We start from the raw sequence: 57,194 nt of genomic DNA on the forward strand, positions 1-57,194 counted from the left end.
CGCGGGTATCGCGAGCCCCGCCGCAAGTGCGGCGGCGCGTGCGAAACGCCTGATGGACGTGCTCATGATGCGGTTCTCCCTGGTGTTTCGATGATCGGAGCGCTGGCGAGAGGCCATGCCGAGCGGGGCGCCCAATTGGCGTGTACAGCGACTCCGGGCGCCCAACGCGGCGCACCGTCGCCGAAGCCGGCATTCTGCTCGACCACTGTCAGCGCCTCGCCGGTTGCCGTTGTCAGCAGATAGCGTGTCGACATGCCGAGATAACTGGCAGCAGTTACCTTTGCCGCAATCGAGCGCTCGCCTTCGGCTGCGGCGCCGGTTGAGGACAGCCGAATCTTTTCCGGCCGAAGGGCAAATAGGGTGCCGTCTTCACGCAGTATATTCGTGACGCCCACGAAGCCCGCGACAAATTCCGTGTGCGGCCGCTCATAAAGCTCCCACGGTGTGGCGACCTGCTCGATACCGCCGCGATTGAACACCGCGATGCGGTCGCTCATCGTCAGCGCTTCATCCTGGTCATGCGTGACATAGACGAAGGTGATGCCGGTCTGCTGCTGCAGTTGCTTGAGTTCAACCTGCATCTGGTGACGCAGCTTGAGGTCGAGCGCGCCGAGCGGCTCGTCGAGCAGCAAGACGCGAGGACGGTTGACGACGGCGCGGGCAAGCGCCACGCGCTGCCTCTGGCCACCCGAAAGCTGGCCAGGCCGGCGATCGCCGAAACCCTCCAGCCGCACGGTGGCGAGCGCTTCGTCGGCGCGCGCCAGGGCCTCGGCATTTGGGACGCGGCGTGCGCGTAGCCCGTAGGCGACGTTCTCGCGCAGGGTCAGATGGGGGAAGAGGGCGTAGTCCTGGAAGACGGTGTTTACCGCTCGGGCATAGGGTGGGGAGCCCGCAAGATCCTTGCCGTCCAGCTCGATACGGCCCGCATCCGGCTGCTCAAAGCCCGCGATCATTCGCAGCGTAGTGGTTTTGCCGGACCCGGAAGGGCCAAGGAAGGTGAAGAACTCGCCGGATGCGATGTCGAGGTCGAGGCCGGTGATGGCCGGGGCGCCCGCATAGCTCTTGCGCAGGTCGGTGAGCCGGATGATCGGCGTCGTCAGCGTGGCGTCATCCGGCAAGCGGCGCTCTCCCTCCCGCCGCATTCAACCCTTCGGGCGGTGCTCTTCTCTGCCCGAGGCGCCCGCTTTCGTCCAGCACGTCAGGGGCGAAGCAAGCGCTCCGCCCCCTTGTCTTTAGGTCAGTAGCCGCGCGGTGGCGGAGGCGGCGGTGGGCGACCGTAACCCGGCGGAGGCGGGGGCGGATACCGGTGGTAATAGTGGTGATGGTGGTGATGGTAATAGTAGGGAGGCGGAGGCGGCGGCGGCCTGTGGTAACCGGGCGGCGGCGGCGGTCGCCCATAGCCTGGAGGTGGCGGCATTTGAGCGAAGGCCGCTGGCGCTGCGAGGAGCGCGGCGCCGACGCCCAGCAGAAGGCGTCTGAAACCAGTTATCATCATCATCTCCGATCTTGCGCCCGACACTTGGGCTTGAAGCCATTTCCGGCTAGTGAAATGGCGGCAGAGTAACTGCCAAGTGTCGAAGCGATGGCAGGACGTCTCGCAATGTTACGTGGGGAGGGCGCCGTCGAGGCGTGGCCAAGCCCGCGATGCCGGGCGCATGGCCTCATAGGCGGCGGCCAATCTCAGCACACCGGCATCGTCGAAGCGGCGGCCGGCGATCTGCAGTCCGATCGGGGCGCCGCCGCTGGTGTAGCCGCAGTTGATCGAGAGCGCGGGCTGCTCCGACATATTGTAGGCCACGCAATAGGCGATGTGATCGAAGGGCCTTGCGGGATCGTTGAGGGGGCTCGCCCAGTCCGCAGGGAAAGGGGACGCGGTCCAGACTGGCGAAAGGACGAAATCGAAGGCGGCGGTGGCGGCAACCGTCGCCTTGGCCATTGCCCCGATCTGGGAGAAGCCACGGAACACCTCGTTCCCGCTGATCTCGCCACCGCCATCGATCCAGGCGAGGATATATGGCAGGATCATCGCACGCCGCTCGGGCGCCATCTCTGCGAGATCGGCGCGGAAGCGGGTGCGCCAGAAGCGGTCGAGACCCTCCACCATCTCGCGTCGAAGATAAGGCGCTACCGGTTCCACGATGGCGCCGGCCGCTTCGAATAGCTTTGCCGCCGCCTCGGCCGCCGCCATGAGCTCGGGCGCGGCCGTACCGCCGAGGCCGGTGTCGGCGCAGAACCCAATGCGCAAACCCTGAAGGTCGAGCGGGGCTAAGTCCCAGTCGATCGCCGCGGGAGGAAGGCTCATGTAGTCGCGCATATCGGCTGCCGAGAGCACCGACATGGCCAAGGCCGCATCTGCCACGGTGCGGGTGATCGGGCCGGCGACGCGACCGGGGAAAGGCGGGTCGATCGGAATCCGCCCGAAGCTCGGCTTGAGTCCGACGACGCCACAGGCAGCGGCCGGAAGCCGGATCGAGCCGCCGATATCCGTGCCGATATGGATCGGCCCGTAGCCGACGGCGGCAGAGGCAGCGGCACCCGCGCTGGATCCGCCAGGGTTGAGGGCGAGATCCCAGGGATTGCGCGTCAGGCGGTGGAAGCTGGAGAGGCCGGAGGACAGCATGCCGAAGTCAGGCATCGTCGTCTTGCCGAGGATGACGGCACCACCCTCTCGCAGCCGCGCCGCCGGTGGTGCGTCGGCCTCGGCGGGGGTGAGCTCCTTCGCGGCCGTGCCGGCGGGCAGCGGCACGCCGCGGGTCGCGATATTCTCCTTGATCGTCACCGGCACGCCATCGAGCGGACCAGCCGGGGCGCCCTTGCCATAGCGGGACTCGGAGGCCTTGGCGGCAGAGCGCGCGGCATCGGCGTCGAGCGCCCAGGTCGCGCAGATCCTGTCGTCCCAGGCGGCTATTCTGGCGAGGATCGCCTCTGTCGCCTCGACAGGAGAGAGGCTGCGGGCGCGATAGGCGGCGGTAAGGGCGGTGGCGGAGAGGTCGGCGGGATCGGTGCTCATTGACGTAAGCTTAACGCGCGGGCGTGGAGCTTGTCTCCCCGTGGAGCGGTCAACGGCGATGCCGCGCGCGGTTTGTTGAGGCATTGACGGGATCCGGGCGAGCCCGTCCTTTGGCGGGAACGGATCGGAGCGAAATACGATGGATCGGCCGGCGACACAGCGCGTTCGGGTGAAACGCGTCAACGAATTGGCGCGCTACGATCGCGACACATTGGACGCGATTCTTGCCGCGATGCCGATGTGCCATGTAGGGTATGTATTCGACGGTCGGCCCTATGTGACGCCGACGCTGCAATGGCGAATCGGCGACCATATTTATTGGCACGGCTCCGCAGCGAGCCGGATGCTGGAAGCGGTGGAGGGTCAGCCAGTATGCCTGACCGTGTCTCTGTTCGACGGTCTTGTTTTGGCCCGCTCGGCATTCAACTTCACCGTGAATTACCGCTCCGCGATGCTTTTGGGTACTGCGCGCGTCGTGGCGGAGCCTGCGGAGAAGACTGAGGCTCTACAGGCACTGATGGAGATTTTGGTGGCGGGGCATTGGGACCAACTGCGGCCGATGCGCTCCCAGGAGCTTAAGGCAACAACGGTCGTCTCCATGCCGATCGAGGAGTTCTCGATTAAGCTACGCGACGGGCATACGATTGACGATGATGAGGACTACACCTTCCCGGTCTGGGCTGGACTGGTTCCGATCCGGACCGTGATGGGCGCGCCGGAAGCCGACCCGCGCAATCTGGAAGGCGTCGTGGCGCCGCCGGGGCTTGCGGGTTTCGGGGTCGGATGACTTCAGCCTGTGGTGAGGCAAATGATACGTCACCTGTGTGCCGTTTTCGCGATTGTTGGTCTCGCGATTCCGGTCGCGTCGCAGGCACAGCCTGTCAGCGGGTTCTATGTTGGCGGGGAAGGCGGCCTGGCACTTCCGCAACAGCAGAATTTGGACGCTAGCCGGACACATGGCGGCGCCCCTCCCGGTTCCGCGGCTGCGCGGGCGGAAGCTCAGCTCGAAGGCTCCGATGCGGGCGGTAGCGGCAGCGTCGGATGGGGCGCAGGCGATGGCTTGAGGCTGGAGGCTCAGGGGCTTCAGCTCGGACGATCCAATACGGGGTTGGCCCAATAGCGCACGGGCGGGCTCCAGGCCTTACTGGATATTCTGCGCCGTATTGCTGATCGCGTGACCGGCGTTGGCGACGGCGGTGCCAGTAGCCTTGCCTGCGATCGACAAATCCTCACCCGCGCCATGGACGGTATTGCATGCGGTCAGGCCCATCGCGACTCCGGCCAGAAGGAAGACGGCAAGAAGCCCCAATGGGGCGGAATGACCGGAAGCGGCACTCACGGAAACCTCCACACTTGATCTGACATCAGCAGAAACGGTAGCCACCGAGAAAGTGACTGTCACGCGGCTTCTTGGGCTTCCATGCGGCGAGTAGCATCGTCGTTGATCGGCCGTGTGCGCAAGACGTCTCGGCAATATGGCCGCGCACCGATCGCTGACACCAGGGCAGATTGGGTAGCCTTCGCTGCGGACTGGAGGGGATATGTCAGACCCGTTCGATCTCGATCGTTTCCTCCGGGCGCAAGAGCCCGTACTGACGCAAGTGCGCCAGGAATTGGAGGACGGTCGTAAACGCAGCCACTGGATGTGGTTTGTATTTCCCCAGTTGACCGGCCTGGGTCACAGCGCGATGGCTCAGCGCTATGCGCTTGCTTCGCTCGATGAAGCCCGCGCCTATGCTGACCATCCGGTTCTGGGAAAGCGCCTGGTCGATTGCACCGGATTGGTCAACAGGGTCGAGGGCCGCTCTATCCTCGAAATTCTGGGCTCGCCTGACGATCTGAAGTTCCATTCGTCGATGACTTTGTTCTGGCTCGCGGTGCCGGACGAAATTGTCTTTCGCGACGCGCTCGCGAAGTATTTTGACGGCGCCCTTGATCGGAAGACCAAGGAGAGACTGCCCGCGTCGTGAGCAGCTCGCTCGTCTCTTTCGCGAACTATAGTAGCCGCGACTTCGCCATGAGATCGTCGGGGTCCAAGCCGGCCTTGATCATTCGCATCAGCATCAGATCAATTGCTGGTAGCTGATCGAGAAACGCCGTTCGTTTGGATCGTCCAATCCCATGCTCGGCGCTGATCGAGCCTTCAAACTTCCTTGCTAGGGCATAGAGAAGCGTCTCGCACTGCTTCATGAGATCAGCGACTTCGCCTTCCGGCGTGCCAGGCGCCGGCATGACGTTGTAGTGCACATTGCCATCTCCGACATGGCCGTAAGCGAGCGACTGCACACCCGGCATCGCTTCTCCCAATGCCTTGTCGGCCGCCGCGATGAAGGCGGGCAGGGCGGAGAGCGGCACGGAAATATCGGTGCGCAGATGACGCGGCGCTTCCTGGTATTGTGCTTCCACCAGATCCTCGCGGATACGCCAGAGCGCGGCGGACTGGGCTTTCGATTCAGCGACGACGCCATCCAGGACCAGACCCGCGCTCATCGATTGTTCGAGAAAGCGCTCCAGAAGCGGGCGTAACTCGACGAAGCCGCTGGCGGAGGCTTCCAGAAGAACATAGGCCGGCGCTTGCGTTGCGAGCGGCTCGTGTATCGCCGGTTGTTGGCGCAGCACGATATCGATGCAGGGACGCAGAAGAAGCTCGAAGGCGCTCAGAAGATCGGACAGGTCGCGCCGTGCGGCGGCGAAAAGAGTCATCGCGGCTTCGGCGGAAGGGACCGCGAGCAGACAGGTTTCAATCTGCGTCGGCCGAGGAAAAAGCTTCAGCGCTGCGGCGGTGACGATGCCAAGCGTGCCCTCCGCGCCAATGAAAAGTTGTTTGAGGTCGTAGCCCGTATTGTCTTTGCGCAGTTGACGCAGGCCGTTCCAGATGCGGCCATCCGGCAGCACGACTTCCAGACCCAGAACGAGTTCCCGCATCATGCCCCAGCGGAGAACATTGATCCCTCCCGCATTGGTCGAGATCGTGCCGCCGATCTGGCAGCTTCCACGCGCGCCAAGCGACAGCGGGAAGAAGCGATCCTCCGCCTCCGCCGCATCGTTCACGCTTTGCAAGATACAGCCGGCTTCGGCCACCAGGCTGAAGTTGACCCGATCGATCGCACGGACACGGTTCATCCGCTCCAGGCTGACGACAAGTTCGCGGCCATCCGAGGAAGGGATCGCGCCGTGAACGAGGCCGGTATTGCCCCCCTGCGCGACCACTGGCACGCCTCGTTCATGACAAAGCCGCAGAACCGCCGCGACCTCGGCGGTGTCAGCCGGCCGCACGACCGCGAGCGGCTGGCCGACTATTTCGCGCGACCAGTCCCTCGTGTAACGCTCCAGCCCCGCGGACGGTTCCAGAACATGAGCTTCGCCTAAAAGCGCCTGCAATTCGGCGATGATCGTCATGGGATGAATACTCGCGGTGCAGGAGGTCAAATCGTCCGCAGCATGCCGCCATCGGCGAAAAAGGTCGAGCCCACGCAATAGCTTGCGCGATCGGAGCACAGAAACACGAAGAGGTTGGCGATCTCAGCCGCTGAGGCGAAGCGTCTGATCGGCGCGTATTCGTCGGCGACCGATTGCAGATGCGCCTCCCAGTCCCCGCCGGAATCCGCCGTCAATTCCTTCGCCGTCTTGATCCAATCAGGCGTCAGGACGAGGCCGGGGTTGACGGTGTTGACGCGAATGTTGTCGCGGACGACTTCATTGGCGAGGTTTTTCGAGAACATGACGAGTGCCGCCTTGGTGACGTTATAGATCGGCTCGTAGCCGAGCGGCTGGCTCGCGCAGATCGATGCGTTGTGCAGGATAACGCCACCGCCGCGCCGTTTCATTCCGGGCACTAACCCGCGCGCCAGCCTGACCGCCGCCATTACATGCAGATTCCAGTAGAAGTCCCATTTCGAGTCGGGAGCCTCCATGATCGTCTCGTTGCTGCCGGTGCCCGCGTTGTTGATGAGGATATCGGCGCCGCCAAACTCTGCTTCCGCGGCACCCACGATCTGGGTGGCGGCTTCGGCCAGCGAAACATCGCAGGCGACCGGCACCACGCGGACGCCATGGGTCTCGCGGATCGTCTCCGCGACCCGATCGAGCCTCGCTTCATCTCGCGCGGCGAGTACGAGATTCACGCCCTCGGCCGCGAAGCCTTCGGCGATTGCAAGACCGATGCCGACGCTGCCGCCTGTGATGACCGCAACTTTGCCCTTAAGTCCGAGTTCCATGGCGCCGTTCGTCCCCTCGATGTGTTCTTGGCGACTAGGCTACACGCGCGGCAATCAGACTAGAAGTGACTCGACCGCCGTCATCGAGCCTCGATACAACGGTGCGGCGTCCGTCTAGCGATACAATCTCCGGTTGAGGCCGCTTTGCACGCAGCAAGGGTCAAATTGACAGGGAAACTTCACGCCTCTGGCCAGGCGCGAGGGATAGTGACGGCTGGACGGGGATCGCCACACCGTTGACCCTTTCCCCTTGCGACCCCAGGCGTTCGGTCGCTAGGAGTGGACGGCCCTGGAACCCCAGCCCCATTCGGAACGAGGATATCGCCCTGTCGGTTGTCGCTGCTCTCCATCATGCCACTAGGTACCGGTACGACCAGCCCGTGGAACTGGGGCCGCAAACAGTGCGTCTCCGGCCCGCGCCACACTGCCGCACGCGGATCCTCAGTTATTCGCTGACGATCACCCCCGCGAACCATTTTATCAACTGGCAGCAGGATCCCCACGGCAACTGGCTGGCGCGGCTAGTCTTTCCCGAGCGTACGCGGGAGTTCAGCGTCACGGTCGATCTCACCGCCGAGATGGTGGTGATCAACCCCTTCGATTTCTTCATCGAGCCGTATGCCGAGATGTTGCCGTTCAGCTATCCCGACGATCTTCGCCGGGACCTGGCCGCCTATATGGATGTCGACGAGGACGGCCCGCTGCTCGATGCCGCTGTCGGCGATCTGCCCGTTGAAGGGCAGAAAACGGTCGATTTTCTTGTCGCGCTCAATGAGCGCCTTTCGCGGCGCGTCAGCTACGTCGTCCGTATGGAGCCGGGGGTTCAGACCCCTGACGAGACCCTGTCTCAGGGCTCAGGCTCGTGCCGGGATAGCGCCTGGCTGCTGGTCCAGATGCTGCGCCGCCTTGGCTTCGCCGCGCGCTTTGTCTCGGGTTATCTGATCCAGCTCAAGGCCGATATCGACCCGATCGAAGGCCCCCTCGGGACCCAGACGGACTTCACCGACCTGCATGCCTGGGCCGAAGTCTATGTGCCCGGCGCGGGATGGATCGGCTTTGACGCGACCTCCGGCCTGCTCTGCGGTGAAGGACACCTGCCTCTGGCGGCCTCGCCGCACTACCGGTCCGCTGGCGCCATAAGCGGCGTGGCGAGCGTGGCTAAGACCGATTTCGAATTTGAGATGACCGTCTCGCGGCTGGTTGAACCGATCCGCATTACACGGCCCTTCGAGGTCGCGGACTGGAATGCGCTCGATCAGCTTGGGGACCGGGTAGAGGCCGACCTCCTGGCCCATGACGTCCGCCTCACCATGGGCAGCGAGCCGACCTTCGTCTCGATCGACGACCGCGAGGCGGCCGAATGGAACACGGATGCCTCGGGGCCGACCAAACCCGTCATCGGCGAAAGGCTGATCCGGCGGCTTGAGGATCGGTTCGGCAAAGGCGGCATGCTGCATTACGGCCAGGGCAAATGGTACCCGGGCGAGCCCCTTCCGCGCTGGGCGCTGGGGCTTTTCTGGCGCCGCGACGGCCAGCCGGTCTGGCGAGGGACCACGCCTGAGGCAGATGATGCGCCAGCCGCGACAGTCGCCGACGCATTGGCGCTCATCCAGCGGCTCGCGAACCGCCTCGGCGTTGATGCGAGGTTAGCGCTTCCGGCGCGGGAGGATCCGCTCAACGCGATCAAGGCTGAGAGCGATCTGCCGCCGAATGTCGAGCTGAGCGACCCGAACATCGATGATGCAACATCTCGCGCAAGCCTCCGTCGTGTGATGGAGGGCGGCTTGTCGAAGCCGGTAGGCTACGTCCTGCCGCTTCGCCGCGCCTTCACCGAGGCTGAGGGTCAGGGCTGGCTGAGTGAGGCGTGGCAATTCAGGCGCGGGCAGCTCTACCTCGTCTCGGGCGACTCTCCGGTCGGATTACGTCTACCCCTCGACGGCCTTCCAGTGCTGAAGCCTGAAGACTATCCGCATGTCGTGCCCTTGGACCCCTACGAGAATCGCGGCCCGTTGCCGAGCCTGGATGCAATCTATGAGGCGCCGTCACCCGCGTCGTCCGCCTCGAAGGAACACCAGGCCAAGCCGCCGCCGGTGCGGACAGCGATCTCGATCGAGCCTCGGAACGGGCTGCTGCATATCTTCATGCCGCCGATCTCACGGCTTGAGGACTATCTCGAACTCGTGGCGCATCTCGAAGTCGCCGCCGAGGGCAGGCCGGTCCGGATTGAGGGCTATACGCCGCCGGGCGATCCAAGGCTGATCGTCCTGAAGGTTACGCCTGATCCGGGCGTTATCGAGGTGAATATCCAGCCGGCCAGTGACTGGCGGGAAGCGGTCAATATCGTGACCGGCGTTTATGAGGATGCGAGGAGCTGCCGGCTCGGCGCCGACAAGTTCATGGTGGACGGTCGTCATGTCGGCACCGGCGGCGGCGCCCATGTCGTTGTCGGTGGCTCGTCCCCAGACAACTCGCCGTTTCTCCGGCGGCCCGATGTGCTGAAAAGCATGCTGCTGTATTGGCAGCGCCATCCTTCGCTGTCGTACCTCTTCTCGGGGCTCTTCGTCGGGCCGACCAGTCAGTCGCCGCGCGTGGACGAAGCGCGGCACGATGCGCTCTATGAGCTGGATATAGCGCTGGCCGCGATCCCGGCGCCGAGTGAGGCAGAGCCACCGACTCCTTGGTTGGTCGACCGCCTGCTGCGCAATCTGCTGATCGATGTCGGTGGCAATACCCACCGCACGGAAATCTGCATCGACAAGCTTTACTCGCCCGACGGCCCGGCCGGGCGGCTCGGCCTGCTCGAATTCCGTGGCTTCGAGATGCCGCCTGACGCGCGCATGAATCTGGCTCAGCAGCTTCTCATCCGCGCGCTGATCGCGTGGTTCTGGCGGGAGCCGCAAACAGGCCGGTTGGCGCGTTGGGGCACGGCTTTGCACGACCGCTTCATGCTGCCGCATTTCGTCTGGAACGATTTTCTGGGCGTGATGGCTGATCTCAAAGCCGCCGGCTACGATTTCGATCCGCATTGGTATGAAGCTCAACGCGCGTTTCGATTCCCCGTGCACGGTGCTGTCCAATATGGAGGCGTTACATTGGAACTCCGGCATGCGCTGGAGCCTTGGCATGTCATGGGGGAGGAAAGCTCCGGATCGGGCACCGTGCGTTTCGTCGACTCTTCGGTCGAGCGGCTGCAGGTGATGGCGAAGGGATTCAATGCGGAGCGGCATTTGATCACCTGCAACGGCAGAGCGCTGCCCATGACATCGACCGGCGTTTCCATGGAGGTCGTGGCCGGCGTTCGCTACAAGGCTTGGAAACTGCCGAGCGGGCTTCATCCGACTTTAAAGGTCAATGCGCCTTTGACCTTCGATATCGTGGATCTTGGGAATAGCCGTTCCTTGGGTGGCTGCGTCTATCACGTGGTCCATCCAGGAGGCCGCAGCTACGACACCTTCCCCGTCAATGCCTATGAAGCGCAGTCGCGTCGCAAGGCGCGGTTCGAGGAGCATGGGCATACGCCCGGCATCATTACGCCTCCGTACGAAGAGATCACGGGGGAATTCCCGATGACACTTGATCTGAGGACCCATGTTGGCGGCTGAAATCCCGGGTGCCACAAAACGGCGAGGAGACCTCGACGCGGCGGCTGCGATTCGGCTGTCCGAGTGGCTGCGTGGCTATCGGCCCATACAGGGAATACCCGACGAACTCTTCGATCCCACCGGGCGGCCGCGCGAATACTGGCTGAACTTCCTCGGCGATCTCGCAGAATACACGCCGGACGAGCTCAAGAGTCGCTTTAGCCTGGCGACGCGGCATATCCGCGACACCGGCGTCTCGCATCGCGTTTATGGCGAGGAGAATGAGCGTAGCTGGCCGCTCAGCCCGGTTCCTCTGATCATCGGCCATCGCGAATGGGCGCAGATTGCGGCGGGGGTGGAGCAGCGGGCGCGGCTCATGGAAGAGCTGCTGCGAGACATTTACGGCGACGGCAGGCTCGTAGCGGATGGTGCTATTCCAGCCGCCGCGCTGACCGGCAGCCCGGATTTCATTCGTGCCATGCGCGGTGTCGCGCCACCCGGCGGCCGTTATCTTCAGCTTTATGCCGCTGATCTCGGTCGAGGCCCGGACGGACGGTGGTGGGTGCTCGGAGATCGGACGCAGGCGCCGTCCGGTGCGGGGTACGAGTTGGAGAACCGCTTGGTTCTCTCTCGCGCTTATCCCAACCTCTACAACGCGATGAATGTCGAGCGTCTCGCCCCATTCTTCGCCGCATTGCGCAAAGGCTTGGCGCAGGCTGCGGAACGCAAAGATCCGCGTATTTGTCTCCTGACGCCAGGGCCCTATAGCGAGACCTATTTCGAGCAAGCGCATCTCGCGCGCTACCTGGGTTTTCTGCTCGTCGAAGGCGACGACTTGGTTGTTCGCGATGGCCGCGCTTATGTTCGGACCATCGCGGGCCTCAAGCGAGTGGACGTTATTCTGCGGCGTGTGGATGCCGATTTCGTTGATCCGCTGGAACTGAACAGCGCGTCTCGTCTTGGCGTGCCGGGGCTGCTTGAGGCGATCCGCGTGGGCGGTGTGGCCGTGCTGAATATGCCGGGCTCTGGCGTTCTGGAATCCAAAGCTCTGCTGGGGTTCCTCCCGAAGCTTTGCCGCCGGCTGCTGGGCGAAGAACTCAAGATGCCGAATGTGGCGACCTGGTGGTGTGGACAGCCCTCTGAGCGGGCAAGGGTAGAAAGAGACCCGGACTTGGCGATAGGTCCCGCCTTCAACGTGCAACAGCCTGACGAGTTTCTGACAAAGCCAAGGCTGGTCGGGGATCTATCGGCGGAGGAGAGAAAGGAACTCTTCTCTCGTCTCGACGACCGCCCCTGCGATTTTGTCGGCCAGGAAGTCGTGCGACTGTCGACGACGCCGGTTCTTCGAGACGGCAGACTAGAGCCCGCGCCCTTCGTGCTGCGGGTCTTCGTGGCGGCAACGCCGGACGGATATTGCGTCATGCCCGGAGGGTTTTGTCGCACTTCGGATTTTCCGGATGTGCGCGCTATTTCGATGGGCGCCGGCGCGCGTACTGCTGATGTCTGGGTCATCACTGAAAAGCCGGTCGAGCGCGTGACGCTGCTCGCCAACAAGGACGACGTGAAGGTCAGACGGATCATGGGCCAGTTGCCCAGCCGCGCCGCTGACAATCTGTTTTGGCTAGGGCGCTACCTGGAACGCGCGGAGGCGACCCTGCGCCTTGTGCGCAGCCTCTGCACGAGCTTGATGGATTCGGAGGCGGCAATCCACGGCGCCGGCGAGACTTTGGTTCGGCTCGAGGAGTTGCTGATCGCCTGGGGCGCTTTGGATGAAGATGCGGCTGGCCGCAGGGCATTGGACGCGGCCCGCGATGCCTTGCACGACCTGAAGGCGTTCGGCTCGGTCATCTATCTGGTGCGCGCCGCCCGTCGCACGGCAGCGAGCATGCGGGAACGACTTTCACCCGACTTCTGGACGTTGCTGCTCAACCTGGAAAGCGGTCTGGTCGATCCCGCGCGTCACCTGCTGTCAGAAGCGGACGCGCTGCAACAGGTCGAAAGCGCGCTACAGAGCCTCGCTGCTCTCTCCGGTCTGGCACAGGAGAACATGAATCGCAGTGCGGGTTGGCGGTTCCTCGATATGGGACGCAGACTCGAGCGCGGCATCAACACTTGCCGGTTCACGCGAGCGCTGTCGCATGAGGCGGCGACAACGGATGACCTCGACCTGCTTCTTGATCTGGCTGACAGCCAGATCACCTATCGGGCGCGCTACCTCGTGGGTTTATCGCTGACGCCGGTGCTTGATATGGTGATGCTCGACCCCTTCAATACGCGTTCGCTGGCTTTCCAGATCGTGACGTTGGCGGAGCATCTCTCGTCTCTGCCATCTCTGCTTGAGGATGGAATGATGGAAGAGCCCGCCAATATTCTGCTCACCTTGTCCAGCGAAGTGAAAACTCAGAGCGCGGCGGATCTCAATGCCGCGAAAATGCGAAAGCTTGAACTTGCATTGATGCGTCTTTCGGACGCGGTTGCAGCGCGGTATTTTCTGCAGGGTGCCAACGCCGTTCCGACGATCAAGCTCGCTGGCCTGGCGTGATTTACAAACTTCGACACAGGACGACATATAGCTATGCCACTTCGGTAAAGTACGCGCGTTGCGTTCTGCGGTTGACGCCGCGATCCTCCTCCACCCAGACCGTTTTGCAAACCTCAATCACTGTTTCTCCCACTCCGTCCGATCGGTTTGAGCGTATCGGACCATTTGGCGAGCGGACGGTGTCGATTGTGGTCGACGAACCTCATCGCTCATTGATCATCGAAGCGAAGTCTCGTGTGGATGTTCACGCGCCTGCCGAGACGCCGGGTTTCAGCGAGTCTTGGGACGCGGTGAGGACGCGCAGCCTCGCGACGGTTTCCCTCGAGCCCGATGGTCCATCCGGGTATCTCTATCCCACGGCGCGAACACCGTTGGTTCCGGCCATTACAGACTATTCGCGGGCAAGTTTTCGACAAGGTAGAGCGATTGTCGAGGCAACCACGGATTTGATGAGCCGCATACATTCCGACTTCGTCTATGATTCTGAGGCCACGGATGTTTCCACGCCGGCGGCGGAGGCCTTTCGCGTTCGGCGTGGGGTTTGCCAGGATTTTGCCCATATCATGATCTCGGGCCTTCGAGGGCTTGGTCTGCCGGCCGCGTACGTCAGTGGCTATTTGCGCACTTTGCCTCCGCCGGGCGGCGTGCGGCTCGAGGGAGCGGACGCGACCCATGCCTGGGTGTCGGTATGGTGTGGCGAAGAGAATGGCTGGATTGCATTCGATCCTACCAACGCCATTGTCGTCAAGAACGATCACATCGTTCTGGCGATCGGACGGGACTACTCGGACGTAGCGCCCATCGACGGCATTATCTTGGCGCCGGGTAAGCAGACTTTGAAAGTTGGAGTCGATGTGATCCCTGAGAGCGAATTCGAGGGAGCATCTATGGTGGTTTCTTAGCCACAGCAGCGGTTAGACCAGCGGTCCTACAGTGGTTTCCGTCGAACCCGCATTCCGGAACGCGGGTTGCCGCGCAGCCCGGAGGCGGATGTGTGACACATTCTCGCATATGGGAACATCACCCGGTCGCAGATAGCCTGAGAGTCCGCTAGTGCGCGCATATAGCGCTGCCTGTCGCTGGAGACGACGCGATTACGCCCCGCGCGTTTACCATCATACAACCTCTTGTCTGAAATCGAGAGGCATTCGGCGGCATCTTTGCCTTCCTGCGAAAAGGTGAGGCCCAGGCTGATTGTGACTGAAAGGCCGGGAGCTAGCCCCTCCCAGTCATAGGTTTGGACCGCGCTCCGAATTTTCTCGCAAATCTCTCGTCCATACACGGCGGAGCGCTTTAGAAGCACGATCGCGAATTCCTCGCCGCCCATCCGCGCAACAAGATTTCCTTCTTCCTCCGGGTCCATGACGATGCCACGCATGAGCCAGGCGATTGTCTGCAGCACAAGATCTCCGGTGACATGAGAATAGCGGTCGTTGACCAGTTTGAAGTGATCAACGTCAGCAATCGCTATTGCATAGCGGGGCCGGCTCTCAGAAAGTTCCGCGAGCACCGCATCCAGACGGCGCCGATTTCCCACACCCGTCAAGGCATCCTCCAGCGTTTCACGTGCAAAACGCTCAGTCTCCTCGACAAGCTTCATGTTTTGCGCTTCGAGCCGGCTGGAGCGTCCTTCTTCCTCCGCGACGAGAGATCGCATTTCCTCGATCTTGTCATGCAAGATCGAATATTGCATGTGACGGCTCGCATCTTCGTTGGTGTGCCGGCAAAAGAGCTCGTGAAAGCGGGCGTGTGCGGAATAGGCGGCCTGGAAGTCGCCCTCTTCTTCCAGCACCTGCGACAGACGGTGGCAGGAGAAGACCGCGAGTTCCAGAGAGGGATAGGCGATGCAGCGCTCTATGCTTTCTTGAAGCGCCGCAATGGCGTGTGCTCGGTCGCCCTGTTCAAGAAGCAGCAAGGCATGAACATGACCGCGTTGCACAAGACTACGCTTCGATGGCTCTCCCGCTGCGGCGTCGGTGTCCCGCATTGCTTCCTCGGCGGCTAACCGGTCGCCGGCGAGCAGCAGAAATTCGACAAGGTTGTAACCCGGGAGACGTTGCATCTCTCCATCCGCATGGTCACGCGCCAAAACCGCCGCAATTCGGCTGTGCTCGATCGCCGTCTGCAAATAGCTGTACCGCTCTTCGGGAGAAACCACTGCGAAACGGTAAAGATAGTCGGCGTGCAGCGAGCCGAAATTGGAGATACACTGCGCGATTGCCTCAACATCGCCGGAAAGCCGGGCCTGCACCACCGCCTGTTCAGCCAATTCCACTGCGGCGTCATAAAGGCCGAGGCGGGAGCATATGATGGCCGGCACGATCAATGCGGTGGACAGAGCAAGTGGGTCGCCGGTTGCGCGCGCCAGTCGCAGCGCCGCCAATGCCTGATCGGCGGCGGCGGCGGTCTCAATTTCCTCGGCCAGGAGATGCGCGTAGTAGGACCGGCCGAGAGACTCCTTCGCGAGGTCGCCAAGTCTTGCCGCGTCCTCGATCGCGCCCGTCGCCGCGTCGCGGGCGGCATCGTGGCGGCCATCCTGGAACTCGATCCGAATGAGGCGGAGTTTTGCGTTCAGCCGGAGGGTGGCGTCGGATTCGCCGTACGTGCCAATTACTTGCAAGGCTAGCGCCCTTGCCTGCGGCACTAAGCCCAGACGGGACGCGCGAATGCAATCCTGGAACAGAATGGACCCGGCCGTCATCGCGCTTTCGACCGCCACCTCGGAAGGGTGCGAACCCGTCATTGCATTGGCACCAATAGCTGTCCCGTTACCTGGGAACTAGAATCTCTTGCGGCGACGCAAGCCGCGCTACCTCCGCAAACGAGGCGACGCGTTCAAAACCATTCGGATCAAATCGCTTTGTCGATGATTGGACGTCTTGTCCAGCGCACGGCGCAGATGACACCGGGCGGTGTTATAGCTGATACCTAGTGTGCTGGATGCCGTGCGAAGTGTTTGGCCACGCGCGAGGAGCACAGAAACCTCGAGCTCTTTGGGCGAAAGCCCGTAGATTTTTCCGATCGACCAACCGTCCACCTGGTCATCGAGCTCGTGTTCCTGGACGACGATCATGACGCGGCCCGCGAGTAATCCGTTCCCCGGCACCGGCTCCGTCTGCATCTCCAGTCGCAGGATTCTCACCTGCAACGGCGGACAACCCGACGGACGCGGCAGATGCAATGAGGTTTCAGCTCCGCCTTCGGCGGTCAAAACGCGCTGGATCGATTGTTGCAGCATGGAGTTTGCCGCGGGACTGGACGCTGTGATGATGTCTCCAGCCAAGCCCAATCCGTCCCGTACCTGTAGCAACCGGGTGGCGCCGATATTCGCGAATCTTAGGCGGCCGTCTTGAGCGACGATCAAAACGTTCGAGGCGAGGTGATCGAAGGCCAGACGTAGACTGGTCGCGTCGCTTTTCGCGGCAGCCGCCTCGTGTTCGAGCGCGATTGCCCGGCCAATATAGGGAAGGAGCGTCCGCAGCACCCGAACGTCGCTCGGAGCAAAATCCTCTCGATGGAAAGGGCGGCCTACGATCAAATGGTAGCGCTGGGTATCGCTGACGAACGGCGTCGAAATAAGGCAGTGGAAACGCCCTTCGGGGCGTACAACGTAGTCGAAGAAAGGCGACCGCGCGAAATCGTGGTCTCGCTGCAATGCGGCTCGGTCGACTACCGTTCCCGTATCGAGGTCGCGAAGCCAAATAGGAAGCAGGCGCTCAGCCGAGGCATTTTTCAGCCTCTGTGCGTAAGCGGGATCGACCCCTTGTACGACAGTGTCATCAACGCGACCATCGATCTGCTGTTCCGAAAAAAGCAGCGAATAGGAAGCGCCCACCGCGTCACAGACCGGCTGGAATGGGATGTCGGACCCGTCGATCAGGGCATCACTCAACCGCCCGACAGCGAGAGACAATGATGGCAGGCCGACCAGGGCACCATTCCCTTGTTCAGATATGATCGACTATCCTAGCTTAGGACGAGGTTCTGCCGTTAATCCATTTGGACTAGTGTTCAAAAAAACTTGTTCGTAGGCTTTAATCGATACATCTTTAGCGTGCATAATGACGCCGATGTATTGGAATACAACAATAAGCCGTTGATTGTGTTGCTCTACCTTAGCACTGCTTTGCGATGGCTTGCTCGCAGAGCTGCATATTTTGCGGCAGCCTCGGTTAAACTCGAACGGCGAGGCCATCGGCCGAGTCGGTCATTTCACGAGGAAGCCCATTGAGTCAGAATGACGAACTTGCCCGGGTCAAAGCCCGGATCAAGGCGCTCACCGAGCGGACCATCGACCGAGGCTGCACCGAGGCGGAAGCGATGACTGCCGCCGAAATGGTTGGCCGCCTGCTCGAACGCTATGCTCTGACGATGCAGGAGGTGGACGTCCGGCAGGAGCCCTGCATCCAGTTAGAGGTACCGTTCGGCGGCCAAAGGCGGCGGCCAATCGATGCCTGTGTACCGGCCATCGCCCGCTTCTGTGACTGCAAGGTCTGGATCACTCGAGTGGAGCGGCAGGCCCGCTACGTCTTCTTTGGCTTCGATACGGATACCAGCCTGGCAGCCTATCTCTTCGCGGTGATCGATCGCGCCATCAGGAGTGAACTCTCGGATTTTCGGGCCACCGCGACGAGCTTTGCCGGCACCGCGCTTCGCCGAGCCACGGCGAGTTTCCAGCACGGCATGGCGGCGCGGATCGCCGAAAGGCTCGAGGCGTTGCATGCCGAGCGCGAGGCGTCGGTTTCCGCACAGAGTTCGACCGGCACGGCGCTCATCCTCGTTCGCCACCAGACAGTGGAGACCGCCTTCCGTGCCCGCAAAATCCGGTTGCAGGCGCTTCCCGGCTTGGTTCAGCGGCGGAACTCCGCTTTTCGGGCCGGGCGGCTAGCGGGTGAGCGGGTCAACTTAAGACGGCCGATCGAGGGTCGTGGTCGGATCTTGGTTCAGTAGTGCCAAAACGCGATCTCCAGCGAGGAAGAGTCTATGCTTGGGAGGCTCGTCAGGTCGCGCCGCGTGATCCCAGCTTGGTTGCATTTCTCGCGGCCCAGGGGATGGTTGACGCCATCTGGGCTGAGATGGGGCTACGGTATCCTCCGAGGGTAGAAGCCTTGCCGGCACAGGCGCGCACCCGGATTGCCGATGCGGACCGCCTCACGCTTCGGCTGCGCCCGCAGTCGCCGTCGTGGTGTTTGTTGCACGAACTCGCCCATGCCATGAGCACGACTCAAGATGGAAATTCAGATGGGCATGGAGAGCGCTTTGTTGGGATCTACCTTCAATTACTGGTCCGTTACCTGCGTCTCGACGAAGCCGAACTCCGGCGAAGCCTTACGGAAGCCGGAATACTTTTGATGGAAGGTGCCCGCCCTGTCTTCATCGATCCATAGGCCATTTTCTTGGAGCCGCTGGCCCCACATCCTTAATCTCCCATGTTGTCAACAAACCACGAGCATCCCTCGTAAGTAGAGCGGCGCATCACAATGCTTCCTCTCGGAACATTCCTCGGGGGCTCGATTATGGCGACAAAAGCAGTGCGTTTTCTGGGCCTCGCGGCAGTGGCTTTACCTTTGGCGCTGGCTGGATGTGGGATGTTCGGCGCGTCTTCGCCCGACGCTAGTCCAACCGGATCAGGCGCCTCCCAAACCACTGGGCTCGGGAGCAATGGGCCGGCCTCGAATTCCGGCGGGACGGGTGCTGGAAACGCTGCACAGGGAGGCGCGGGCTCCGGTGGCGCGGGAGCAGGAGGGGCGAGCGGTGCTGGTGGAGGCGCCGGTTCGAAGTAGCAGGATTGCGCAATAAGGGGGCTAGTCATCATCAAGTGCGGCATCGCTCCTGCCGCGCGACCAAGCCCCTCATTTTGACTAAATTACCCATTAAAGAGGATTTGCGCAGCAGTGGGGCGCGTGCCACCTACTGCATCGCCTGCTAATTTTTTAGGCAACTAGAAACTTCGTCCAAGAGGTCTGAGCAGGCCGGGACGTGTGGAAAATAAGGTCTCTTCATGCGCGTCACGATCGAATTGCGGTCCCTGGCCGGCCTGCTTCATGAGCCGGATTTGGTAGCGATCGACTCGCCGGAAATAGGTTGAGCCCATGACCATTCCTCAAAGCAAGTCGCCACGCATCCTGTTTGTCGCTTTGGTCGACAATATTGGACTCGAGCGCGTGGTCGCCGGGTTGGACGGCCAGGGCGCCGTTTGCGCGCTGATGAGCCCGCCCGACTTCTACTGCACTCAAACGCGATCCGTAACACGCTGGTTCGCGCTGCCGCGGCATCGTGGTCTCTGGCTTGGTGCTATTTTCACGCGCGTGCATCTTGAAACCGCCGTGCGGGCGTTTGAGGCCGACCTCATAGTTCCGCTGGATGATATCGCCGCCAAGCTGCTTCGAATGCTGGCCGGAAGTCAGGTGATTACGGGCCGTTTGAAGACGCTGCTCAAGACATCATTCGGTGCGCCAGAAGGCTATGCCGCTGTGTGCAGCCGGGCAGGGTTGATGCAAGTCGCCACGGAACTCGACATCCGCCAGCCCCGGACAGCGATCGTTCCCGATGTCGAGGCGGCGTTGCTTGCCGCCGAGGACTGGGGCTATCCAGTCGTCTTGAAGGCTGAGCACACGAGCGGCGGCTCCGGCGTAGAGATCGTCGCTGATCCAGAGGAACTACGGACAGCGTTCCTATCACTGGTAGGCCGTCGCAGCCTGCGCAATCGCATCCGCGGGGCGGTGCGCCAATCGATCTGGAACCTCGCCGGCATGACGAGGATCGCGCGCATGCCGCCGGTGCTTCAGGCCATGGTTCCCGGAGTGCCGGCTATGCGCAGCGTCTCCACTTGGCAGGGGCGTGTGTTGGACGGGGTGAGCTTCGTGGCCGAGAAGATTCACCCGGAACCGACCGGCGCGAGCACGATGGTTCGCAATGTCGACAATGCCGAGATGGAAGAGGCGGCGCGGCTGATCGTGGCAAAGCTTGGATGTTCGGGCTTTGTGAGTTTCGATTTCATGGTGGATGCCGAAGGCGGCGCTCGCCTGATCGAGATGAATCCACGGCCGATCGGCACCACGCATCTGGGACAATTATTCGGACACGATCCTTGTGCGGCGCTCGTTGCCTGCCTTCTTGACGATGAATCGGCCCACGCGCCACAGCCACGCGCTGTGGCCAAGGGCACCATCATCGCTTTGTTCCCGAAGGAAATGGAGCGAGATCCAAGCAATTTGGAAAGGCTTAGGGCGGCGGGGGTAAGGCATGATGTACCCCTTGGTGATCCTGCGGTCGTCGCGAATTACCTGAGGCGGCTCACTAAGATCCACCCCGACGCCGCAGCAGGAATGGCCGATGCTCTAGCATCGGTCGCTGCGCGCGTTGCGGCGCCCGGCGTTGTCGCGGCGGTAGGTCTGGGCTCGGCCGTCGTCACCGGCGGCTTTGCCTGAAGAGAAAGCGGCGACGAGGATTCCGCGCCACAATGGGCGTGCGAAAGCGGCCGGACAGGACGCTGGACGGCAAACAGCCGCGCGCAACCTATAGATCAACTACTCTGATGGTTTGACTGACCGCATGATTGTAAATTGACAACCAGGGCGATGCGGCGCCATCATCATCATGGCTGCAGAAGTAATAAATAATGTGGGTGAGAAGATTAGTAGAGAAGAGAATATTTGAAGGAAATCTCGCGTGGAGGGCCGGCGAAAGCAGCTGATAGCAGAATATGCGCTTAGTATGCGCTTATTTGATTCCTCACTTCCACGATATTTAATTCGTCGATACTTCGCAGTGCCGCCTTCGATCTGGTCAAGCCTTTCTAAGGCTGCCTCTCGATACTATGTAGTTGCGGTCGTCTTCTTGTTCGCCGGCTGTAGCGCACCCCTCGGCGTTCACAGGCTTACACTCATCGAGAGCTATAAGCAGCTCAATCGAAGCGCGCTATCCGGCACCACGTTGAGTGACTCCACCTTGATTGTGCTCCGGCGGCGGGGCCTGCTGAAGGCATGGAATACCGATCCAGCCGCCACCATCGCCCGCCTCCGCGCCGAGGTCGTGGGTCAGCCCGGTCGTTGGGCGGACCTCTTCGCATTGGCTGAGCTGAGCTATTTTGAAGGCGAAGCGCATGGGTCACGTGACGAGTTTCTCGCTGCGGCCCTCTACGCTTACGCATATCTTGCCCCCGGTGCGGCGGAGGCTGATCAACCGAGCCCGTATGACGAACGCTTCCGTCAGGCTTGTGACATCTACAATCTCGGCCTCACTGCGGCCTTCGGCCCGGCCGACAAACGCCCTGTCCAAATCATTCCGCAGCGCCGAACCCTGCCTTTTGGCGCGATCGATGTGGCGGTAGACCAAAAACAGCTTCAGTGGCACGGTCACGAACTGGCGAGCTTCGTGCCGACGGCGACCCTGGCCGTTTCCGGGCTGCAGAACATCTACCGTGACCCCGGCCTCGGGGAGCCCATGGCGGCTCTTCCGAAAGGCGGTGCGATTTCGTCCAAAGGTTTCCAGGTTGCTCCTCGGCTGCGGATTCCGACCAATATGATGTTGGTCCTCGATGATCCCCGCCGCCAAATCGCGCAGTCAGAGCTGCAGGGACGACTGGTCGTCAGCACCATTCTCGACCAGCCTGATGTCCAACTTGGACAAGAGACGGTTCCCCTGGAATACGACCAGACCGCCGCCCGCGCGGTCAGCATGGTGGAGGCGGCGGCGTGGCAAAAGGAATATAGCGGTTTCCTGAATGGGCGACTGTTCGAGCGGGCGCCGACACAGCTCGTGGCAATCGAGCCGCATGAGTTCGGCCGCATGCCCGTCATCCTGATACACGGTACCGCCTCCAGCCCATTCCGCTGGACAGATATGGTCAACGATCTGCTCGAGGTTCCGGCGATCCGCGACCATTTCGAGTTCTGGCTGTTCTCCTATGCGAGTGGCAATCCGATCCCCTATTCGGCAATTCAGCTCAGAGCATCGATCCAGCAGGCGCTAGCCCAGCTCGGCGGCGTTCAGGCGGATCCGGCGCTTGGTCGAATCACCCTCATTGGCCATAGCCAGGGTGGTTTGCTCGCGAAGATGCTGGTCATCAACCCGGGCGACGATCTATGGAACCGTATTTCAAAGAGACCGCTGTCGTCACTTAAGCTCACTCCCAAATCGCGTAAGCTTCTGCGGGAAACGCTGTTCCCGAAGCCGGTGCCCGAAATACAGCGCGTAATTTTCATCGCTACACCGCAGCGCGGAAGCTATGTCGCGGCATTCTCCATCACCCATCTCATCGGTCGGTTGGTGACGCTTCCCTTGGCCGTCTCCGAGGCCAGCAAGGAACTGGTCACTGGAAACGGTGCAAATGTCATCCTAGGTCAGAGCGTTCTGAGACTCGGCAGTGTCTACGGCATGTCGCCGAACAGCCCATTTATCAGGTCTCTGTCAGCGATTCCCGTCGCGCCCGGGGTCCACGTGCATTCGATCATTCCAGTCGCGACCTCCGGCCCTCTCGCCGAGGGAAGCGATGGAGTTGTCCGGTATTCCAGCGCCCATATCGCAGGCGTGGATTCTGAACTCGTGGTTCACTCGAGCCACTCGACCCAATCCAACCCGGCCACAATCGCCGAGGTTCAGCGCATTTTGTTGCTACAACTGGCGGCCTCGCCGGCCTCGGTCGCCGCGGCGCCCTGATCGGGTGCGAAGGGTGAAAGGCCATGATCGGCCAAGAAACTTCGGTTCGCGTTTGGCGCGTGGCGCTTCCCGATGCGTGATGGTTGCCACCGCGCTGTTCGGTGCTGGCGCATTCTATTACTCGACGATTGAGCCTGATTGGCTGCGAGTGATGCTGGCCGCCCTATTCGTCGTCGTGATCGGCTTAACGCTTCTGATGCGGCCGCTCAGATTCGGTTTGATGGCGTGGGGGACTGCGACACTCGCCCTAGCGATCTGGTATGCTGACGACCGGCCGCTGAACATCCGGGACTGGGCACCAGAATACGCCGTTCTCGCTACTGCGTCCCGCGACGGGCGGACAGTTCACGTCAACCACGTTCGTGATTTTCGGTATCGTTCGGAGAGCGACTACACACCGTCCTACTATGACGCCGCTTATGCGCTGGATGACCTGAAAACCGTTGACCTCGTCACCTCCTATTGGGGCGGTGACGCCATAGCACATGTCTTTCTGAGTTTTGGTTTCAAAGACGGTCGTCATCTCGCCTTTTCCATTGAGACGCGACGACAAAAGCGGTTCGCATATTCGACGATCGCGGGTTTCTTCCATCATTTCGAGCTGTTCTATGTGGTGGCGGATGAGCGTGACCTAATCGGGGTCCGCACCGACATCCGGCACGAAAGGGTCTATCTCTACCGCCTGAACATCTCTTCCGATTCCCGAGAGCGGCTGTTCCTGAGCTATATCGCCCAGGTGCAGAAGCTGGCTGTCGAGCCTGAGTGGTACAATACGATCACCGACAACTGCACCACCGGCATATTAGCGCGTGCTGACGCGACCACACGGGTGCGATACGATTGGCGTATCCTGCTGAGCGGTTACGCAGCCCAGCTTGCCTACGCCCACGGGCTGCTGAACGACCAGCCCAGCTTCCCGGTCCTGCGGCAGGAGAGCCTGATTCGACGACCCCGAGCCTCCTCAATCGACGACCGCTACTCCGAGGAAATTCGGTCAAATTTGCCTCTGGCTGACGCCAAGCCATGACAGCCACCCGCGAGCATGTCATTGAGGTTCGTGTTGGAGCGGTCCGCGAAAGGCGTCCGATGACGGGCCGGAGAACACAGTGCTGAACGAGCAGCGGGCGCTGCCAAAATTGGAGCCGGAGAAGTAGATGTCCGCAGCGGAAACAATGAACGCGCACGCTCCTGGGATGAAAACGATTCCAGGCGGTTCGTTCGTCATGGGGTCCGACCGGCATTACCCCGAAGAGGCTCCGGCCCATCGGGCGCGCGTCGAGAGCTTTCTGATGGACAGCCACCTTGTTACGAACCGGCTGTTTGGCGCGTTCGTCATGGCTACGAAATATGTGACTGTCGCCGAGCGTCCCCTCGATCCTGAGGCTTTTCCGGATATCCCCAAATCTCGGCTTGCGCCCGGCTCGCTGGTTTTCCACAAGCCCAAACAGCCTGTTCCGACAACAGACACCCGCAAGTGGTGGAGTTGGAAGGCCGGAGCCTATTGGCGTCATCCCGAGGGTCGTGGCAGTTCGGTCGCCGCGCGCTTGGATCATCCCGTGGTTCATATCGCTTTCGAGGATGCCGAGGCCTACGCGGCCTGGGCAGGAAAATCGCTCCCGACCGAAGCGGAATGGGAGTTCGCGGCCCGCGGTGGCTTGGAGGGCGCTGAGTTCGTATGGGGCGACGAGTTCGCTCCTGATGGTCGCCCGATGGCGAATACCTGGCAGGGGATTTTCCCCTCGGAAAATCTCCTTCTCGATGGATTTGAAGGAACCTCGCCCGTGGGTGCCTTTTCCGCAAACGGTTACGGTCTCTTCGACATGGCTGGGAACGTTTGGGAATGGACCGTTGACTGGTATTCGGATCGGCATACCGAGGACGCCGCGAAGCCGTGTTGCGTCCCGCTCAACCCGCGAGGCGGCAGCGCGGAAGCGAGTCTCGACAAGCGTCAACCGAGTGTTGCCGTTCCGCGCAAAGTCGTGAAGGGTGGTTCTTTTCTCTGCGCACCGAACTACTGTCGGCGCTACCGGCCCGCCGCGCGTCACGCACAAATGATTGATAGCGGCATGAGTCATGTCGGTTTCCGCTGTATTTCTAGGTAAATGAGATTTTGGAAGGAACTGCCACTATGGCCGAAGAAAAAAAAGAACCGGGCCTCCTTAATCGCAGGGCAGTGTTATTGGCGGGGAGCTCGATTGTCGCGGCCAACGCGCTGTTGCCTGCCGCTCAAGCCCAGACAACAGCAGCATCTTCTTCGACCGGCGCGGTGGGAAGTGGCGGCGGAAAGAAACCCAATATCGTCGTCATCTACGGAGATGACATCGGGATTACCAATTTGAGTTGCTATTCCTTCGGGATGATGGGTTACAAAACGCCGAACATTGACCGTATTGCCAATGAAGGTCTGAAATTCACTGACTACTACAGCGAGCAGAGCTGCACAGCCGGGCGGTCAGCCTTTATCACTGGCCAGAGTGTGTTTCGAACAGGCCTCTCCAAGGTCGGCATCCCTGGCTCGAACATTGGTCTCAGCACGAAGGACCCGACGATCGCCGAACTGCTGAAGCCCCTTGGCTACTCGACCGGGCAGTTCGGGAAAAATCATCTCGGCGACAAGGATGAGTTTCTGCCGACGAATCACGGCTTCGATGAGTTCTACGGCAATCTCTATCACCTGAATGCGGAGGAAGATCCGGAGCAGCCGGACTATCCGAAAGATCCGGCATTCCGTCGGCGCTTCGGTCCGCGAGGTGTCATTCATTCCTTCGCTGATGGCCGTATCGAGGATACGGGACCGCTGACGAGGAAGCGCATGGAAACGATCGATGACGACATCGCGGCGCGATCCGCGGATTTTATCGACCGCCAAGTCAAGGCCAATAAGCCGTTCTTCATGTGGGTGTGCTTCACCCATATGCATCTTCGCACACATGCGAAGCCGTCGAGCGCTGGCCAAGCAGGCCCGGACCAAAGTATCTACCATGACGTGATGATCGATCATGACAAGAACGTGGGCACGGTGCTGGACAAGATCGACGCGCTTGGAATCGGCAACGATACCATCGTCGTTTACTCCACCGACAACGGACCGCACGCGAATTCTTGGCCGGATGCGGCGACTACACCTTTCCGAAGCGAGAAAGACACAAACTGGGAGGGCGCCTTTCGCGTTCCCGCCGTTGTGCGTTGGCCCGGGAAGATCAAACCGGGCAGCGTGTCCATCGATATCTTCCATGCGATGGACTGGATGCCGACGTTCCTGGCTGCCGCAGGTGAGTCAGACATCAAGGACAAGCTGCTCGCAGGTTATACGATTGGCGACCGAAGCTATAAGGTTCATCTCGATGGCTACAATCAGCTGCCATATCTCACTGGGCAGGCCGCGCAGAGCGCCAGGAGCGAATTTTTCTACTTCTCGGATGACGGAGACCTTATGTGCCTGCGAACCGGCAACTGGAAGTTCGTCTTCGCTGAACAGCGGTCACCGGGTACTTTGGAGGTCTGGGCTGAGCCGCTGACGATGTTACGCATTCCCAAGATCTTCAATCTACGCACCGACCCCTTTGAGCGAGCGGACGTGGACTCCAATACCTATTGGGACTGGTATTTGGATCATGCGTTCTTCATTATGGAGGCGCAGGACCTCACGGCCAAGTTTATTGCCAGTTTCAAAGATTACCCGCCAAGGCAGAAGGCTGCATCATTCTCGATCGACCAGATCCTGGCGAATATGCAATCGGCGTCGTCCGACTGAGTTGCTCCTTTTAATAGCTAGGAGCGCCAGTCATCACTGACACCCTCTCGCCGCGAGATGCCATTGCGGAGCTGCAACAGCGCGTCCACCGCGATGTCATTGGTCAGCGGCGTATGGTGGCTCGGCTGGTGATGGCGCTCCTCGCAAATGGCAACGTGCTTATCGAGGGGCTGCCTGGACTGGCGAAGACGCGCGCCGTGAAAAGTCTCGCTCGTGCTTTGGAGTCCGATTTCTCCAGGGTGCAGTTTACACCTGATCTTCTGCCGTCAGACGTGACGGGTGGAGAAATCTACCGCGACGAGGGTGGTCACGGCAGCTTCGAGTTCCGCAAGGGACCGATCTTCGGGAATCTGATTCTGGCCGACGAGATCAATCGGGCCCCCGCGAAAGTGCAGTCTGCCCTGTTGGAGGCGATGGAGGAGCGGCAGGTCACCGTCGGGGGCACGCGGCACAAATTGCCGGACCTGTTCATGGTTCTCGCGACGCAGAATCCTATTGAGCAGGAAGGCACATACCCGTTGCCGGAAGCGCAGATGGACCGCTTTCTCATGCATATCAAGGTCGGCTATCCGAGCGCTCTGGAAGAGGTCGAAGTGATGCGGTTGGTCCGGGGCGAAACTGCCCATGCGGCAAAGGCGCCCGAGATTCCCTTGGCTCAAAGCTATGTCTTCGCGGCACGGACGAAAATCGCTGCCATCAAGTCGTCCGAGATTATCGAGAATTACATCGTGGCGCTTATCCGGGCGACGAGGACGCCAAAGGATTTCGGTGAGAAACTGCCGCGCTGGATCGCCCTGGGCGCGAGTCCGCGCGGATCCCTGGCGCTCGATCAATGCTCCCGCGTTTCTGCCTGGCTGGACGGTCGGGATTATGTCATTCCGGAAGATGTGCAAGCCGTTGTGCCGGAATGTCTGCGCCACCGATTGTCCTTGAGTTACGACGCGACGGCCGATGGTGTGACCGCTGATATCGTCATCGAGGAACTGCTCCGCCAAGTGGCCGTCGCGGTCTGACAGATGCAACCCGATTGCGCAGGCGTCTATCTTACGCTGCGTGACATGGTTCGCTTGCGGGGGCAGGCGAGCGGCTTCAGTCTTCTCCCTCGGCAACCTCCGGGCAGTGTGCTCGTCGGCCGCCATGCCTCGGCCCTGCGCGGACGCGGCCTGAACTTCGAGGAACTGCGAAGCTACCAGGACGGCGACGACGTCCGCATGATCGATTGGTTAGCCACCGCCCGCCAGCGCTCGCCGCGTATTCGTGTCTATACCGAGGAGCGGGACCGTGCGGTGATTCTGATTGTTGATCAGCGTCGCTCGATGTTTTTCGGCAGTCAGCTTGCGATGAAATCCGTGGTGGCGGCGACAGCAGCGGCACTGGCAGCCTGGCGCGTGCATGCGGTCGGTGACCGGATCTCGGCGGTCGTCTTCAACGATGAAACGGCAGTCCTCGTCCCGCCACTGCGAGGGCTGGCCGCGGTCGAGCGTGTCCTGGGTGAAATCGCTCGCAAGAATGGTGAACTCGACGCGCGGGGCGGGCAGAATAATCCGGCTATGCTCAACGAAGCTTTGAGCAAGGTGGCTAGGATCGCCAAGCATGATTGCCTGGTCGTGATTTTGTCCGATGCCTATGGGGCCGGCGAGGAAACAAGAAAACTCGTGAGCGACATGAGCGTTCACAACGATGTCGTTGCCGCCTTCATCTATGATCCGGTTGAGGAAAACCTCCCGGAGATCGGGGAGGTCGTTCTCGCTGAGGGCGATTTGCGGCTCGGAGTGGATACCAGGTCGGGGCGCTTGCGCGAGCGCTACGCGCGGAACTTTGCCGAGCGGCGCGAGAGGGTAGCGGCCTTCGGCAGACACCGCGCTATCCCGATCTTGCCGCTCCGGACTGACCGTGACGTTGCAAGCCAGATCCGCGCCGCGCTTGCGCCTGGCATTCGGAAATGAGGAACGATCTAGCCAGCCTAAGTAATCTTCGAGACCTTGCGCTGCCGCAGCCGGTTGCGTGGTGGCCGGTGCAACCCGGTTGGTGGATCATCTTCGCAGGGTTGCTGGGGATGGCCGCTTTCGGCGGCTTCAAAGGACTGCGGGCCTACCGTGCCGATGCCTATAGACGGATGGCGTTAGTAGAACTCAAGGAATTGCGGCGTCGCCCGCCGGGCGCCCTGGCGCCCGTTCTTGCAGCACTCATCAAGCGAACGGCTTTGGCGGCCTTCCCACGCGATCAAGTCGCAGCCCTAACCGGCGACGAGTGGCTTAAGTTCCTTGATCGAACCAGCCGCCGCAATGTCTTTTCCGGTGACACCGGCTCGGCTCTCCTGCGCGCCAGTGTAGATCCCAAGCGTGTGCTTTCGGAGGACGAAGCCAAGCAGGCATTTGCGGCGGCCGGTTATTGGATCCGCCGACATCGGTGCGGTCGAATGCCATGATCGTTTTCGCGGATCCGTGGCTCGGACTCGTGCTGCCACTTCCGCTGTTGGTGTGGTGGCTCGTGCCGCCCCGCGCCGAAGCCCAGGCGGGCGTGAGAGTTCCCTTCCTCCGCTCCGTGGCAGCCCTCAGCGGACAAACACCTCGCGCCACTGGCGTCATTGCGCGACGCGGCTTTTGGGGGATGTCTCTTCTCGTGCTTTGCTGGGCATTGGTCTTGATCGCGCTCATGCGCCCCCAGCGGATTGAGCCGCCGCTGCGACATGATCAGCCCACCCGGGACCTGCTGCTCCTCGTCGACCTTTCGGCGTCGATGGATACGAAGGATTTCACAAATGCCGCCGGGCAAACCGTGGATCGGGTCACTGCGGTCAAAGAGGTCCTCAAAGAGTTTCTCGGCAAACGGCAAGGGGATCGTGTTGGTATCGTGGTTTTCGGGACCACGCCTTTCCCGCTTGTGCCATTTACCTCAGACCTCACTCTTGTGCGCGAGCTGTTGGACGAGATGCAGGCGGGTATGGCCGGGCCGCGCACCGCATTGGGCGATGCGATAGGTCTCGGCATCGGGCTCTTCGCGAAGAGTTCCATGAAGCACAAGACGATGGTCGCTTTGACCGATGGCAATGACACGGCAAGCCACGTGCTGCCGGGTGATGCGGCGCGTATCGCGCGGGATCGCGGCATCACAATCCACACCGTCGCGATTGGAGATCCGCTTGCCATCGGCGAAGACATGCTCGACGAACCTGTACTTCAGGATGTGGCGCAAGCGACGGGAGGCGGTTTCTACCGAGCCTTGGATCGCAAGCAACTCGATCAGATCTACACGCGGCTCGATCAGGTCGAAACGCACGAGGTCGAGACGGTTTTGGCTCGGCCTCGCGTTGACCTCTACTGGTGGCCTTTGGCGGCCTTGCTGATCGTCACCCTAGTTGGCCAAGGGGCGCGCCTCATTCCCTGGTCCAATTTGCGTATGGCGCGCGCGGCGGCATGAGCGGCGCTATTGTCTTTTTCGAAGCGTTCCACTTCCTACGCCCCTTCTGGCTGGTAACCCTACTGCCTGCGCTGGGGGTGTGGTGGTCCTTTCGTCATCGCGCCGACGGAATCCAAGCTTGGCGCCGCGTCATCGCACCGGAGCTGCTGGTTCACCTCATCGCGCCTGGCACGAAGAAAGTCTGGTTGCGACCAATCGATGTGCTGCTGATTACCTGGCTTGTCGGCATCGTCGCCGTGGCGGGACCGGCCTGGACGCTCGCGCCGCCGCCTTTCGCGGAAGACTCCCCGCCGGTCATGATCGTGCTGAAGGTGACGCCTTCGATGTCGAATCACGATCTTCCTCCGAACCGTCTGGAAAGGGCGCAGGAAAAGATTGCCGACTTGCTGAGGCTTCAGCCGAGCCAAGCAGCTGGTTTAATTGCCTATGCGGGTTCGTCTCATCTCGTCTTGCCGCCCACGCATGACGCCAGCATCGTGGTTAGCATGGCGCAGGCACTGGCGCCCGATATCATGCCTAAACCGGGTGACAATCTCGCCGGCGCCATCGAACTCGCGAGCAAGGTTCTAGCCGATGGCGAAAACGGTGGCTCCATCCTGGTTTTGGCCGATGACGTGGCGCCAGGACAGATCGCGAAGCTGCAAGCGTCCGAGCAGGGCAGGGTGCCAGTCAGCTTGCTGGCTATGGTGCCGCGAAACCAGGAAACCGGTCCCGCGCTTCGCCTCGCGGCTCGCGCGATGAAGGCGCGCCTGATGGTGGCGACGGTTGATGCCTCGGATGTGGCGGCGATCGGCAAAAGACTCGCGACGACGGGCTATATCGTCTCTCGACCAAGGGAAGCGCGGCGGTGGCGCGATATGGGATGGTATCTTGTGCCGCTGCTGGCAATCGTCGTGCTGCTTTGGTTCCGGCGCGGTTGGGTCGTGGCAGGATGAGACGGGAGTTTCGCATTTGGGCGCCGCGACATGCGCCGCTTATGATTGTTGCCGCGACCATCATTGTTCTGCTGACGGCAATGCCCTTTGCCGGAGAATGGCGGGACTTGTGGGCCACACCGGACCAATGGGGCGCCTGGCGGCTGACGCGGGGCGAGAATGCCGCCGCGGCCGGCGCATTCCTCGATCCGGTTTGGCGCGGAGTTGCCCTCATGCGCGCCGGGCGGTTTCAGCAAGCCGCCGATAGTTTCGCGCAGTCTGACAGCGCGACGGCTCGCTATGATCGTGGCAACGCTTTGGTGATGCTAGGCCAGTATCCGGATGCTGTCGCCGAATACGACAAGGCCCTGGCGCTTCGCCCCGGCTGGCCGGATGCCTCGGCAAACCGGCACCTGGCCCAGCTACGCGCGGAGAGCTTTGCTAAGCTGCAAGGCGAGCCGGCGGATGAAGCGCACGCGCCCACGGACGAGGCTTACCGCTCTAACCGCAAGCGGGAAGCGCAAGAGAAGTCCGACGCTGTCGCGGCAGACGCCATGAGCGATGATGCAATTCGTTTCCTCTGGCTGCGCCGCGTGGAGACGAAGCCGGGTGATTTTCTGCGAGCGCGGTTCGGCTATCAATTGGCGCATTCTGCGCCGGAAGCTGCGCCATGAGGGGGCCGAGGCTTCTCCTCTTCCTGACCCTCGCCCTGACACCCTTGGCCGCGGTTGCACAGGATCGCATTCTGGTGCGCACGGAACTCGATCCGAGGGCCGTCGTTGTCGGCCAGCAAGCGCGGCTGTTAGTGGATGTCTATTTCCTGAACGACATGCCCCACCCGCCAAGGGTCGGGGTTCCGGCCATGGGGGGCGCCCAGGTTTTCCGCTTCGAGAGTCAGGCCACGACGGTGAGCCGACAGATTGGCGGAAGCAGTTATGTCGGCCAAAGATTCGAGTTTGACGTTTATCCTCGTCGGGCAGGGATTTTAACCGTTCCTCCGGTGGCAGTGACGCTGCTGGGCCAGGGTGGCGCGACGACGGGCACCGTGATCGGTTCCGGTCAGCAGCTTTTGGCCAAACTACCGGCGGGGTTCGACGCGTCTCAGCCTGTCATCGCCTCCCCGGAGGTGACGCTGCGGCAGCGCTGGAGTTCTTCCGCAACGAAGGGCCGGATCGGCGATGCCGTGACCCGCACAGTCACCCGCACCGCTGCAGCGGTGCCGGGCTCATCCTTCGGTGACATCCTCGCCCCGGTGCCGCAAGGAGTAATGGCTTACCTCGATCCGCCCATTATCGACGACCGGATCGAGCGCGGCGAGGTTACCGGTATTCGCACAGACCGCGTGACCTACGTCTTCCAGCAGTCCGGGAACCAGGCTCTACCCGGCATTTCCCAGAAGTGGTGGAATGTCGACGACGGTCGTGCGGAAACGCTCGAACGTCCGGGCTTGTCCGTAGCGATTTTGGAGGGAGAGCCTGCGCCAAGCCCCAAGGGTGGCCGAGCGCTGGGACCAAAGACGATCCTGGTTCTTGCTATCGCGCTATGTCTGGCGCTTCTGGAACTGGTCATTGTCCTGTGGCGCTTCAGGCGGGCAAAATTGCTGTCGGACCCCTCACGCAGTGAAGAAGGAGCCTTCCGGCAGCTCCGAAAGCAATGCCGTCTCGGCAAAGCTCTGGAGGCTTATAGGGCTTGGAGGATTTGGAGAGACTACCGACCAGCTTCTGACATGAACGCCGCCATCCGCTCAAGTGTCACAGAGCTTGAAAGCGCGGTCTTTGGACACACTGTTTGGACACGCTCGGCGGCAATGCGGCTGGAATTTGCTGTGCATGACGTGAGGATTAGTCGCGGGGCGCGAGGAAGGCGATTGCCCGGGCGGCGCAGATTGCCAAGCCTCAATCCGATTGAGGGCAAAGAAGCCATTTGAAACGGATCCGGGGGCAGGGACGGAGTTTTACGACCTCGGATTCCGACGATTCAGATTGCGTGACGAGTGCTGGGTAACTCCGATTCAGAGACTGGAGACTTAGCCATGACGAATTACAATTGGGGCCGACGGCTTTACCGCGTTATCCCGCCAGCCAATCCGAAATTCATCACCCTCGATGGGAGGATGATCGATGGGAGCGCTGGTTATGCCGATGTCTCCGTCGCCGACGTCTTCCAATTGACCTCACATGGTTGGATGAAGGTCATGGAATCCGGGCCGACCTCCGCGCGGCCTCAACCTGGCCCGGCCTGTGATATTCCCGGATTCATTGTTATCGTCACTGTGGGACAGCCCTATTACGATACGACGCTGGGGCGAGCGGTGTATTGGAACGCCGCAAAGTTCGCCTGGGTTGACGAAACAAACAATGTTGTCTGAACGCGCATATTGCGCGAAACCTGGCGATAATGTCGGACATAAGACCGAGTTGCTGCTAGCTTCGAGTGTCAGCGGGCCGGGGCACCTAATCCAATCGAACGATGCGTTGGACGACATTATCGCCCAGCTTAGTCTTCGATGATCGGGTCAGCAGCAACACCTAACGTGGCTCCCATACTTTTGGATTGAAGACCCCCGCTGGCGCCGCCAGAGAGCAGAGGGGCGTCTTTTCCTGTTCATCACCGTAGTCGCGCTTAAGCCGATCAACGTGCGCTTTGCGGGAGCAATTGCTCGAGCCGGCCGACGAAGGAGACAGAATGACAGCCAACCACAAGCCTCAGCACGACTATGTCATAGAGGCCATCAACGACCTTCTCGCCGACGAAGAGGCAGAGGTTTTGGCACCGGCTCAAAACCACCACCGCGGCGCGCGCCAAACGCCGCTCTATTCCGACGGACAGCTAGCGCTGCCGCGCTCCGGCTTCCCCGCCGAGTTCTCCCCCACAGAGACGGGGAGAGTGATCTCAATCCGCGAGGCCCCGCGCCAGGGGCGCCGCTAGTCGCGGTCAGACCTGCGGCTGGACGCGCGAGACGTCTTCGAGCGTGCCACGCGTTTCGATGCGAAATATCCAGGTGACGACGGCACCGGCCAGCGACGAGATGATCAGCAGGACCAGCAACATCTGCGTTCCGATGCCCTTGAGGAGAAAGGGAAAGAGGAAAGCCGTTGCGACGGCGCCGATCTTGGCGAAGGACGCGGCAAAACCCGCGCCATAACCGCGGATATGCGTGGGGAACACCTCGCCGGCGAGCAGATAGGTCTGCGCGTTCGGACCCATATTGGTCATGAAGTTGAACAGCATGAAGCCGGCGAAAAGCAGCGTCATCTGGGCGGTGCCGGCCATATCCTGCGACAAGGCGGCCAATCCCAAACCGACGGCGCAGCCGATAAATCCGATGATCTGCAGGCGAATACGTCCGGCGCGTTCGACGAGGAGAATCGCCACCAGCACGCCAACGACCAGCAGAACGTCGAGGAGTGCCGTACCTTTCGCGGAAAGCTGGACTTTCGTGACAAGGCCGCTGACGGACTGAGCGGTTCCCGCGCTTCCAATGGTCGCGGCAAGGATCACGGGCGTAAAAATTCCGATGCCGTAGGTCGAAAGGTCCTGCAGGAACCAAGGAAGAGACGCGAGAAAAGTCGCACGGCGATGCGGCGCATTGTCGAACAATACCGAAAGACCACGCGCCGGCTCGATTCGTTTTCCCTCCCCTTCGTGGTGATGAGGGTCAATGAGTTCGACGAGCTTGGGGTATTGCGGCTCGCGCCTGAGCAGTTTGTGGGTCTCGGTCGCGGCCTCGGCCATGCGGCCGCGCGACACCAGCCAATGTGCACTGTCGCAAACGAAGAAGCGCCCGATGACCACGAGAATGGCGGGGAGAATGGCGGCGGCGAACATATACCGCCAGGCGTCTACTGCAGGGTAGATGGACAGGATGAGAACGCCGAGCCCGGCGCCGCAAATGGCGCCGACGGCCTGGAACGCGAAAGCGCCGAGAACGAGGCCGCCCCGGCCACGGCTCGGGACGCTTTCTGAAATAACGACATGAGCGGTCGGGTAGTCGCAACCGAGCGCCATGCCTATTCCGAAGAGGCATATCGCAAGCCAAATGAAGCTCTGAGCGAAGGTCAATGCGATCAGGAAAACAGCAAAGATCGCCATCTCCGCGATGAACATCCGTTTCCGGCCGAACACATCCGCGAGGCCGCCGAGGAGCGTCGCCCCGATCAGGATGCCAAAAAGCGCGGCCGCGGTGACCACGCTGTTTTGCGCGGCGCCTAAGCCAAAAGACCGGTCGATGAGCGGCAGCGCCACGCCCGTCATGAATACGACCAGCCCCTCGAAGAACTTGCCCGCAATGGCCAAGCTCCAGATGCGCCACTGCATCCTGGTCATCGGCAGCTTTGTGAGCTGCGTGCCGTCGGACCAAATGGGAATTTCGTCGATGTATTGTTGCACGGTCTTGCCCGCGACGATCTTGCCCGCCTGGGTTCTCGTCGGCTTCGCGCTGATTTCGTTCATCGTGAACCTTTTAGGCTGAAAACATCTGGGACCTCATGTTACGCCGGACGCTTGCCGCGGCCCGCGACAGAACGGTGAAATTTAATCCGGCCGTCCCGGCGTCGGGGCGGATTTCGGCTTTGACCAACTAACGCCGCCGTGCGACCATCCTTTGAGAATGCGTATTCGGGCGTCTGCCGCGCACTTGGCGGCAGCGCTGCGAGGTGTTGCGGTCGCGGAGGGATCAATGCCCTACGAGTATCCAGCGCAAGCCGGTACCGTTCGAATTGTTATGCGAAAACGATACTGGGTTTTCGAGTTCTCAGGCGCGCATTGCGGCCACTGGCGTACAGCCGATGAGGCTGCCGCGAGCGTCGCCCGCCATCGCACGGGAAGCGCGAAATGGGACCGGGAGCCCGAGGAGGTGCCGGACGACCTTCTTGATTGGAGACCTCTCGGCGAGTCCATCTGAACAGAGTCCAGATACCGCCGATCGCGGTTCTAGAACATCTTCATTCGCCGAAGAACGAAAAGTAGGCCGATAACAGAAAAGACCATGACGCCGATCGTGCATAGGAAGCCGAAGGGCGTGTGCGTGAACGGCAAACCATCGACATTCATACCGAAAATGCCAGAGATCAAGGTCGGCGGAAGCAAGACAGCCGAGATGATGGAGAGCAGCATGAGGCGCTTGTTCGTCATTTCGGTCTGCCGCGAATTCAACTCGTCCTGCAACGCTCGAGCTCGCTCTTGCAAGGCGACGAGGTCGGCACAAACACTGTCCACCCGGTGAGCAACCTGAGCGCTATCCTCCGCCGCATCCTCGGTGAACCAATCCGGACGTTCGGCGAGCAGGCTGTGAAGCATGAAGCGGAGCGGCGTGGCCTGGCGATGGAGCTGCACGGCTTTACGTCGGACCGAACCCAGAGACTCGAAATCGCCGCTGTCGCGCTCATCCAGCAGGCCGTCCTCGACCTCGTCCAATTGGCCCACCATGCGTACCGATACCGCCCCCAGGGCGCCGGCAAAGCTGTGGATGATGCCGTTGAAGAGATGCAGTACATCGGGGAAGCGTCGACCCGACAGAATGGCATTGTGCAATTCCGCCATGGTCTGCAGGGGGCTCCGTCGGGCGGAGATGAAAGCGTGGGGTGCCATGCAGAAGCGCCAGGATAACATGCGCCGAGGGTCGAGTTCATCCGCGCGCTCGAAGTCCATGACGACGCCGGCAATGACTTGACCGTAGGTTTCCATTCTCTGCCGGTCGTCGACGCCGAGTAGCAACTCGCGTGCCTCATCGGGAATATGCGCAAGATTTGCGAGAGCCTTGCGGGCGCGGCCGTCGATCAGATCGAAGTGTAGCCAGACCCAGCTTTCCTGGCGTTCCAACTCAAGCATTGCGGCGGCGCCGTCCAGTGGATCGGCGCGGCCATCATCATTGAAACGGTAGCCCCAGACTAGCCCGTCCACCGGCGGCAACAGGGGAGCGGCGGTTACGCTGGCCAATGTGCTTACCCCCGGCATACCGACCTCTCCATTCCACCCGGCACGGCATCCCCCCGGACATGGACACTCCGATATGCGCCTTTGTCATGTTCGGCTTCGCCAGGCAATGCGACGCACTATGCGGTGCCTGCCCGTCGCGACGCCGCCGACGACGGAGGTTTCCCGGAAGCAGAGACAATTTGTAACCAAAAGGAGTTCCAGCGGCGCGGGATCCGCCGCGCACATCGCCGCCGCGCAGGGCGGTTATGCTGAGGTCACCGCCAGCGAGCCTGCAGCTTAGCGACGATATGGAATATATTGACGAGGTGAGGGTAAAAATATGCAATCACCGAAGAGACTGATTATCTGCGGCTTAGCAGCGCTTGTTGTGGCCTCTCCCGTCGCCGCCATGGCGCAGATTGAGAATTCCTACAAGCCGCTGGTGACGAGCCCGCCAGGGCCACAAGACCCGGCGCATTTCAACATGGGCAATCCAGGAGCGCCAGCCATCACACCGCCGGCGTTTTCCAACAGTAACCAGTCGGCTCCGCCCATTAATGGCGGCTCGTTGACGACGGCGCCGTCGCCGCCGCCCATGCCGTTTCCGCCCCCCGGCACCCCTGGCGGCTTCCAGAGCGCGGCGCCGAAATAGCGGCTCCTCCGCGCCAGGGGCGGGGCACCGGCATCCTGGGTGCCTTACCGGCTCACTGTACTTGGGTCCCCTCTGGCCTGGGTGCGGGATCGAGCCCTCTGCTCTTGAGGAAGTCGTACAACTCGAGCGCCAAAACCTGGGCGCTTGTCGTCGGCAGCACAATGCGACCGACCACGACGCGCTTATTCGGGATCCCCTCATCGTCCCAGGATGCCCTGAGGGACGACAAGGTCAGGGTCACATTGCCATGGGCGAGGGTGAAGCCACTCACCTCGGTGGCGTAGAGTTCCACCCCATGCAGGTCGTCGACGATGACTGGCCGGTGTCTCTCATCTGCCATTGCGCGCTCCTTCACACTACCCGGTAGAGGGTGTCGTGTTATGGAAGCCCTAGCAAGCTTGCGCGAGACCTGGTCGCCTGACCCGGAAGGCAAAGGGCCCAACGGCGCGGACAACCGTCGCGGAAAGCGTTCGTCAGCCGAGGCTGGGCCTTGAAGCGTGCGAATACGTCGTGTGCGGAGACGGTTGCCGATCCCGGGAAGAAGCCGGAGTGGCGATGGATGGCGTCAGTGACGTGGATTCCCCGCGAGGGCTTGGCGCCGAGGGGGTTGATCGATCAGCCGGGCGTCTGTCTTCGATGACCTCGGAGGGCTCGGGCTCCCTGAACAAATAGGTTTGAGCGGGCGGCAGAGCTTTGGGGTCGACATGCTGGACCAGGCTTAGCGAGCTTTCCTCGAGCGAAATCGCAGGCCGCTGAGTCTTCATCCAGCTCTGAATGAGAGAGCACAAATCCTGAGCCTGCTGAGCATCTATTCCCAGGTATAGCGGCAGAGCGAGCGCCTCGTCTTGTCGTTTTGGCCAAAGCGTCAAAACGAACCGTCTTGGTCCTGGGATGGTTGTCAACCGGTCAGCTTTCTTCACGACGCCCGTTCCCGTTCGAATGAGGCGATCCCGTGACGGATTTGGGGTCGGGTCGCCTAAACTTACCTGAACCTACGCCGGCTCTTCGCGGTTCGCTGCTCGGCTCTTGTAATTACGAAACGATCTCAAACGACGGATCGTCATGCTACTCGTGGCTTAGTCAGCGAACTCAGCCTACCTCTGGGGTTCAGCGCTTCGATTGCCGGGCAATCGTTGCCGGCGACGGCGCGGGCTACCGGAATCGAACCGGTGTCGTTGGTCGAGATGACCGCCGCAGGACCACTTTGCCAAACCCGCTTAGCCGCCGATGGAAGGTCTGCCGCCCTTTCTGGCCTACAGGAGAGCTGCGTCGTGCGCTCACCTGCCCCTCGCACCTAGCGGATCTCGGGGGAGAAAGAAATCAGACTTGGGGATCTCATACTAACGACTCACCCACCTACCCACCTCATCAATCAAACGGGGCGATTGTCGCGCCGGAAAGGCAGAGCCGCCGCAAAGACGATAGGTTGCCAAAGCTGATACAAAACCGGTGCGCTGCTGCTAGATCGCGCGCAACCTTACGCCTCTGTTGAAAATGTCGTTCCTATCAGTTCGTCTGCGGATCGCATATTGTGCGGAGCGCGGACCTCAACACAAAATGAGGTCGGTCAAGTTGACACAGGAGGGTCTTTGAACGTGCAAATATTCCGGACGACGCGTAGCCGTGTCGCAATCCCTTTGTTTGCTGGGTTAATTGCGGCTGCGATTTCTGGGCAAGAGGCTAGCGCACAGCCTGCCACGGGTTCAGGCGCGGGCATGTTCGGGATAGGAAAACAGACTTGCTCGACGGCGTTGCAAAGTCACTATGCGGCTCTATCGGTCGGCTGGGCGCTTGGCTATTTCAGTGCAATCAATGTCGTCAACGCCAGAAACCACGCGGTCGGTCGAAGCGTCGGCGACAAAGGTATTCTGGAACGAGTGAAACAGGAATGCGAAACGAATTCCTCCGAAGCTTTCGCTCTCGCCATATCAAAGGTCTACGACCAGCTTGAGAAGGCGGGGCAGTAGGCGCAAAACTACCGCGGGTACCAGCGATGGCGGCGAGCCTCCATCGCGGAAGGCAGCCGCCGAAGCTGATCGGCGCGAGACGGCGCTGGCTGGCGCTGATGAGGTCGCCACAGCACACATCCCGGCCCGTCAAACCGGCAACCGATGCTTAGTAACGATAGCCGTAGCCATAGCCGTGGTGGTGCCAGTGATGGTGCCAATCGTGCCAGTGGGCGCGCCAGTAATAGTGGTGCGGATAATGGCGCCAGTAGACCTTCTCTATCGCCGCATTGGAATGCGGTGCGGCGGCCTCGATCGCCTCGCCATTCGGGGAAAGGAGGGCAGCGGTCGCAGGCTTTGCTTGAACTGTGACAGCAAGCAGGCCGCCGATAGCCAGTGCCGCAAGGAGACGCATAACGGTTTCCTCTCAATGTGGAAATACGAATGTCGTCTCAAGATATGGCCACAAAACTCTCAATCAGCGGCGAAAACATGGCTGGCTTACTCTTTGTCTTCACGAAATCTGGCGCGGGCGGCGACGATTGCGCCGCTACAGGAAATTTACTGACCGCGAGGAATATCGATATCTGAGATACCTATGGCACGGTCGTCGCCTGAGCACCGCTTGTGGCGGCGCGTTAAAGTATTTGCAGTCGATCGCTTTCATCGAAGAGGTAGACTTCTTCGAATTTGAACGCGAGAGTCGAGCGTGGACGCGCGATATGCGGCTCAAACGTGAAGAGGGGCACGCTGTCCAACCGCTCACCGCATTTGGCATCCATGAAGGCCCGCCGTCGCACATCACCGCCGATGCTGTGGCCGAAATTCCCTAGGAAATCGAGGTTTTCATAACCGCGCCGGGCAAGTTCATCGGCGATGATACTGTGCAATTCGCGAAACGTCATCATTGGCTTCGCCGTCTCGCGCAACAATGCGTGCAGTGCGGCCTCTGTTGCCATGCCCTCCGCCTGCTCGGCGCCGGCCGCTTGCGCGTCCACCAGCTCGCCGTTTCGCAGGAAATAGCTGCGTGCACAATCGCCCCAGTAGCCATCGACCTCGGGGGCGAGGTCGATCGTAACCATGTCATCGGCACGAAGTGGCACGTCGCGGGGAAGGTAGACATCCCCTTCGACCGATGCGTGTAGCGCGTCCCCCGCAAGAATATACGCCGGCGTGCCGTACCACCAATAAGCGGTGGCGCCTGCCTCATCCATCAGCTTGCGGCAGGCCGCGCCCAGGCTCGCCTCTGTCGCGCCAGGCCGGATCTGGGCACGAATTGCCTTAAGGACGTCACGCGCCAAAGCCTGGGACCGCTTGTAGGCAGCGAGGTCAGCAGCTGAAAGCATCATCCTACGTCCACATCGTTGCTCACGGCGCTTTCGGCAGATCGGCGGGGATATAGGCATTGCTATAGTAGGTGGCGGCCGGCTTCACCTCAGGAATTTGACCAATGCCCTTGATGGCCTCGGCAAGGTCGACCCATTGCTTGTCGTCCTGAACAAAGTAACCTTGCGGGCCCGCGAGGCCAGACAGTGTCTCCTTCCAGCCAATCACTGCGTAGTTTGTGCTGCCGGAGGCGGGATACGCTTTCTGGAACAGTGCTGCCGCTTCCTCAGGATGCTGCGTGCTCCATACTGTGGCTTCCGCCGTCGCGGCGAGGAAGGCGCGGGCGGCATCCGCGTTCTTTTCCAGCCAGGCCGGGCTCGCCGTGTAGGCCCAAACCGGAATATTGGGCACACCGATGGCATCACCGCAGGCGAGCGTCGGCTGCTTGTGGATATTATCCTGAATCTCAGCGACGCCGTAAGAAGCAACGTTGGTTGCGACATCGAGCTTCTTCGACAGCAGAAGCGGAATATCGTCATCCTGGACGATGATCTGGTGCACGTCATTCTCGCTAAGACCTGCTTTGCGAAGCACGAATCCCATCATCACGCGCGTCCAAGAATCAGTGAAGATGCCGATCGATTTGCCACGCAGCGCCGATATCTCTACGGGTTCGCCGGGTCGCCCTATGAGGCACCATGTATTATGCTGAACGAAATTCGCGATCGAGATGACGGGCACGCCCTGATTGGCGGCGAAGATGAGGTCGGTCGTCGCCTCGAAGCCGATATCGGCTTTGCCAGTCGCCAGCATTCGCGCGGTCGTTTGCGCATCAGGCGGGAACAATGCCTCCACCTTCAGCCCATGCTTCTCATAGAAGCCCTTCTGCATCCCCACAGCCACGGGAACCATCCCGAAATCGGGTACGGGCCAGTCGTAGACGAAGCGGAGGGTCGTCACTGTCGCGGCTTCCGCGGTTCCTCGAATGAAGCTGGCAAGCGCGAGGGCCGCAACACCTAGGCAAAAGAAGAGCGCTCTCGGCTTCATCTGTCTCTCCCGTTCTTCTCGATCCAGAACCGAAGGTTACAGATCGGCCAACGTGGCGCAAGCCGTTACGTGGTTGCGGATCGCGGCCAGAGTGTTGAGCCGGTTATCCAGCCTTTGACCCTGCGCGATCGCGATGGTCAGGCAATTTTACTCAACTCATCCAAATTCACCTGTCCGTTCTGGCTGGTGAACGACAATGAACGTTCAGCGCTATCCTGCTGCGATACGCCGCTGATGCGATGATCTCCACTGTCATAGGTCGCGAGTTCGCCGGCTTGCTCGATCAGAAGGCGTTGCTTTTGCGGGAAGAAGGCATAGCGCATGCCGTTCTGCGATCCACTGGCCGAGGGTTGGCCGAGAGCTTCTGGCCACCACGTCTCGCCGCCCGCCATGGGCTTCATCGGCTTCATAGGTTCCATCGCCGGCTTCTCCTCTAACGCGTGAAAGCGGTGACCGCCGTAGATTTGGGGCCGCCCGTCAATTTGTAGTGGTGGGCAACGCACCAACCCGTGAACACCCCGGAGGTGGGCAGGACTTCACTTCTTTCGTGAAGAGACGGTTCGCCTTGAGGCTTTCACCCCATGCACTCTAAGCTGGTTCGCTGACCGAACGGGCGGCTTCCCCACAACAGAAGAAGGGTTTTTCAATGGCAGAGAAGTTGGTTGACGTGTTGAAACAGGATGTGACGGTTCTCCATACGTTTCCAGTCACAATTGGGGACGCCGAGAGCGAAGTTGCGGACACCGATTTTCAAGCAAAGGCCACTCAGGCTGCGGCTCACGCGCAGTTGGTTCCCGAGTGTGACTTCGGAGAGCTTACGACCCGGATGCATGTAAGCCGGGGCGGACCTTTGAAGCCTTATGGTGACGACCGCGACTTGCTGATCGAAACCAAGCAGAGTCTTGAGCAGGGGGTTCGCGAGCACGCTTACCTTCTATGGGAGCAGGACGGTTCCCCCGCAGGGCGCGCGGACGACTACTGGCACCAGGCGTATGAACAGCACATTCGCGAGCGCGCCTATGTTCTGTGGCGGCAGGAAGGCTGCCCGCAAGGACGAGCGGAGGAATACTGGCACCGGACACTGAATTTCGAACGAGATTGATATGCCTCCGGGACGGACGGTCGCCGGTTGTCGTTCCGGTACGAGTTGATAGGGGCATCTCCCGATGCGGAAAGTTGCAGTGTCTGTGCATCCAATCTTGTGCCTCCCGAGTAGCTGATGGCGATGTGAGCCGGAAGAAGTATTTCGGAGTGAGCACCCCCTAGGGTACTCACTCCTTCTTCGGTTGCTCCGGCGATTTGCCCGCGCTCCGATTGGCGAAGTGGGGCGTGTCCAGCAAACACCATCAAGCATTGTCGAGATTTTCGCCGCCCCCGCAAAATCTCACCGCACGACTGCATCCAACTTTGTGACTCATTGCGACTATGTGTGCGGCCGACGTGGTCGCGACAGTGAAGGAATTTTGCCATGAGCAGAACAATTCGGTTAGCAGTCTTCGCCGTGGGCGCCGCGCTCGTAGCGCCCGTCGCAATCTCAATGGCGCATGCGCAATCATCCATGATGGCGCCGAATACCGTGTCGGTTGGCGGTATGGCGATGTATCCGAGCAAAACGATCGTCGCCAACGCGGTGAATTCACAGGATCATACGACACTCGTGGCCGCGGTGAAGGCGGCGGGCCTTGCCGGTGCGCTCAGCGGTGCCGGGCCGTTCACAGTATTCGCGCCGACCAACGAAGCCTTCGCCGATCTTCCGGCGGGGACGGTCGATTCACTTGTGAAACCCGAGAACAAGGCGACACTGACCAAGATTCTCACCTATCACGTCGTTCCCGGTGACTACAACACCACCAAAATCCGGAGCATGATTCTGGCTGGTGGCGGAAAGACAGAATTGAAAAGCCTTGAAGGCGGGACACTGACATTCATGATGAATGGCTCCAGCAATATCATCGTTGAAGACGAAAAGGGCGGCATGGCGGATATCACAATCGCCGATGTCGGCCAATCCAACGGTGTTATTCAAGTTATCGACAAGGTTTTGATGCCCGGCTGAGAGTGGTGGGGAGAAATGCTTCGCACGAAGCATCCCTTGGCGTCCCGTCTCGCTAGGTCTAGCAGGCCCCGCGCGCCACTGACGCGATCACTTTAGGGGCTGCGTGACGCTCGAAGATATAAACGGAATGGTTGAGTGCTTTCACCAATGCGGACGCCCCGGCGCTTATAGCCGTGGGCGTCTTGCTGACCGATGAAGCCCTCTGTCGAGGGGTACTAGTCAGCCGACCGTGCGAGTGACACCATAGCCCGCAGCGACTGGCGAGGGGGCCCGCCCTTCTGATCCCATGTTCTCTCGACCGCTCGCAATGGAGGTGACGTGGAGGTTGTTGCGCGTGAGGATGGGCGGTTTGAGTATCAGGAGCAGGTCTACGCCCTCGCCGAAGGTTTTCCTCAATTCGGATTGCCTGGCTGGAGTCTGCCTCTACGCATCAAGAATATCGCCCTGTATCGCCACTACGCCACCTATGGATCCATGGAGGGCGATTTGCGCCCTCCGGTTTCCGAGCCCCGCCTGGGCGGCGTCGCGGAGATCGACGGATGGATCAACCGCGTCGGAGTCCTGGGCCAGCCCAAAACGGAAACGACCGAGTTTTCGGTTTCTATTTACTCATACGACGGGGCAAAGCTTGGGACGTCCGATTGGGATCGGCGCGCTCGTAAATCCTGGCCGGTATCGGTTTTGCGACTGACCGAGCCGCATGAGGAAATCCTGCCCTGGAGTCTCACCGCCTACCTGCCCCGGCAAGTCTTCGAAAAGATCGCCGACGCGGTCTCCACCAGACGTCTTGAACGGTTGCGGCTGGAGACGAGGGTCGAAGGCTTTTACGTTCTCGACGTCGAGCGCCCGAATGGCCAGGGGGAAGGATGGGCGGCCTATCTCCCGCCCGCGGATGAGGAGGGTCAAGCGGCGGTCCTCCATGGTTACATCTCGGACTTGACCGTCGACGAGAGCCGCCTGGACCTGAAGCTGGACGATGGAGGCCCCTCCGTGCCGACCTCCGAACCCACCCCCGCCCCGGCGGCTCTACCAGGGCGAGCGCGGGTAAGAGTGACGCAGAGTATATTCTGGGCTCTCGTCGGACTGGTTATTGGCGTTGGCATCGATTTGATCCGCTAGAGGCTGCTAGGGTCCGGGCCGGATTTCAGGCTATGGCTGGCTGTCGCCGCTCCCACACCAGAAAGCAACAAAGCGCGGTGAGAGGCGGCACCGCGCCCAGCAAAGCCACCAGCGGCCATCCTCCATATGCGAAGGCGAAGGGCGCCACGGCTGAGCCGACTGCCGCTCCCAGGAATGCCACAGCTATGAACATCGCATTGATTCGGCTGCGCTGGGCCGGCGCTAGATCGAATAAGACTTTCATCGCGAAGGCTTGGTGAGCCTGGGCTCCGCCGTCCAGCAATATCGTCGCAATGCTCAGGGTGAGAATGCCGATCCAGCCATCGGAGGCCGAGCCTGGCCAAGTCAGGAGAATGCCGGCCGACACCATCATCAAGGCGATAGCGGTTCCTGTGAACACTTTGCCCGCATCAGCGAGACGCCCCGCGATGGGCGCCGACAGCGCACCCGCCGCGCCGACAAGAGAAAAGAGCGCGATGCCGGGCTGCCCAAAGCCAAAATGCGGCGATGATAGCTCCAGAGGAATAGCTGTCCACAACACCGAGAATGCGAACATCACCGATGTCTGATACACCATGCGCCGACGTAAGACGGGCGTATTTCTCACCAATGGGAACAGGGACCTCAATACACCGAGATAGTTGTTGCGCGTTTGTGGGTGATGGTCGGGCAGGCGACGCCAAAGTACGATGGCAATGCTCGCCATCGCAAAAGCCGCGACAATGAAAACCATTCGCCAGCCGATGGCGCTCGCGATGAGGCTGGCGATAGGGCGGCCGAACAGGATTCCCGTCAGTAACCCACTCACAATCGTCGCGACCTGACGCCCGCGTTTTTTTGGGTCCGCGAGATGAGCGGCGAGGGGCACTGCCATATGCGTCGTGACCGAAGTCAGCCCGATAATGAAGCAAGCAATCAGGAAAAGCGGCGCAGATCGAGCGAAGGATGTGAGCAGAAGCGTGGTCGCGCCAAGACTCAGCGTGACGACCATCAGCCTTCGAATCTCAAGAAAATCTCCCAGCGGCACGACTAGAAGCAAGCCGCTGGCATAGCCGATTTGCGTGAGGGTCACGACTAGCCCGAAGGCCCCTCGGTGAAGGCCGATAGCCGGGCCGATAAGGCCGATCAAAGGCTGTGCAAGATACATGTTCGCCGCGCTGATGCCGGCGGTCACGGCAAGGAGCAGGGTCAGGCCCGCGGAAAGACCTGAAGCTTTTCGATCGGCGGACGGTTGCATTGCGGAACTATCTCGGGGCCGAGAGAGTGGATGTCAACGGCTGGGGAAATTCCGCCGAGTTTTCCGTGAATCATAATTGTCGCCCAATCAGGCACGAGCGGGATCGGACCATTGACAATCCGAAAGGGGCGGCTTTCTCTCTCCAAGAACACTCTGATTTCCAACAAGCTATTACCGCTACTCGGCCAATTTGAGGACCAATTCCATGGGACCAATGCTGTGCGGCTGCCTGATCGGCATCGCTCTGGCGGCAGGCTACACGGCCCATGGCGCGAGCGCGCAGAACTACATCGCTGCTTGCGGCTCTCGCCTCAACTTCGACACCACCGCGATCAAAAGCAATTTCGCCTACCGGCTGGCGCTGAGCAACACGATCAACGCGAATAACTTCGCGGCCGAAAAGGCGAGTGGAACTATCGCGGTGATCACGCTTGGTGCCGCCTCGAGCTACAAGGATCTCGTCAAAGAAGTCGGCGTGATGAAGGAGCTCTACACGAAGGAAGTCGGCCAAATAAGCGATCTCTCTATCCTCGAAAGAGCTGTCCAGAGGGGCGGCTGGGACGCCTATTCGAAATGCGTCGCGGGTTCGAGCCGTCGCCCCATATTGGCCTGGATTTCAAATCTGCTTCCGGATGACAAAGCTTCGACAGAGGCCGTAACGGTGACCGTGAAGACGAATTTGCCGGGCAAAGCCTTCGTCGCAATCACCGGTGATGAGCCCCACCACGAAAACCGTCTCAGCATCGAAGGCCAGCAGGACGTCGTTTTCGTCCACCCGAGAGGTGAGGCTCTAAACTTAAGCTTCGATCTTCAGCGGCCGAACGGCGCGGCCATCGGCTCGGCGCAGGTATTTTTGGCGGAGGACGTTCACGTGAACCAGGTTCCGAAGAAAACCGTATTGACGGATTACGGGGTTTGCCGAGCCGGTAGCCATAGAGGCACGCACGGCAATGCATCGGAGCCAGTTCTCGCCTTCAAGGCCGCGCCCGACTCAACCTTGCTGGACGACCGCAGCTTCGCGGTGGATGAAAACCCGCTAGCTGGTTCTGGCTGCGATAAGATGGCGAAGACGTCCTATGTCGGTTTTGGCCGGGCGGACCCTCACGGCTGGCATCAGGCAAGCACGGGGAGGGAGACCTTCAAGGTCTATTGCCAAGGCGATCAGCATAGCGTGGTGAACCCGGCATGCGCGAGTTACCACGTCAGCGTCACCCAACTGGGATACGAGTTGGTGAGAGTTCAGTAGCGCTATACCAAAGCGGGCTCAACCCCGACCTCCTCAGCCGCGAAACCCCGCTAGCGGGTTTAAGACTTAGGAGTATGCTTCTTCTTTTTGTACGACCTTGTGGCGCGATGAACCGTTACCGTCTCAGGTGGCGCCGATGGTGAGCCGCATGCTTCGACATCCAGGGACTGCTGAATGGGAGATTGAGCCGCGAAGTTGTTGAGGTCCTCAACAGTCGCCAGCGCCTGCGCCTTATCCAGCTGAGATTTGCTGAAATCGCAATACGAGGCGCCCGACTTCAGATCCTGTTGCGACTGGGCATTAGCAAGCTGGGTGATGTACGCGTCGAAGGAGCTTCGTGACCGGGCGCTTCCATAGGCTCGGGTAAAGAAAAGCGCCAGGACTTTGCGTTGATCTCGAAGATCAGACTGAAACTTGGTGACGAAGGTCCCGTATTTGTCTTCGCCACCGCAGGACAGCGCGGTTTGCATGAGTTGCGTCTGCAGCCCGACCGCTGCGAAAGCCGCGACCTCTTCGGGCCGTCCGCAGATGGGTGCTCTGTCTGTCGGTTTGGAGGGAGGGGGCGGCACAAACTGAACCTGCTGAACGGGAGGAGGTTCAGCTTTGCATGAGGCCAGTAGGATTAAAGTCGACGCAATCACGAGCTTACGCACTGGCACCTCCCGTTTCTTATAAGATCAGGTGCCAGATCCTTAGGCTTTTAGCTACTGCGCCGAAGGCACTATGCAATAGCCCCTCCCTGGACGGGCAGAGGTCGGGGTGGGTCGCCAGTCGGGCGAACCCACCACTATCCCCTCCCAAGCAAGAAGGGGTGGAAGCGACGTGGTAGAAACTACGCGATCAGAACCGCTCGCCCACCATCTCCTCGCTCTTGGCCCAGAGTGCCTTCGCATGCTCTGCATCGAGGGCATAAGCGCGTACACCGCCGCGGATGCCTTCCCCCTCGCTGAGTTCCGCCACGTGGCAGTCCTCGCAATAGAGGCCGCCGACCTCGTCGGCGGAGGCGACGATGCCGCTCCAGACCGAGGTCGCCGCGCCCTGCGGAACCGTCTTCCAGTCGAAGGCGGGCTGGCCCGAAGTCGCGTTCGCCGCGTTTATCCCGTCGATCAGCTGTTGTATGGCTTCAGGACTGAGGTGACGGCCAAGTTCGGTCTGGATGCCGCCGGGGTGGACAGCCGTGGCCCGCACACCCTTCGCCTTGTGTCGCCGGTCGAATTCGACGGCAAACAGGATATTGGCGGTCTTCGAGCGGCCGTAGGCGCCGAACTCGGTATACGGTGAGTTCTCGAAATTCGGGTCGTCGAGATTGACGTCCGAGAATCGATGGCCCGCCGAGGACAGGTTGACCAGCCGGGAGCCGGGATTGAATAGCGAGGCGATGCGGTTGACGAAGACGAAGTGGCCCAGGTGGTTCGTGCCGAACTGCGTTTCGAAGCCGTCACTGGTTTTGCCGAAAGGGCAGGCCATGACGCCGGCATTGGCGATCACCAGGTCGAAGCGCTTGCCCGCCGCAACCAGTGCGTCGGCGCAGGCCCTCACACTTGCCAGCGACGCAAGATCCAGTTCAACGAGTTCGAGACCGCCGACTCTGGTTGCCTGTGCGCGAACCTCCTCGGTGGCGGCATGGGCCTTCCGCAGGTCGCGCGCTGCGCCGACCACCTGGGCGCCATGGGCGGCCAGAGTCCGGGCGGTCTCAACCCCCAACCCGGCCGAGACACCCGTGACCAGGATTCGCTTGCCGCTCAGGTCCACACCCTCGAGCACCTCGTCAGTGGTGGACGTCGCTCCAAATGCTTTTGCCATAACAGTCTCCAGTTCTTGGTTAGTTTCGGACCAGATGGGTCCAGGCCTCCGCTCGCTCGCCAGCTTGGCATTCTCATTGCCATCAGCTCGGCCACCCGTTAAACGGAGGATGTCTCCGGATCATATACGGAGGACTCCTCCTTTTAGCAAGAGGCCGGCACCATGACCGTTGAGCTGGAGGGCCTGACTCCCAGGATCGAAGGAGGGTCAGACGGGGAGGAGGCTCTGCCTCCGCGTAGATTGCGGGCGGACGGGCAGCGGAACCGCGAGCGCCTGACGGAGGTGGCAAAGCTTGCCTTCGCCGAATTGGGCGCGGATGTCAGCCTCGACGAGATCGCCCGACGGGCGGGGGTGGGCATCGGCACGTTGTACCGACACTTCCCGACGCGCGACGCGATCATCGAGGCGGTCTACCGGCGCGAGGTTGAGCAATTGGCGGGGTCGGCGGCGCGTCTTCTCGCGTCCTTGTCTCCCGGTGAGGCCCTTCACGAGTGGATGCGGCTTTTCGTTGACTATATCGCCACGAAGAAAGTCATGGCCTCGGCGATTGGCGCGATCGTCGCCAATACACCGGAACTCTACGCCTCCTCGCTTGGGCAGATCACAAACGCCATGGTTCTTCTCGTCGACCGCGCCAGCGTCGCTGGCGATATCCGCCCCAACGTCGATCCGAACGACCTTCTGCGCGCCCTCGTCGGCTTCACCTACGGCAATACCAGCCCGGGGTGGCAGGCCAGCGCGTTACGGCTAATCGATATTCTAATCGATGGACTGCGACCGCCTCGACCTGCCGATTGAGGATGCAGGAGACGAGAGATCCACTTACGCTCAACTCGCGGCGCCGAGAGGCCTCAGCCGGGTGTCCGAGCACAAGGAGATGCACCGTGCAGATAAACAATGTAGCCGACCTCATCGTCGAGACTTTGGCTCAGGCCGGGGTCAAACGCATCTTTGGCGTAGTTGGTGACAGCCTCAACGGTCTCACCGAGGCATTGCGACGCCGGAATACGATCGATTGGATCCATGTCCGCCACGAGGAGGTAGCGGCTTTCGCGGCATCAGCGGAGGCGCAGATTACCGGTGAGCTGGCGGTCTGCGCCGGATCATGCGGGCCTGGCAATTTGCATCTCATCAATGGCCTGTTCGATGCACATCGCAGCCGTACGCCGGTCCTCGCGATAGCGGCGCAGATTCCGTCCGGGGAGATCGGCGGCGGATATTTCCAGGAGACCCATCCGCAAGATTTGTTTCGCGAATGTAGCCACTACTGCGAGCTCGTTTCGGACGTGGCGCAGCTCCCCTATGTTTTGGAAAACGCTATTCGCGCGGCCGTCGGTCAGCGTGGCGTCGCTGTTCTCGTGATTCCCGGCGACGTCGCACTTCGTTCGGCGCCCGCTCGCGGTATTTCGCCGAATGGCGGGCTTGTGCCAGTGGCACCTGTCGTCACGCCCGCCCAGAGTCAGCTGGCCGCGCTCGCACGGCTCCTGAACGACGCCAAGAAGGTGACCCTGTTCTGCGGCAGGGGCTGCGCGGGGACGCACGACAAGCTTCTGCAGCTTGCCGAAACGCTGAAAAGCCCAATGGTACATGCGCTCGGCGGGAAGGAGCATGTCGAGTTCGACAACCCCTATGACGTCGGAATGACGGGGTTCATTGGCTTCTCCTCCGGCTACGCGGCGATGCATGCTTGCGATGTGCTGCTGATGCTCGGGACCGACTTCCCTTACAAGCAATTCCTGCCGACAGACGCGAAAATCGCGCAGGTCGATATCCGCCCCGAGAATCTCGGTCGCCGCTGCAAGCTCGATCTAGGTCTCGTGGGCGATGTCGGCGCAACAATCGACGCGTTGTTGCCGATGTTGAAGGCTAAGACCGAGAGAAAGTTCCTGGACGACAGCCTGACGCACTATCGGAAGGCCCGCGCCGGCCTCGACGAACTCGCCCGCGGGACGCCAGGCCACAAACCCATTCATCCGCAATACCTCGCGCGCGTGCTCAGCGAAGCGGCTGCGGAGGATGCCGTGTTCACGGCGGACGTCGGCACACCAACGATTTGGGCGGCACGCTATCTCGCTATGAACGGGCAGCGCCGTCTCGTTGGATCCTGGGTTCACGGCTCCATGGCCAATGCGATGGCACATGCGATCGGTGTGCAGGCCGCTCAGCCGGGGCGTCAGGTCATATCGATGTCAGGCGATGGTGGCTTTGCCATGCTGATGGGCGACTTGATCACGCTGACCCAGATGAAACTGCCGGTGAAGGTGGTAATCTTCAACAATGGCGTTTTGGGATTCGTCGCCTTGGAGATGAAAGCGTCGGGTTTCGTTGAGTCGGGCGTCGATCTGCAAAACCCGGATTTTGCCGCCATGGCGCGCGCGATGGGCATTCACGCGGTTCGCGTCGAGGACCCTGGCGACCTGCCGGGTGCGGTTCGCGACATACTCGCTCACGATGGTCCCGCTGTCCTCGATGTCGTGACGGCGAAGCAGGAACTCTCCATGCCGCCGACGATTGGCGTGGAGCAGATGAAAGGATTCAGCTTGTGGGTGCTTCGCGCGGTAATGAGTGGCCGTGGAGACGAGGTGCTCGATCTCGCGAAAACCAACCTGCTTCCACGTTGAGCAACGCTCACGCCTGCGGGCGATAGCCTTCTATCAGAAGCTTTGGAACGATCAGGCCGGCGGCCATGGCCACGAGAATGATCATCGCCGCCGTCCCATCGCCGATCGCGGTGGACACCAGATCCGGCGATCCCGCGTCACCGGCAGCAACAAGCTGAACCAGAGCGCCCGCCATCCGCAGCAGGTAGATGCCTGGAATAAGCGAGACCACCGCGGCGAAAGCGCAGCCCGAAAAGGGAAGGTGCAGCCAATTTGCGATCGGTGTCATCAGGACGCCGACTAAAGCGCAGGCTCCGAGCGCGCCTAGCGCGGGTGAAGTATGCGCGACACCGATCAATACCCACCTCAGCGCATGGGCCGCCATGCCGATTACCACGGGAATTGGCAACATCCGCCACGGCATCGAGAAGAAGGTTCCGTAGGCCATAACCGCCACGCCGGCGGACAATACATCGATGAGGAGAGACACCGAAGCCGGAGGGGTATTGACCGGGAGGTTCGCGCCGCCGATCGCCAATCCGAAAAGCAGGCCGGTGCAAATCATCAGAATCGTCATGCTGGCATAGCCGATCCGCGCACCGCCCAATGGCAGGCGGCCGCGGACAAGATCGAGTGCCCCGTTCAGCAAATGTGGTCCAGGGACGAGGATCATGCAGGAACAGAGGGCGACCAGACTCGACATTGAGCCCGGCGCATGCCGCAGGGCAAAAGCACCCGCCAGCCCCGCCACCAGTGCCGCCATGAAAGGCTGCACAAAGAGATTCTTCGTCACGAGGGCGAGTCCCCGGCGGATAAGCGCGCCTATCCCCGCCGTGGCGGCCACCAGGAGAATTTCAGGCCAGTGTCGCGCCCCAAACAAGATGGCGAGCGCTGCCGCACCCGCCGCCGCCAGCACCGCGAAGCGCCAGACCGATATCGGCGACAACCGGGAAACCGCGCCCAATGCGGACTCGGCGGAGGCGATATCGCGCCTGCCATCGCATATCTCATCGACCACAGACATCGTCGTGGTGACTTTGCGCATGTCCACTGCCACCGGCGCGCCGGGCACCAACTCCAGCCGCTTGTGCTGGTCGTCGTCGAAAGCGAGGATGGTCGCACCCCAGCCCGGCAAGACCGTGACGCGCATCCCGAGCCTCATGCCTACGCGTTCAGTCGCATGGACAAGACGCTCAGTTGTCTGGCCGCTCATGAGCAGCAACTGCACGATCTGGGAGAGGAGGGTAAGTTTCTGCGCCGTCAGCGCTTCTCTCGTTTGACCGGCAACCTCCCTATCCTGCCTCTGCACTTGCAAAACCCGATTCATTGTAGCGAGGGCTTAGCTCGGATAGACCGGCTTATAGGCACTGCTTCGGATAAGAGCCGCTACGTCATCGGGCCGCGCAACCCGGGCGAGTTTATTGTCGAAAATGTAGTTCGCGATGGCGGTCGCGACATGGAGCGAGGCCTCGAAGATCTTGCTTTGAGGCGGGTAGATGAGGCCGGTGGCCAGACTCTCTTCGCCAACCTGCTCGGCGACCGCCTTGGCGGCGACTATGAACATCTCCTCCGTCACGCGAGACGATTCCGTTGCGTAGACGGCCATGCCCATCGCGGGAAAGATATAGACATTGTTGCCCTGGCCGGGAACCAGAGTCTCCCCGGCGAATTCGACGGGCGGGAAGGGGCTGCCGCTGGCGAAGATCGCCTGGCCATTGGTCCAGCGGTAAGCCTCCTCCGCCGTGCATTCCGAACGCGATGTCGGATTGGAATACGGAAAAATGATGGGTCGCTTGTTGATCGCGGCCATGGCCTCGATCACCTGCTGATTGAAGAGTTTCGGCACGGTGCTCACGCCGATGATCCCGGTCGGCCGCAGCGCTTTGACGGCATCGACGAATTTGTCGAGGGGCGCGTGGTCCTGCGCGAATGGCTTCTGGAAATCCGCGAGGTCTGTCCGCGATTTCACCATCAAACCGTTAATGTCGAAAAGCGGGTTGCGCAGCCGCGCCTGATTGATGTCGAGCCCTTCCAGCGCCATCGCCTGCGAGATCAGCTCAGCGATGCCCGTCGCCGCCGATCCGCCGCCCAGGAACAGGAAGCGCTGCTCCGTGAGTTTCCCGCCGGAGATGCGCAGGGCCGCGTAAATCCCAGCCAGCGCTACCGCCGCCGTCCCCTGGATGTCATCATTATAGGTGCAGATCTTATCGCGGTAGCGGGCAAGGATCGGAACCGCGTTGAAATTCGCGAAGTCTTCCCACTGGATGCAGCATTTGGGGAAGCGCATCTGCACCGCCTCCACGAACTCATCGATGAAGCTCGTATAATCCGCGCCGCGAACCCGTTCCTGGCGGAGGCCAAGATAGAGCGGATCGTCGATTAACGCCGGATTGTTGGTGCCGACATCAAGCACGATCGGCAGGCAAAACTGCGGTGGCACGCCGGCGCAGGCGGTGTAAAGCGATAGCTTGCCGAGCGGTATGCCCATGCCTCCGACCCCGAGATCACCAAGGCCAAGGATCCGCTCGCCATCCGTCACGACGATGAAGCGGACATCCTGCTCCGGCCAATTGCCAAGCAGCTCCGCGATCCGGCTGCGGGCGGTGATCGGCAAATAGAGGCCACGCGCGGCACGGAAAACATGGTCGAACTTCTGGCAGGCTTCGCCGACTGTGGGCGTATAGACAAGCGGCATGAACGTCGCGGGATCGGACATCACGACGGCGTAGAAGAGCGTTTCGTTCCGAGCTTGCAGATCGGACAGGAACAAATACTTCTGCAGATCATTATCGAGATGCGTCAGCTCAGCATGCGCCCGCGCAACTTGAATCTCGAGCGTGTTCGGCACCGGCGGCAGCAGGCCCTCAAGGCCATGCGCACGACGCTCCACCTCAGTGAAGGAAGTTCCCTTGTTGAGGCGCGGATTGTGAAGAAGCGCATATCCTGTGTCGCCGGCTTGGGTCATGTCGATCGCCTTCGAAGAAATCCGTCTGCTACAAATGAATAGGGGTGTGTGTTCCTATTCCGCGGTGGCAACGTAGGGCTTCGTCATCCTGATGGGGTCCACCACGCGATCGAACTCCTCCGCGCTGACGAAGCCGAGTTGCAATGCGGCGTCTCTCAGCGTCAAGTCGTGGTCCATCGCATGATGGGCAATTTTCGACGACTTATCGTATCCGATGACCGGCGCGAGCGCGGTCACCAGCATCAAGGAACGCTCGACGTATTCAGCGATCTTCTTGCGGTTGGGGCGCGTCCCCTCCACCAAAAACTTCCGGAAGTTGGTGGAACCGTCGGTGATCAGCGTGATCGACTGCGTGATATTGGCGATGATCAGCGGCTTGTAGACATTCATTTCGAGGTAGCCACCCGCGCCGCCGAAACCAACTGCCACGTCATTGGCCATCACCTGCACCGACAGCATGGCGAGCGCCTCGGCCTGTGTCGGATTGACCTTGCCCGGCATGATCGAGGAACCCGGCTCGTTCTCCGGGATCAGTAATTCGGCAAAGCCGGCCCGCGGCCCGCAGGACAGCAGGCGGATATCGTTGGCGATCTTGTAGAGCGAGGTTGCCAAGGTGCGAAGCGTGCCGGAAAGTTGAACCAGCGCGTCATGCGCGCCTTGGACCGTGAATTTATTGGGTGCGCTGACGAAAGGCAGTTTGGTGAACCTGGCGATCTCGGCGGTGGCGGCCTCCGCGAAGCCCGGCGCGGCGTTGATGCCCGTCCCGACCGCTGTACCTCCCAAAGCAAGCCGGTAGACGCCCTTGAGCGCGTCAGTGAGCCGCTCCAGATCGTCGTCAAGCATGCCGACATATCCCGACCATTCCTGTCCGAGCGTGAGAGGTGTCGCATCCTGCATGTGCGTGCGGCCGATTTTGACGATATCGACCCACTCATCGGCCTTGGCGGCAATCCCATCCCTGAGCGCCGAGACAGCCGGTATCAGCCGGCCCGTCACACCCATCGCAGCCGCGATATACATCGCCGACGGAAAGCTGTCGTTCGAGGATTGCGACATATTGACGTGGTCGTTGGGATGAACGGGTGCCTTACTGCCCAGCGCGGTTCCGGCCAGCTGACAGCATCGATTCGACAAAACTTCATTGACGTTCATATTGAACTGCGTGCCGCTGCCTGTCATCCAGACATGGAGCGGAAACATATCCTGATGCTGCCCACTCAACAGTTCGTCGCAGACCTTTACGATGAGATTAAACGCGTCAGTCTTCAACCGTCCCCCGTCGTGATTGGCGACCGCCGCACAGCGCTTCAGGATTGCATAGGCCGCGATCATCTCGCGCGGCATAAGATCCTGGCCAATGCTGAAATGTTCCAGCGATCGCTGCGTCTGTGCGCCCCACAGCTTGTCGCTCGGAACCTCGACGGCACCAAGGCTGTCGGTCTCGGTCCGGAATTCAGTCATAATGTCTTCCCCCCAAAGAACTGTCTCGGCACCGATCCTGCAAGGGCGGCGCTGCGGACGCCAGCCGGACAGACCAGTCTAATATTGCAAGTCCAATTCGGCGATTGTAATACTTGCCGCGAATGCGATCAACTCAGCTCTCGCTGTAAGACAAGCCATGCCTAGTCGGTTCGCGTAAATATCTACCTCAGACGGATCCCGTCGCGACCAGCGCCGCCAGGCCGGCTGCTACCAAGCCCAATCCTGCCCCCACAAACGCAATGACTCGTATCCGCGTTATGACCGATACACTTGCCAGCACGATCGCAATCTGCAGCGCGCTGGTGACGATCTCAAACCACTCGTATCGGTGCAGCGCCAGGTCGCGCGCCTTGGTCTCGGCGACCGCACGCGCCAGGATTTGCTTCTGGCCGTTCCCCCGGTCGCTGTCTTCTATCAGGCGGTTGGCCTCCGCTCGAGCCGTTTGGGCCGCCTTCGCCGTCTGCGGCGTCGGCGGTAGCGCGTCCAGCAAGACGGCGCTCTGGTTCAGCACCAGCGCGCGCGTCTGTCGCGCCTGATAGAAGGCATATTCGTCGCTGGCGCCGACATGATGAGCAAGATAGGCGTTCTGGGAACTGCGCTCGCTCATGTCGCATACCGCCAGGACGGCAGCCAGGACGCCAATCAGCAGAGCGATGCGCCGCCCATGATGATCGGGGGCGCCATGAGCGAGATGTTCGTGC

The 57,194-nt window shown here is 61.0% G+C and carries 52 protein-coding genes and 1 tRNA gene (1 of these 53 only partly in view); 31 read left to right on the forward strand and 22 right to left on the reverse strand.

Annotation, left to right across the window (positions count from 1 at the left end):
• Positions 1–62: 62 nt before the first annotated feature.
• Both GSQ83_RS14975 and GSQ83_RS14985 read right to left on the reverse strand, forming a co-directional pair.
• The gene (locus GSQ83_RS14975; protein WP_254065702.1) at positions 63–1,118 is read right to left on the reverse strand and encodes an ABC transporter ATP-binding protein; all 1,056 of its coding nucleotides are present in this window, start codon (positions 1,116–1,118) and stop codon (positions 63–65) included.
• Between the two features lie 485 nt (positions 1,119–1,603).
• On the reverse strand, positions 1,604–3,010 hold the full coding sequence (locus GSQ83_RS14985; protein WP_158803664.1) for an amidase: 1,407 nt from the start codon (positions 3,008–3,010) through the stop codon (positions 1,604–1,606).
• A gap of 139 nt (positions 3,011–3,149) precedes the next feature.
• Here GSQ83_RS14985 and GSQ83_RS14990 point away from each other — a divergent pair, with 139 nt between their 5' ends.
• Together GSQ83_RS14990 and GSQ83_RS14995 are read left to right on the forward strand one after the other, a co-directional pair.
• Positions 3,150–3,797, forward strand: coding sequence for a pyridoxamine 5'-phosphate oxidase family protein (locus GSQ83_RS14990; RefSeq protein ID WP_158803665.1), 648 nt, complete (start codon positions 3,150–3,152; stop codon positions 3,795–3,797).
• A 21-nt stretch (positions 3,798–3,818) separates the two neighbouring features.
• On the forward strand, positions 3,819–4,130 hold the full coding sequence (locus tag GSQ83_RS14995; RefSeq protein WP_158803666.1) for a hypothetical protein: 312 nt from the start codon (positions 3,819–3,821) through the stop codon (positions 4,128–4,130).
• 21 nt (positions 4,131–4,151) lie between these two features.
• Here the strand turns inward: GSQ83_RS14995 and GSQ83_RS15000 are convergent, their stop codons facing one another.
• On the reverse strand, positions 4,152–4,349 hold the full coding sequence (locus GSQ83_RS15000) for a hypothetical protein (RefSeq protein WP_158803667.1): 198 nt from the start codon (positions 4,347–4,349) through the stop codon (positions 4,152–4,154).
• A gap of 202 nt (positions 4,350–4,551) precedes the next feature.
• Between GSQ83_RS15000 and GSQ83_RS15005 the strand changes: the two genes are divergently transcribed.
• Positions 4,552–4,980 carry a DUF1810 domain-containing protein gene (locus tag GSQ83_RS15005; RefSeq protein WP_158803668.1) on the forward strand — a complete coding sequence of 143 codons (429 nt, stop codon included), beginning with the start codon at positions 4,552–4,554 and terminating at the stop codon, positions 4,978–4,980.
• A 25-nt stretch (positions 4,981–5,005) separates the two neighbouring features.
• Here the strand turns inward: GSQ83_RS15005 and GSQ83_RS15010 are convergent, their stop codons facing one another.
• Together GSQ83_RS15010 and GSQ83_RS15015 are read right to left on the reverse strand one after the other, a co-directional pair.
• Complete coding sequence (locus GSQ83_RS15010; protein ID WP_158803669.1) at positions 5,006–6,409, reverse strand: FAD-binding oxidoreductase; 1,404 nt, start codon at positions 6,407–6,409, stop codon at positions 5,006–5,008.
• A 26-nt stretch (positions 6,410–6,435) separates the two neighbouring features.
• A complete protein-coding gene (locus tag GSQ83_RS15015; protein ID WP_158803670.1) occupies positions 6,436–7,227 on the reverse strand; it encodes an SDR family NAD(P)-dependent oxidoreductase in 792 nt (263 codons plus the stop codon).
• 326 nt (positions 7,228–7,553) lie between these two features.
• On the opposite strand from GSQ83_RS15015, the gene GSQ83_RS15020 reads away from it, so the two are divergent.
• From GSQ83_RS15020 to GSQ83_RS15030, 3 genes are read left to right on the forward strand one after another with little or no spacing between them, the layout of a single operon-like run.
• A complete protein-coding gene (locus GSQ83_RS15020; RefSeq protein ID WP_158803736.1) occupies positions 7,554–10,829 on the forward strand; it encodes a DUF2126 domain-containing protein in 3,276 nt (1,091 codons plus the stop codon).
• Entirely contained in the window at positions 10,816–13,350 is a 2,535-nt protein-coding gene (locus tag GSQ83_RS15025; RefSeq protein ID WP_158803671.1) for a circularly permuted type 2 ATP-grasp protein, read from the forward strand. Before GSQ83_RS15020 ends, GSQ83_RS15025 begins: the two co-directional genes overlap by 14 nt.
• The gene (locus GSQ83_RS15030) at positions 13,347–14,252 is read left to right on the forward strand and encodes a transglutaminase family protein (RefSeq protein WP_158803672.1); all 906 of its coding nucleotides are present in this window, start codon (positions 13,347–13,349) and stop codon (positions 14,250–14,252) included. Before GSQ83_RS15025 ends, GSQ83_RS15030 begins: the two co-directional genes overlap by 4 nt.
• Before the next feature lie 26 nt (positions 14,253–14,278).
• Here the strand turns inward: GSQ83_RS15030 and GSQ83_RS15035 are convergent, their stop codons facing one another.
• Together GSQ83_RS15035 and GSQ83_RS29970 are read right to left on the reverse strand one after the other, a co-directional pair.
• A complete protein-coding gene (locus tag GSQ83_RS15035; protein ID WP_158803673.1) occupies positions 14,279–16,093 on the reverse strand; it encodes a diguanylate cyclase in 1,815 nt (604 codons plus the stop codon).
• A 66-nt stretch (positions 16,094–16,159) separates the two neighbouring features.
• On the reverse strand, positions 16,160–16,633 hold the full coding sequence (locus GSQ83_RS29970) for a helix-turn-helix transcriptional regulator (protein WP_216850206.1): 474 nt from the start codon (positions 16,631–16,633) through the stop codon (positions 16,160–16,162).
• 150 nt (positions 16,634–16,783) lie between these two features.
• On the opposite strand from GSQ83_RS29970, the gene GSQ83_RS29975 reads away from it, so the two are divergent.
• The 17 genes from GSQ83_RS29975 to GSQ83_RS15120 all read left to right on the forward strand — a co-directional run bounded on the left by GSQ83_RS29975 (position 16,784) and on the right by GSQ83_RS15120 (position 34,026).
• Positions 16,784–17,266, forward strand: coding sequence for a hypothetical protein (locus GSQ83_RS29975; protein WP_216850207.1), 483 nt, complete (start codon positions 16,784–16,786; stop codon positions 17,264–17,266).
• Positions 17,267–17,577: 311 nt separating this feature from the next.
• Positions 17,578–18,300, forward strand: a complete 723-nt coding sequence (locus tag GSQ83_RS15045; protein WP_158803675.1) for a DUF2786 domain-containing protein — start codon at positions 17,578–17,580, stop codon at positions 18,298–18,300.
• Positions 18,301–18,401: 101 nt separating this feature from the next.
• A complete protein-coding gene (locus GSQ83_RS15050; RefSeq protein ID WP_254065703.1) occupies positions 18,402–18,737 on the forward strand; it encodes a hypothetical protein in 336 nt (111 codons plus the stop codon).
• A gap of 705 nt (positions 18,738–19,442) precedes the next feature.
• Positions 19,443–20,780, forward strand: a complete 1,338-nt coding sequence (locus tag GSQ83_RS15055; protein WP_158803677.1) for an ATP-grasp domain-containing protein — start codon at positions 19,443–19,445, stop codon at positions 20,778–20,780.
• Between the two features lie 505 nt (positions 20,781–21,285).
• On the forward strand, positions 21,286–23,010 hold the full coding sequence (locus GSQ83_RS15060; RefSeq protein WP_254065704.1) for a triacylglycerol lipase: 1,725 nt from the start codon (positions 21,286–21,288) through the stop codon (positions 23,008–23,010).
• Between the two features lie 79 nt (positions 23,011–23,089).
• Positions 23,090–24,037 (forward strand): DUF4105 domain-containing protein, encoded by a 948-nt coding sequence (locus tag GSQ83_RS15065; RefSeq protein WP_158803737.1) that lies wholly within the window; start codon positions 23,090–23,092, stop codon positions 24,035–24,037.
• 166 nt (positions 24,038–24,203) lie between these two features.
• A complete protein-coding gene (locus tag GSQ83_RS15070) occupies positions 24,204–25,112 on the forward strand; it encodes a formylglycine-generating enzyme family protein (RefSeq protein WP_158803679.1) in 909 nt (302 codons plus the stop codon).
• A gap of 26 nt (positions 25,113–25,138) precedes the next feature.
• The gene (locus GSQ83_RS15075) at positions 25,139–26,764 is read left to right on the forward strand and encodes an arylsulfatase (protein WP_158803680.1); all 1,626 of its coding nucleotides are present in this window, start codon (positions 25,139–25,141) and stop codon (positions 26,762–26,764) included.
• Positions 26,765–26,796: 32 nt separating this feature from the next.
• Positions 26,797–27,777, forward strand: a complete 981-nt coding sequence (locus tag GSQ83_RS15080; protein ID WP_371418028.1) for an AAA family ATPase — start codon at positions 26,797–26,799, stop codon at positions 27,775–27,777.
• A 3-nt stretch (positions 27,778–27,780) separates the two neighbouring features.
• On the forward strand, positions 27,781–28,710 hold the full coding sequence (locus GSQ83_RS15085; RefSeq protein WP_158803682.1) for a DUF58 domain-containing protein: 930 nt from the start codon (positions 27,781–27,783) through the stop codon (positions 28,708–28,710).
• Positions 28,707–29,192: a DUF4381 domain-containing protein gene (locus GSQ83_RS15090; protein ID WP_158803683.1), complete on the forward strand. Its 486-nt coding sequence runs from the start codon at positions 28,707–28,709 to the stop codon at positions 29,190–29,192. The genes GSQ83_RS15085 and GSQ83_RS15090 overlap by 4 nt, the downstream gene beginning before the upstream one ends.
• On the forward strand, positions 29,189–30,184 hold the full coding sequence (locus GSQ83_RS15095; protein ID WP_158803684.1) for a VWA domain-containing protein: 996 nt from the start codon (positions 29,189–29,191) through the stop codon (positions 30,182–30,184). Before GSQ83_RS15090 ends, GSQ83_RS15095 begins: the two co-directional genes overlap by 4 nt.
• A complete protein-coding gene (locus GSQ83_RS15100) occupies positions 30,181–31,119 on the forward strand; it encodes a VWA domain-containing protein (protein WP_216850209.1) in 939 nt (312 codons plus the stop codon). The genes GSQ83_RS15095 and GSQ83_RS15100 overlap by 4 nt, the downstream gene beginning before the upstream one ends.
• Positions 31,120–31,160: 41 nt before the next feature.
• Positions 31,161–31,772, forward strand: coding sequence for a tetratricopeptide repeat protein (locus GSQ83_RS15105; RefSeq protein ID WP_254065705.1), 612 nt, complete (start codon positions 31,161–31,163; stop codon positions 31,770–31,772).
• The gene (locus tag GSQ83_RS15110) at positions 31,769–33,025 is read left to right on the forward strand and encodes a BatD family protein (RefSeq protein WP_158803686.1); all 1,257 of its coding nucleotides are present in this window, start codon (positions 31,769–31,771) and stop codon (positions 33,023–33,025) included. The genes GSQ83_RS15105 and GSQ83_RS15110 overlap by 4 nt, the downstream gene beginning before the upstream one ends.
• A gap of 105 nt (positions 33,026–33,130) precedes the next feature.
• Entirely contained in the window at positions 33,131–33,466 is a 336-nt protein-coding gene (locus GSQ83_RS15115; RefSeq protein WP_158803687.1) for a hypothetical protein, read from the forward strand.
• Positions 33,467–33,783: 317 nt separating this feature from the next.
• A complete protein-coding gene (locus GSQ83_RS15120; protein WP_158803688.1) occupies positions 33,784–34,026 on the forward strand; it encodes a hypothetical protein in 243 nt (80 codons plus the stop codon).
• A 6-nt stretch (positions 34,027–34,032) separates the two neighbouring features.
• Here the strand turns inward: GSQ83_RS15120 and GSQ83_RS15125 are convergent, their stop codons facing one another.
• Both GSQ83_RS15125 and GSQ83_RS15130 read right to left on the reverse strand, forming a co-directional pair.
• Positions 34,033–35,550 (reverse strand): MFS transporter, encoded by a 1,518-nt coding sequence (locus GSQ83_RS15125; protein WP_216850211.1) that lies wholly within the window; start codon positions 35,548–35,550, stop codon positions 34,033–34,035.
• Positions 35,551–36,030: 480 nt separating this feature from the next.
• On the reverse strand, positions 36,031–37,053 hold the full coding sequence (locus GSQ83_RS15130; RefSeq protein WP_158803689.1) for a CorA family divalent cation transporter: 1,023 nt from the start codon (positions 37,051–37,053) through the stop codon (positions 36,031–36,033).
• Positions 37,054–37,354: 301 nt separating this feature from the next.
• Between GSQ83_RS15130 and GSQ83_RS15135 the strand changes: the two genes are divergently transcribed.
• A complete protein-coding gene (locus tag GSQ83_RS15135; protein ID WP_158803690.1) occupies positions 37,355–37,666 on the forward strand; it encodes a hypothetical protein in 312 nt (103 codons plus the stop codon).
• Between the two features lie 52 nt (positions 37,667–37,718).
• Here the strand turns inward: GSQ83_RS15135 and GSQ83_RS15140 are convergent, their stop codons facing one another.
• Positions 37,719–38,006 carry a hypothetical protein gene (locus GSQ83_RS15140; RefSeq protein WP_158803691.1) on the reverse strand — a complete coding sequence of 96 codons (288 nt, stop codon included), beginning with the start codon at positions 38,004–38,006 and terminating at the stop codon, positions 37,719–37,721.
• A gap of 806 nt (positions 38,007–38,812) precedes the next feature.
• Positions 38,813–38,883, reverse strand: a tRNA-OTHER gene (locus GSQ83_RS15145).
• A gap of 372 nt (positions 38,884–39,255) precedes the next feature.
• Between GSQ83_RS15145 and GSQ83_RS15150 the strand changes: the two genes are divergently transcribed.
• The gene (locus tag GSQ83_RS15150) at positions 39,256–39,633 is read left to right on the forward strand and encodes a hypothetical protein (protein WP_158803692.1); all 378 of its coding nucleotides are present in this window, start codon (positions 39,256–39,258) and stop codon (positions 39,631–39,633) included.
• A 148-nt stretch (positions 39,634–39,781) separates the two neighbouring features.
• On the opposite strand, the gene GSQ83_RS15155 is transcribed toward GSQ83_RS15150, so the two are convergent.
• From GSQ83_RS15155 to GSQ83_RS15170, 4 genes are all read right to left on the reverse strand, one after another.
• The gene (locus GSQ83_RS15155) at positions 39,782–40,027 is read right to left on the reverse strand and encodes a hypothetical protein (RefSeq protein WP_158803693.1); all 246 of its coding nucleotides are present in this window, start codon (positions 40,025–40,027) and stop codon (positions 39,782–39,784) included.
• Between the two features lie 223 nt (positions 40,028–40,250).
• Entirely contained in the window at positions 40,251–40,961 is a 711-nt protein-coding gene (locus GSQ83_RS15160; RefSeq protein ID WP_158803694.1) for a M24 family metallopeptidase, read from the reverse strand.
• Positions 40,962–40,980: 19 nt separating this feature from the next.
• The gene (locus GSQ83_RS15165; protein WP_158803695.1) at positions 40,981–41,985 is read right to left on the reverse strand and encodes an ABC transporter substrate-binding protein; all 1,005 of its coding nucleotides are present in this window, start codon (positions 41,983–41,985) and stop codon (positions 40,981–40,983) included.
• 137 nt (positions 41,986–42,122) lie between these two features.
• Entirely contained in the window at positions 42,123–42,395 is a 273-nt protein-coding gene (locus tag GSQ83_RS15170; protein ID WP_254065706.1) for a hypothetical protein, read from the reverse strand.
• 236 nt (positions 42,396–42,631) lie between these two features.
• Between GSQ83_RS15170 and GSQ83_RS15175 the strand changes: the two genes are divergently transcribed.
• The 3 genes from GSQ83_RS15175 (at position 42,632) to GSQ83_RS15185 (ending at position 45,160) form a co-directional block, all read left to right on the forward strand.
• The gene (locus GSQ83_RS15175) at positions 42,632–43,087 is read left to right on the forward strand and encodes a DUF2934 domain-containing protein (RefSeq protein ID WP_158803697.1); all 456 of its coding nucleotides are present in this window, start codon (positions 42,632–42,634) and stop codon (positions 43,085–43,087) included.
• Positions 43,088–43,486: 399 nt separating this feature from the next.
• Complete coding sequence (locus GSQ83_RS15180; RefSeq protein WP_371418023.1) at positions 43,487–44,041, forward strand: fasciclin domain-containing protein; 555 nt, start codon at positions 43,487–43,489, stop codon at positions 44,039–44,041.
• A 318-nt stretch (positions 44,042–44,359) separates the two neighbouring features.
• Positions 44,360–45,160: a hypothetical protein gene (locus GSQ83_RS15185; protein ID WP_158803699.1), complete on the forward strand. Its 801-nt coding sequence runs from the start codon at positions 44,360–44,362 to the stop codon at positions 45,158–45,160.
• 25 nt (positions 45,161–45,185) lie between these two features.
• Here the strand turns inward: GSQ83_RS15185 and GSQ83_RS15190 are convergent, their stop codons facing one another.
• Positions 45,186–46,397, reverse strand: coding sequence for an MFS transporter (locus tag GSQ83_RS15190; RefSeq protein WP_158803700.1), 1,212 nt, complete (start codon positions 46,395–46,397; stop codon positions 45,186–45,188).
• A gap of 205 nt (positions 46,398–46,602) precedes the next feature.
• On the opposite strand from GSQ83_RS15190, the gene GSQ83_RS15195 reads away from it, so the two are divergent.
• The gene (locus GSQ83_RS15195) at positions 46,603–47,643 is read left to right on the forward strand and encodes a hypothetical protein (RefSeq protein ID WP_158803701.1); all 1,041 of its coding nucleotides are present in this window, start codon (positions 46,603–46,605) and stop codon (positions 47,641–47,643) included.
• 59 nt (positions 47,644–47,702) lie between these two features.
• On the opposite strand, the gene GSQ83_RS15200 is transcribed toward GSQ83_RS15195, so the two are convergent.
• Both GSQ83_RS15200 and GSQ83_RS15205 read right to left on the reverse strand, forming a co-directional pair.
• Positions 47,703–48,113 (reverse strand): hypothetical protein, encoded by a 411-nt coding sequence (locus GSQ83_RS15200; protein ID WP_158803702.1) that lies wholly within the window; start codon positions 48,111–48,113, stop codon positions 47,703–47,705.
• Positions 48,114–48,483: 370 nt separating this feature from the next.
• Entirely contained in the window at positions 48,484–49,446 is a 963-nt protein-coding gene (locus GSQ83_RS15205; RefSeq protein WP_158803703.1) for an SDR family NAD(P)-dependent oxidoreductase, read from the reverse strand.
• A 162-nt stretch (positions 49,447–49,608) separates the two neighbouring features.
• Between GSQ83_RS15205 and GSQ83_RS15210 the strand changes: the two genes are divergently transcribed.
• Positions 49,609–50,244: a TetR/AcrR family transcriptional regulator gene (locus GSQ83_RS15210; protein WP_158803704.1), complete on the forward strand. Its 636-nt coding sequence runs from the start codon at positions 49,609–49,611 to the stop codon at positions 50,242–50,244.
• An 86-nt stretch (positions 50,245–50,330) separates the two neighbouring features.
• Positions 50,331–52,067: a ubiquinone-dependent pyruvate dehydrogenase gene (poxB, locus tag GSQ83_RS15215; RefSeq protein WP_158803705.1), complete on the forward strand. Its 1,737-nt coding sequence runs from the start codon at positions 50,331–50,333 to the stop codon at positions 52,065–52,067.
• A gap of 7 nt (positions 52,068–52,074) precedes the next feature.
• Here the strand turns inward: poxB and GSQ83_RS15220 are convergent, their stop codons facing one another.
• The 4 genes from GSQ83_RS15220 to GSQ83_RS15235 all read right to left on the reverse strand — a co-directional run.
• Positions 52,075–53,355 (reverse strand): threonine/serine exporter ThrE family protein, encoded by a 1,281-nt coding sequence (locus tag GSQ83_RS15220; RefSeq protein WP_254065714.1) that lies wholly within the window; start codon positions 53,353–53,355, stop codon positions 52,075–52,077.
• A 30-nt stretch (positions 53,356–53,385) separates the two neighbouring features.
• The gene (locus tag GSQ83_RS15225; protein WP_158803707.1) at positions 53,386–55,011 is read right to left on the reverse strand and encodes an NAD-dependent malic enzyme; all 1,626 of its coding nucleotides are present in this window, start codon (positions 55,009–55,011) and stop codon (positions 53,386–53,388) included.
• A 54-nt stretch (positions 55,012–55,065) separates the two neighbouring features.
• Positions 55,066–56,472 carry a class II fumarate hydratase gene (fumC, locus tag GSQ83_RS15230; protein ID WP_158803708.1) on the reverse strand — a complete coding sequence of 469 codons (1,407 nt, stop codon included), beginning with the start codon at positions 56,470–56,472 and terminating at the stop codon, positions 55,066–55,068.
• Between the two features lie 187 nt (positions 56,473–56,659).
• Positions 56,660–57,194: the 3' portion of a DUF4337 family protein gene (locus GSQ83_RS15235; RefSeq protein WP_158803709.1), read on the reverse strand. 41 nt of this gene lie beyond the right edge of the window; 535 of the gene's 576 nt are visible here — the last part of the coding sequence; the start codon falls outside the window, past its right edge — the gene reads right to left on this strand; it ends in the stop codon at positions 56,660–56,662.

Source organism: Acidisoma sp. L85, assembly GCF_009765865.1.
Classification (GTDB): Bacteria; Pseudomonadota; Alphaproteobacteria; order Acetobacterales; family Acetobacteraceae; genus Acidisoma.

Bases quoted from the DNA above. Each gene is read 5' to 3' on its own strand.
- GSQ83_RS15120 (WP_158803688.1), top strand. From the start codon at position 33,784: ATGACAGCCAACCACAAGCCTCAGCACGACTATGTCATAGAGGCCATC.
- GSQ83_RS15035 (WP_158803673.1), bottom strand. From the start codon at position 16,093: ATGACGGGTTCGCACCCTTCCGAGGTGGCGGTCGAAAGCGCGATGACG.
- GSQ83_RS15160 (WP_158803694.1), bottom strand. From the start codon at position 40,961: ATGATGCTTTCAGCTGCTGACCTCGCTGCCTACAAGCGGTCCCAGGCT.
- GSQ83_RS15140 (WP_158803691.1), bottom strand. From the start codon at position 38,006: ATGGCAGATGAGAGACACCGGCCAGTCATCGTCGACGACCTGCATGGG.
- fumC (WP_158803708.1), bottom strand. From the start codon at position 56,472: ATGACTGAATTCCGGACCGAGACCGACAGCCTTGGTGCCGTCGAGGTT.
- GSQ83_RS15070 (WP_158803679.1), top strand. From the start codon at position 24,204: ATGAAAACGATTCCAGGCGGTTCGTTCGTCATGGGGTCCGACCGGCAT.
- GSQ83_RS15015 (WP_158803670.1), bottom strand. From the start codon at position 7,227: ATGGAACTCGGACTTAAGGGCAAAGTTGCGGTCATCACAGGCGGCAGC.
- GSQ83_RS15110 (WP_158803686.1), top strand. From the start codon at position 31,769: ATGAGGGGGCCGAGGCTTCTCCTCTTCCTGACCCTCGCCCTGACACCC.
- GSQ83_RS15010 (WP_158803669.1), bottom strand. From the start codon at position 6,409: ATGACGATCATCGCCGAATTGCAGGCGCTTTTAGGCGAAGCTCATGTT.
- GSQ83_RS15200 (WP_158803702.1), bottom strand. From the start codon at position 48,113: ATGCAAACCGCGCTGTCCTGCGGTGGCGAAGACAAATACGGGACCTTC.
- GSQ83_RS15105 (WP_254065705.1), top strand. From the start codon at position 31,161: ATGATTGTTGCCGCGACCATCATTGTTCTGCTGACGGCAATGCCCTTT.
- GSQ83_RS15125 (WP_216850211.1), bottom strand. From the start codon at position 35,550: ATGAACGAAATCAGCGCGAAGCCGACGAGAACCCAGGCGGGCAAGATC.
- GSQ83_RS15050 (WP_254065703.1), top strand. From the start codon at position 18,402: ATGGTTGACGCCATCTGGGCTGAGATGGGGCTACGGTATCCTCCGAGG.
- GSQ83_RS15155 (WP_158803693.1), bottom strand. From the start codon at position 40,027: ATGCGTCTCCTTGCGGCACTGGCTATCGGCGGCCTGCTTGCTGTCACA.
- GSQ83_RS15075 (WP_158803680.1), top strand. From the start codon at position 25,139: ATGGCCGAAGAAAAAAAAGAACCGGGCCTCCTTAATCGCAGGGCAGTG.
- GSQ83_RS15135 (WP_158803690.1), top strand. From the start codon at position 37,355: ATGCAATCACCGAAGAGACTGATTATCTGCGGCTTAGCAGCGCTTGTT.
- GSQ83_RS15085 (WP_158803682.1), top strand. From the start codon at position 27,781: ATGCAACCCGATTGCGCAGGCGTCTATCTTACGCTGCGTGACATGGTT.
- GSQ83_RS15210 (WP_158803704.1), top strand. From the start codon at position 49,609: ATGACCGTTGAGCTGGAGGGCCTGACTCCCAGGATCGAAGGAGGGTCA.
- GSQ83_RS15165 (WP_158803695.1), bottom strand. From the start codon at position 41,985: ATGAAGCCGAGAGCGCTCTTCTTTTGCCTAGGTGTTGCGGCCCTCGCG.
- GSQ83_RS15005 (WP_158803668.1), top strand. From the start codon at position 4,552: ATGTCAGACCCGTTCGATCTCGATCGTTTCCTCCGGGCGCAAGAGCCC.
- GSQ83_RS15130 (WP_158803689.1), bottom strand. From the start codon at position 37,053: ATGCCGGGGGTAAGCACATTGGCCAGCGTAACCGCCGCTCCCCTGTTG.
- GSQ83_RS15090 (WP_158803683.1), top strand. From the start codon at position 28,707: ATGAGGAACGATCTAGCCAGCCTAAGTAATCTTCGAGACCTTGCGCTG.
- GSQ83_RS15170 (WP_254065706.1), bottom strand. From the start codon at position 42,395: ATGAAGCCGATGAAGCCCATGGCGGGCGGCGAGACGTGGTGGCCAGAA.
- GSQ83_RS15095 (WP_158803684.1), top strand. From the start codon at position 29,189: ATGATCGTTTTCGCGGATCCGTGGCTCGGACTCGTGCTGCCACTTCCG.
- GSQ83_RS14990 (WP_158803665.1), top strand. From the start codon at position 3,150: ATGGATCGGCCGGCGACACAGCGCGTTCGGGTGAAACGCGTCAACGAA.
- GSQ83_RS15065 (WP_158803737.1), top strand. From the start codon at position 23,090: ATGGTTGCCACCGCGCTGTTCGGTGCTGGCGCATTCTATTACTCGACG.
- GSQ83_RS15190 (WP_158803700.1), bottom strand. From the start codon at position 46,397: ATGCAACCGTCCGCCGATCGAAAAGCTTCAGGTCTTTCCGCGGGCCTG.
- GSQ83_RS15175 (WP_158803697.1), top strand. From the start codon at position 42,632: ATGGCAGAGAAGTTGGTTGACGTGTTGAAACAGGATGTGACGGTTCTC.
- GSQ83_RS15055 (WP_158803677.1), top strand. From the start codon at position 19,443: ATGACCATTCCTCAAAGCAAGTCGCCACGCATCCTGTTTGTCGCTTTG.
- GSQ83_RS15225 (WP_158803707.1), bottom strand. From the start codon at position 55,011: ATGACCCAAGCCGGCGACACAGGATATGCGCTTCTTCACAATCCGCGC.
- GSQ83_RS15100 (WP_216850209.1), top strand. From the start codon at position 30,181: ATGAGCGGCGCTATTGTCTTTTTCGAAGCGTTCCACTTCCTACGCCCC.
- GSQ83_RS14995 (WP_158803666.1), top strand. From the start codon at position 3,819: ATGATACGTCACCTGTGTGCCGTTTTCGCGATTGTTGGTCTCGCGATT.
- GSQ83_RS15205 (WP_158803703.1), bottom strand. From the start codon at position 49,446: ATGGCAAAAGCATTTGGAGCGACGTCCACCACTGACGAGGTGCTCGAG.
- GSQ83_RS15025 (WP_158803671.1), top strand. From the start codon at position 10,816: ATGTTGGCGGCTGAAATCCCGGGTGCCACAAAACGGCGAGGAGACCTC.
- GSQ83_RS15115 (WP_158803687.1), top strand. From the start codon at position 33,131: ATGACGAATTACAATTGGGGCCGACGGCTTTACCGCGTTATCCCGCCA.
- GSQ83_RS14985 (WP_158803664.1), bottom strand. From the start codon at position 3,010: ATGAGCACCGATCCCGCCGACCTCTCCGCCACCGCCCTTACCGCCGCC.
- GSQ83_RS15195 (WP_158803701.1), top strand. From the start codon at position 46,603: ATGGGACCAATGCTGTGCGGCTGCCTGATCGGCATCGCTCTGGCGGCA.